We start from the raw sequence: 56,814 nt of genomic DNA on the forward strand, positions 1-56,814 counted from the left end.
TGGTGGTCAGCCGGCACCCGGTGACCACCTGGTGGGAGGAGATCGCCCGGGTACTGGCACCCGGCGGCACGTACTTCTCCCAACAGGTCGGCCCGGCCAGCGTGTTCGAGGTCGTCGAACACTTCCTGGGGCCGCGTACGGCCGAGGAGCGCACCGCCCGTGACCCGCACCGGGCGGCGGCCGACGCCGAGGCCGCCGGGCTCGACGTGCTCGGTCTGCGCCATGAGCGGCTGCGCGTCGAGTTCTTCGACATCGGGGCCGTCGTCTACTTTCTGCGCAAGGTCATCTGGATGGTCCCGGGCTTCACGGTCGCGGCCCATCTGCCCCAACTGCGCTCCCTGCACCGCGCGATCGAGTCGGACGGGCCGTTCGTCGCGCACAGCTCACGCTTCCTCATCGAGGCCCGCAAGCCGCGCTGAACGCCCGACCCGCCCCCGTGACAGGCGACTTCATAGTGTAGGTACTCAACACACCTGTGCGGTAAGCCGGATGCAACGGCGGCACCCGTTCCACCGTCCTACTCATGGGTAGTGCGACCCTGTTGTCCGAGCGCCAACGAAGGAGCGGGCCATGACGGTAGGAAGGGACACGTCCGGCGGCGGGATCAGCCGCCCGACCGGCCGTCGGCGCCACAGCAGAGCCGACTGGCTCACGGGCGCGCGGATCACCGCCGTCCACGGGTTGTTCTACCGGCCCGAAGGGCGCGCGGGGGAACCGGAAGCCGTCGAGTTCGTCCTCGACGGCGGTGCTTCGATCCTGCTGACCTGTGCCTTCGACGGAACGCTGGGGATCACCTCCGGCGCGTGGCCCGCCCTCCCCGACTGGTGCGTGCCCGCCGGCCTGTGGGAGTTCGGGCCTCTGCCCCAGCTGCCGTTGCCCCCCTACACCGGGGCCTGGACGGTCGTCGGCACGCACGAACGCCGGGACGCCCAGGACAAGGTGCACGAGGCGGTCTTCCGGTGCGAGGAGGGCGACTTCGTGGTCACCGGCGGGGACACCGTGACGATCCGCTTCGTACGCCTCTGATCCCGTCGCGGGGACGAACCGCCACCCCGGCCGCCCCCGGCCCCACTCGCGCACCCCGGCCTCGCCCCGGCCCCGGAACGGGCGGGGGAACCACTCCGGAACGGGACGGAAACCACGCCGGAACCGGCTGGAACCACTCCGGAACCAGCCTGGAAGCGCTCCCACGACGTGCTCGCAGCGCATTCCGGTGAATTCGGAGAGTAATTGTGGAGCGCCGCAGCACGCATCAGCACTTACGAAGGGTTATGGTGGAAACCCCCCCTCGGGCCGGTCCGTATCCCCCCCCCACGGACCGGCCCGTTTTTTGTGCCCCGCCCCTGGGCCGGGCACGCACCGGTCTCCCGACCGCTCCCGTGCCGTGCGGGCGCTCCGCCGCCCGGCCGTTCCAGGGCCGGAGGTCAGCCGCGGTTGGCCCAGATGTTGGTGCTCGCGGTGTCCACCGCGAAGGTGTCGATCTCCCTCAGTTCGTCGGCCGACAGCGCCGGGGCGCCGAGCGCGGCCACGTTCTCCTCCAGCTGCCGGACGCTCGACGCGCCGATCAGGGCCGAGGTCATACGGCTGTCCCGCAGCACCCAGGTGAGCGCGAGCTGGGCGAGGGACTGGCCGCGGCCCGCCGCGATGTCGTTCAGTCCACGCAGACGGCGGACCATCTCCTCGGAGAGCAGGCCCGGGTCGAGGGACTTGCCCTGGCTGGCGCGCGACCCCTCCGGGATGCCCGCGAGGTACTTGCCGGTGAGCAGTCCCTGGGCGAGCGGGGCGAAGGAGATGCAGCCCATACCGGCCGCCTCCAGCGCGTCGAGGAGCCCGTCCGCCTCGGTCCAGCGGTTCACCATGGAGTAGGAGGGCTGGTGGATCAGGGCCGGCACGCCCATCTCCCTGAGCAGCCGCGCGGCCTCGGTGGTCTGCGCGGCGTCGTAGGAGGACACCCCGACGTACAGGGCCTTCCCCTGGTGCACGGCGGAGGCGAGCGCCCCCATCGTCTCCTCCAGGGGCGTGTGCGGGTCGAAGCGGTGCGAGTAGAAGATGTCGACGTGATCGAGGCGCATCCGCTTCAGCGAGGCGTCGAGCGAGGACAGCAGGTATTTACGGGATCCCCACTCCCCGTACGGGCCGGGATGCATCAGGTATCCGGCCTTGGTGGAGATGATCAGCTCGTCCCGGTACGGCGCGAAGTCCTGGTGGAAGAGCGTGCCGAAGTTCAGCTCGGCGGAGCCGGGCGGCGGGCCGTAGTTGTTGGCCAGGTCGAAGTGGGTCACGCCGAGGTCGAAGGCACGGCGCAGGATCGCCCGCTGGGAGTCCAGGGCGCGGTCGTCGCCGAAGTTGTGCCAGAGGCCGAGGGAGACGGCCGGGAGCCTGAGACCGCTGCGGCCGGTGCGGCGGTACTCCATGGAGTCGTAACGCGACCCGGCGGCACGGTATTGGAGGGAATCAGTCACGATTCCCTCCTTATCACGGAGTTGTGACAGACCGGGTTGGGCCCCCGTGACCCGGCCGCAGTAATGTGGCGGCTTCGGGAAAAGCCGGTCCGCGTGTGCATACATAGGTGCGGACTGTGTGGCGATCCCCCGGGGACGGCCCCGGACCCCCGGCGACGGGGAGGGCGGGCCTGCGGCCCGTAAGGAACCGAGAGGGTGACTTCAGTGAACTTGCGCGACCTGGTGTACGGGCTCTACGCACGCCGGGTGGGAGGTCGCCTGGATCACGCCCAGGTGCCCAAGCACATCGGAGTCATCCTCGACGGGAACCGGCGGTGGGCCAAGGCGTCCGGCGGTTCGGCCGTGCAGGGCCACCAGGCGGGGGCCGACAAGATCTCCGAGCTCCTCGGCTGGTGCAGCGAGACCGACGTCGAGGTCGTCACCCTCTGGCTGCTGTCCACGGACAACTTCGACCGGCCCGAGGCGGAGCTCACCCCGCTGCTCCACATCATCGAGAACACCGTGCGCCAGCTGGCGGCGGACGGTCGCTGGCGGGTCCACCACGTCGGCACGCTCGATCTGCTGCCCCCGCAGACCCAGCTGGTGCTCAAGGAGGCGGAGGAGGCCACACGCGGCATCGACGGGATAATCGTCAACGTCGCCGTCGGCTACGGCGGACGCCAGGAGATCGCCGACGCCGTCCGGTCCCTGCTGCTGGAGCACTCCGAGAAGGGCACGACCTTCGAGGAGCTGGCCGAGGTCGTTTCCACCGACCTCATCTCCGAGCACCTCTACACGCGCGGCCAGCCCGACCCCGACCTGGTGATCCGCACCAGCGGGGAGCAGCGGCTCTCGGGCTTCATGCTCTGGCAGAGCGCGCATTCGGAGTACTACTTCTGCGAGGTCTTCTGGCCGGCCTTCCGCAAGGTCGACTTCCTGCGGGCGCTGCGTGACTACGCCGCCCGCCACCGCCGCTACGGCGCCTGACCCCGAGCCCGGCCCGGCGCCGGGCACCGACCCTCCCGGTACCGGGCCCGGCGCCGCTCCCGCCGGAACCCCGCCGGGCGCCGCGCCCCCAGGGGCCAGGGCGCCCAGGACGCCCCCGGACCGTCCGAGCCGATCCCCCCGCACACGGGAGCCCGAGCCGGCCCGTGCGCCTCGACCGCCCTCCCGCCTCCCGGAGAGCCCCCCGCATCCCCCGAGGACCCACCCGTACTCCCGGAGAACCCTCCCGCACCCCCGGAGGACCCACCCGTACCAGGGGGCACGCCCTCGCCCGGGGCGCCCCCTTACTCCGGACGGACCCGATCGGCCGCATGACCCGCAGGACAGGGGGGAATATTCCTCTCAGGTCGATGTCCGGTCACCAGCCAGGCGGACGTCGCAGCCCAATGAGCGGCGCCCAGCCCGCTCGCCCGGGAGGCCCTTTGCACACGAAGGACCGCAGCCCCTGCGGCCGACGCGGAGGGCCGGTGTCCGGCCCGCGCTCGGGGCCCGAACCCGGTCCGTCCTCTTCCTTCGGGAAGTTCCGCGACCTCCGTCGCACTCCCCGACCTCGTCCGAGGGGGTACGTCCTTCCGTGGTGACCAGTACCAAGCGCCGCATGTCCGACCGGCGCACCTATGTTCTCGACACCAGCGTCCTGCTGGCCGACCCCAACGCCATGACCCGGTTCGACGAGCACGAAGTGGTGCTGCCGATCGTCGTGGTCACGGAGCTGGAGGCCAAACGGCACCACCCCGAGCTCGGTTACTTCGCCCGGCAGGCCCTGCGCCTGCTGGACGACTTCCGGGTCCGGTACGGCCGGCTGGACGCCCCGATCCCGCTCGGGGACCTGGGCGGTTCGCTCCGTGTCGAACTCAACCACTCCGATCCCGGCGTCCTGCCCGCCGGCTACCGGTTGGGGGACAACGACTCACGGATCCTCGCGGTCGCGCGCAATCTCCAGGCCGAGGGGTACGACGTCACCGTCGTCTCCAAGGACCTCCCGCTGAGGATCAAGGCGTCCTCGGTCGGCCTCCTCGCCGAGGAGTACCGCGCCGAGCTCGCCATCACGGACTCCGGCTGGACGGGCATGGCCGAACTGGCCCTCCCCGCCGAGCAGGTCGACCTGCTGTTCACCGAGGAGACGCTGTACGTTCCCGAGGCCGCCGCGTACCCGGTGCACACCGGGCTGGTCCTCCAGTCCGAGCGCGGCAAGGCGCTCGGCCGGGTCACGGCCGAGGGCAACGTACGCCTCGTCCGCGGCGACCGGGAGGCGTTCGGGATCCACGGGCGCAGCGCCGAGCAGCGCATCGCGCTCGACCTGCTCCTGGACCCGGAGGTCGGCATCGTCTCGATGGGTGGACGGGCGGGCACCGGTAAGTCGGCGCTGGCGCTCTGCGCGGGCCTGGAGGCCGTGCTGGAGCGCAGGCAGCATCAGAAGGTGATGGTCTTCCGCCCGTTGTACGCGGTCGGCGGGCAGGAGCTCGGCTACCTCCCCGGTACCGAGGCCGAGAAGATGAGCCCCTGGGCACAGGCCGTCTTCGACACGCTCTCGGCGGTCGCCGGACGCGAAGTCATCGAAGAGGTGCTGGGTCGCGGGATGCTGGAGATCCTGCCGCTCACCCACATCAGGGGCCGCTCGCTGCACGACGCGTTCGTGATCGTGGACGAGGCCCAGTCGCTCGAACGGAACGTGCTGCTGACCGTGTTGTCCCGGATCGGGGCGAACTCGCGTGTCGTGCTCACTCACGACGTGGCCCAGCGGGACAACCTCCGGGTCGGCCGGTACGACGGAGTCGTCGCCGTCGTCGAGAAGCTGAAGGGTCATCCGCTCTTCGCGCACGTCACGCTCACCAGGTCCGAGCGTTCACCGATCGCCGCGCTGGTGACCGAAATGCTGGAGGACGGCCACATCTGACAGGAAACGTCCGGTCGATGCCGCCCGGCGGGCGAAGGATCCTAGTCGGGCGGCATCGTGCTGCGCTGTCATTTCCGGAAAACGCATGCTCCAAACGAGGTGTGACCTTTCCCACGCGACACAGAATTGCAACAGCGCGTGTCTCTCCGGCAGAGTCTTGCTTCCGTCAGGCCCCGCATACGGCACTCGGGCACCTCCTGGAGGTGCCACGCACCACACAACTCAACACTCGTCGTCCGTATGCCGCCCGCGAGCACCACGCGGCGCTTCCGTGAGGAAGTCGCCCACCGGGCCCGTGTCTCCCGTGACCCAAGCAGTAGGGAGGCCAGCGCCAGGGGCACATTGCGCCCGCGAGGTCACCTGAAGCGGGCGACGCTGGAAGGACACCGTGTGAGCCGGATCTCGGTCCGGGGGTTCGCTGTGGCATCCGCCACCGCGGTCACCACCGTAGGCGCCGTCGTAGGCGTTGCTTCGGGCAGCACTCCCGCTGCCGACGACAACAACTTCGAGGCGGCCGCAGCCGACACCACGCTGCTCGCAGACATCCCCGCGGGCCAGCAGGCCCAGGTCCAGACCGCCTCGCTGACGCAGCAGGCCGACGCGCAGGCCTCCGCAGCCGACGCCGCCGCCAAGAAGTCCGCCGAGGAGACGGCTCGCGTCCAGGCCGCCAAGGACGCCAAGTCCAAGAAGCAGGCGGCCGAGGACAAGCTGGAGGAAGAGCGCAAGGAGAAGGAGCGCAAGGCCGAGGAGGAGCGCGCCAGCCGGTCCTCGGTCCGCGACGCCTCCTCGTTCTCCGCCAAGGGCTCCTACACCGTGGCCGAGGTCCAGGCGATGGCCCGTCAGATGGTCCCGGCCGACCAGTTCCAGTGCTTCAGCAACATCGTGGACCACGAGTCGACCTGGAACTACCTCGCGGTCAACCCGTCCTCCGGCGCCTACGGTCTCGTGCAGGCCTACCCCGGGAACAAGATGGCCTCCGCCGGCGCCGACTGGCAGACCAACCCGGCCACCCAGATCAAGTGGGGCCTCAGCTACATGAACGGACGTTACGGCAGCCCGTGCGGCGCCTGGTCCTTCTGGCTGGAGCACCAGTCGTACTGAGCAGACCGGCCGAGGCTCCCGCTCAACCCCGAGAAGCCCCGCACCGTCCTACGGTGCGGGGCTTTCGTGTGTACGGTCGATTCGAACTACTCCGGGGGAGTGATGGGAGCAGGCGGGGGAAAGGGAAACGTCATGTCTAAACTTCCGGGGTGGCTCGGCCGGTTGGGCGCCGGACTCACCGAGATCGGGGCGCGCCTGGAAGAACGCCGCGCCGAGGGCGAACACGAGGCGGACGAGCACGTGACCGACGCGAGCCCGCCCCCCTCGACACAGGCAGCCGTCGCCGACCAGGTGCCGCGCCCGCCCGACTACGCGCCCTCCGTCGCCGCCCGGCCCGATCCGGTCGTCGTCATCCCCTGGGGGATGCGCGTCGCCGCGGAGGCGGGCTGGCGGCTGCTGGTCCTGGCCGGCACGCTCTGGGTGCTCATGCGCGTGATCAGCGCCGTCCAACTGGTCGTCCTGGCCTTCGTCGCGGCCCTGCTGGTGACGGCGGTCCTCCAGCCCACCGTCGTACGGCTCAAGCGCCTCGGACTGCCCCGCGGGCTCGCGACCGCCGTCACCGCCGTGCTCGGCTTCGTCCTGATCGGCCTGGTCGGCTGGTTCGTGGTGTGGCAGGTGATGGACAACCTGGACACCCTCTCCGACCGGGTCCGGGACGGTATCGAGGAGTTGAAGCGCTGGCTGCTGGACAGCCCGTTCCACGTCACCGAACAGCAGATCAACGACGTCGCCAAGAACCTCAGCGACACCATCGGCACCAACACCGAGGAGATAACCTCCGCCGGACTCCAAGGCGTCACGGTGATGGTGGAGTTCCTCACCGGTCTGCTGCTGGCGATGTTCTCGACGCTCTTCCTGCTCTACGACGGCCGGCGCATCTGGGAGTGGTTCCTCAAGCTGGTGCCCGCCCAGGCCCGGCCGGGGGTGGCCGGTGCCGGTCCGCGCGCCTGGCGCACGCTGACCGCCTACGTACGGGGCACGGTCATCGTCGCCCTGATCGACGCGATCTTCATCGGGCTCGGGATCTACTTCCTCGACGTGCCGATGGCGGTGCCGCTGGCCGTCTTCATCTTCCTCTTCGCCTTCATCCCACTGGTCGGCGCCGTGGTCTCCGGGGCGCTCGCCGTGGTCGTCGCGCTGGTCACCCAGGGCGTGTTCACCGCGCTGATGGTGCTGATCGTGGTGCTGGCCGTGCAGCAGATCGAGGGCCACATCCTCCAGCCGTTCATCCTCGGGCGCGCGGTGCGCGTCCACCCGCTGGCCGTCGTCCTGTCGGTCGCCGCGGGCGGCATGATCGCGGGCATCGGCGGTGCGGTCGTCGCCGTGCCCCTGGTGGCCGTGACCAACACGGTGGTCGGCTATCTGCGGGCGTACGGGCGGGAGTCCGCGCTGCGGCACGCGCCCCGGCCGCGCGGGGCCACCGCGATCGCGCTCTCGCCGACCGAGGCGTCGGGCATCCCGTCGGCGGACCGCCCCGAGAGCCGTGACCGGGGGGACCGGCCGGAGCCGGACGGCGGCGGAGACGGCGAGCCGAAGCAGCGCTGAGGCCCCGCGTACCAGGAGAGGCGGCACCCACGGGCCGCCAACACCTGGGAACCGCACGAGGACACACGCACGAGAGGGCCCCGCGGACGGTCGGTCGTCCGCGGGGCCCTCCAGGGCGTGTTTCGAAAGTCCCGCCTGGCCCGCGACGCCCGGCACGCACGCTCGCCGCGTTGTCGGAGTCGCCCAAGTACGTCCAGTACGAGGGCGATCCTCCGCCTTGCGATCGCACGCACCGGACGCCGCGGGCCCCGCCCTCCGGGCGGACGGCGCTACTTTCGAAACACGCCCTGGTGCAACGGTACTGCCTGTACCGCTCCTACTGCTCGGCGAGTACGGCCTCGGCCTCCAGGGTCACGCCGACCGCCTGGATCACCGAGGCGATCTTGACGGCTTCCTGGACGGTCTCGCGGTCCACGCCGGCCTTGCGCAGCACCTGCTCGTGGGAGTCGAGGCACTGGCCGCAGCCGTTGATCGCGGAGACGGCGAGCGACCACAGCTCGAAGTCGACCTTCTCCACGCCCGGCTTGCCGATGACGTTCATCCGCAGGCCCGCGCGGAGGTTTCCGTACTCGGGGTCCGACAGCAGGTGCCGGGTGCGGTAGAAGACGTTGTTCATCGCCATGACGGCGGCCGCCGCCTTCGCCGCGGTGTAGGCCTCCTCGGAGAGGTTGGCCTTGGCCTCCGGCTCCAGCTCGCGGAGCACCTTCGGCGAGCGCGAGGCGATCGCGCAGGCCAGGACGGTGCCCCAGAGCTGCTGCTGGGGGAGCTCGCTGTTGCCGATGACCGAACCGAGGTTCAGCTTCAGGTCCTTGGCGAAGTCCGGTATGGCGGACTTGAGTGCGTCGAGTGCCATGTCCGTATCAGCTCACTCGCCCGAGAGGAGCGCGACCGGGTCGAGGGTGTTCTCGCCCTTGGTCCAGTTGCACGGGCACAGCTCGTCGGTCTGCAGGGCGTCGAGGACCCGCAGGACCTCCTTGGGGTTACGGCCCACGGAACCGGCGGTCACCATCGTGAACTGGATCTCGTTGTTCTGGTCGACGATGAAGACGGCGCGCTGGGCGAAGCCGTCCTCGCCCTCGATGCCGAGGTCGCGCATGAGCTCGTGCTTCGAGTCGGCCAGCATCGGGAAGGGCAGGTCGGTCAGGTCCGGGTGGTCCTTGCGCCAGGCGTGGTGCACGAACTCGGAGTCGCCGGAGAAGCCGAGGATCTGGGCGTCACGGTCGGCGAACTCGTCGTTCAGCTTGCCGAAGGCGGCGATCTCGGTGGGGCACACGAAGGTGAAGTCCTTCGGCCACGCGAAGACGATCTTCCACTTGCCCTCGTAGGTCTTGTGGTTGATCTGCTCGAACTCCTTGCCGCTCTCCAGCGACACACAAGCGGTCAGGTCGAACTCGGGGAACTTGTCACCGACAGTGAGCACGCGCACTCCTTGCTGGATAGGAATTCCCTTTTTGGGGGACTTCCTGGGGGTTGGACTGGCACCACCTTGGCACAGAGTGCATTGATCACGGAAATAGCTACACTCGCTCGTGGTGATCGGAGGTGCCTATCAGTGGGGTATGTACATCAGGCCAACAGGGCCAAACAGCCGAGCCTGTCCCAGTTGCGCGCCTTCGCGGCCGTGGCGGAGCATCTGCACTTCCGGGACGCGGCGGCGGCAATCGGGATGAGTCAGCCGGCGCTGTCCGGGGCCGTGTCCGCGCTGGAGGTGGCACTGGGTGTCCAGCTGATCGAGCGTACGACGCGCAAGGTGCTGCTGTCGCCCGCCGGGAAGCGGCTCGCGGCGCGGGCGGACGCCGTGCTGTCGGCCGTCGGTGAGCTGATGGAGGAGGCGGAGGCGGTGCGGGCGCCGTTCACCGGGACGCTCCGGCTCGGGGTGATCCCGACCGTCGCCCCCTATCTGCTGCCGACCGTGCTCAGGCTGGTGCACGAGCGCTATCCGGACCTCGACCTCCAGGTCCACGAGGAGCAGACCTCCTCGCTGCTGGACGGGCTGGCGGCCGGCCGGCTGGACCTGCTGCTGCTCGCCGTGCCGCTCGGTGTGCCCGGCGTCAGCGAACTGCCCTTGTTCGACGAGGACTTCGTGCTGGTGACGGAGCGGGGCCACCGGCTGGGCGGGCGGAGCGGCATCCCCCGCGAGGTGCTGCGGGACCTGCCGCTGCTGCTGCTCGACGAGGGGCACTGCCTGCGTGACCAGGCGCTGGACATCTGCCGGGAGGCCGGGCGCACCCAGGGCGGACCGGTGACGACGACCGCCGCCGGCCTCTCCACCCTGGTGCAACTCGTCGCGGGCGGGCTCGGGGTGACCCTGCTGCCGCGTACGGCGGTGACGGTCGAGACCGGACGCAACGAGGCGCTGTCCACCGCCCACTTCGCCGACCCGGCCCCCTCCCGGCGGGTGGCGCTCGCGGTCCGGACGGGCACCGCGCGGTACGCGGAGTTCGAGGAGTTCGCGGCGGCCCTGCGCGAGGCGATGACGGTGCTGCCCGTCCGCACACCGGACGGGAGCACCGCGGGCGCGACGGCCCAGGGGTGAGCGCGCTCCGGCCGTGACCGGTCCGCGCCCACCCCTGGGCGTCACTCCGTGTTCCGCGCGCGGGCCCGGCCCGTCACTCCGTCCGCAGGCCGTCCGGGCGCATCAGCCGCCACAGCAGCGGCAGCGAGAGCAGGGTGACGGCCACGATGAGGCCGCCGCCCGCTCCGGCGAGCGGCAGGAACAGCCACCACTCGGTCACCGGCTTGTCCAGCATCCACGTCAGGACGGTACCCAGCCCCGTCCCGCCCACGATCGCGACCAGGAGGCCGACGACCACGGGCACGGCGGTCTGCCACAGCACCGACCAGGCCAGCGTGACGCGCCTGGTGCCGAAGGCGACCAGGACCGACAGCAGCCGCTTGCGCTCACGCAGCTGCTCCAGCTGGTTGACCAGCATCGACAGGGCGATCAGCCCCAGCGTCGCCGCCGCGCCGAGCCGCAGCCCGGTCTGCACGCTCGCGTACTGCCGGTCGCGGGTCACCGAGTTCAGGGTGGCGACCCGCATCCCCGGGTCGATCCTGGCCGCCGTGTTCCGTACGTGCTCGGCCGCGTCCGGGACGCTCTCGTCGATCCGGATCTGCGCGATGGTCTGCGCGCTGGGCAGCGTACGGGGGTCGAGCGCCCCGACCGTGGCCAGGATGCCCCAGTGCTCGGAGCCGAGCGGATCGAGGCCGGCCCGCACCGTGCGGGCGTCGGCCGGCAGCGTCCAGAGCTGCGACTTCGCGCCCGGCATGTCCGCGTATGTGGAGTTGAGCTCGACCTCCTTGCCCTTACGGGCGGTCTGGTCGATCCAGTCGGCCTGTTCCTTGTCGTCCTTGGGGTGGGCGACAAAGACGTCTCCGTCCTTGCAGGAGCCGATGTCGGCCAGTTCCCTCAGGGTGGCGCAGTCGCCGACGGTCAGGGAGGTGACCGGCTGCATGCCGTCGGGGTCCTTCGGTTTCCCCGGCTTCAGCACATACGCCTCGACCGTGCCGATGACGGCCTCCACCCCCTCGGTCGCCTGGAACGCCTCGATGGTCCGGGCGGCCGCGTCGCCGTCGACCAGTTCGGAGAAGGTGTGGAACTGGGCCCGCGACGGGTCCTGCCCCGTCATCTCGTCGAACTCGTCGCCGACGGCCGCGAACATCATCTGGAGGGCCACCGCGCCCGCCACCGCGACCGTGATCCCGCTGACCGCGCGGGAGGCCGCGCCGCTGTTCAGCTGGAGCCGCCGTATGGCGAGCTGCCAGGGCAGCGGGCCGCCGCGCAGCCGCTTCACCGCCGCCTCCACCAGCCAGGGCAGCAGCAGCGCCAGCCCGAACAGGACCAGGACGGCGCCCCCCGCGATCGGGTAGGGGTTGACGGGCTCGAACTGCCCGACCTTACCCGTCGAGACCAGCACCGCGAGCCCGGCGGCGGGCACCAGCAGCCGCCACCACAGCCGCCGGCCGCGGCTGCCCGCGTGGCGTACGACGCCGAGCGGCTCGATGACCACCGAGCGCATGGCGACCAGCGTGACGAGCACCGCCGAGAGGGGCACCGCGACGACGACCAGTGCGGCCAGCCAGGTGGCCGGCGCCAGGTCGGACGGGAAGGCGCTGTGGTTCCACAGCTCCACGGCCCCCACGAACCGGCGGCCCACCAGGAAGAGCGCCCCGCCGACCAGCAGCCCGACGAGTGACCCGAACAGGGCCTCGCCCGCCGCGATCCGGCGGGTCTGCCGGATGTCGGTGCCGACCAGCCGCAGCGCGGCCAGCCGGCGGTCCCGGCGTTCGCCGCCGAACCGCACGGCGGTGGCGATGAAGATGGCCACCGGTACCAGCAGCACCACGCAGATGATGATGATCAGTACGACCAGGACGGGCGAGAGCGCCGTGTCCTGGGGGTCCACCCCGTACCCGGTCAGCCGGTGGCCGCCGGCGGCCTGGGTGAGGGTGTCGCTGCCCACGTAGAAGTACAGCTCGCCGGGCGAGAGCAGGCCGGTGTCGGCGATCGTCCCGCTGATCCGGTAGGGCAGCCGCTCCTTGAGGAGCTTCCCCTCGGAGGAGGCCAGCAGTTCCCTGAGCGCGGGGGAGACGACCATCTCGCCCGGAGCGGGGAATTCGGCGACGCCGGGCGGGGTGAGCGGATGCGCCCCCTCCGCACGCATCACGAACCCGCCGACCGTGTGGCCGCGGTACTCGGTCTCCGCGTCGATCCGCAGGACGCTGGTGTCCGACTTCTTCGCCGAGTCCGCGTTCCGCGAGGCGGTCGCCTCGTAGCGGGCGTCGCTCCGCGCGGACCGTTCGTCCAGCAGGTGGGGCACGGACGAGGCGACCAGCAGCAGTGCCACGCCCAGCCCGACGCCGACGGCGGTGAGCGCGGTCCGTGCCCAGCCCTCGCGTCCGCCCGCGGCGGCGAAACGTATCCCGAGGCCCAGGTCGCGCAGCCAGGTCATACGGCGTGCTCCAGATCACGGGCGCGGCCGTCGCGTACGACGATGTCGCGGTCGGAGTAGGCGGCGACCCGGGCCTCGTGGGTCACCAGGACGACGGCGGTGTTCGCGGACCGGGCGGACTCGGTGAGCAGTTCCATGACCCGCTCGCCGTTCAGCGAGTCCAGCGCACCGGTCGGCTCGTCGGCGAAGACCACCTTCGGGGAGGCGACCAGGGCGCGGGCGACGGCGACCCGCTGGCCCTGGCCGCCCGAGACCTCGCCGGGCCGCTGGGCGGCGATGTCCTCGATCTCCAGGCGCTCCAGCCACTCCCGGGCCGTGCGCTCGGCGTCCTTGCGCCGGACGCCGTTGAGGCGGAGCGGCAGGGCGGTGTTCTCCAGGCAGGTCAGCTCGGGGACGAGCTGGCCGAACTGGAAGACGAAGCCGAAGTCGGTACGGCGCAGGGCGCTGCGCTCGGCGTCCGACATCGAGGAGATCTCGCGGCCGCCGTAGGTGATGGTGCCCGCGTCGGGGGTGACGATTCCGGCCAGGCAGTGCAGCAGGGTCGACTTGCCGGAGCCGGAGGGGCCCATGACGGCGACGACCTCACCGGGGTGGACGGAGAACGAGGCACCGTCGAGCGCGGGCGTCGAACCGTAGGTCTTGTGGAGGTCCTGCGCGACGAGCAGGGAGCCGGCGGGGGTCACGGGTTCACCACCTCGGCGAGCTGGTCGAGGCGCGCGGCGGTCAGTTCCAGCCAGCGCAGATCGGCTTCGAGGTGGAAGAGGGCGTGGTCGCAGATCAGCTGGTCGGCGAGGTCCCCCTTGCGCTTGCGGTCGGTGAGGACACGCATCAGGCGCAGGTGTTCGGAGCGCTGGGCGTCCAGCAGGTCCGCGGCGCTGCGCCCGGTGAGCAGGGCGAGGACGACCTTGGTGTACAGGGTCGACTGGAGGTACGGTTCGGGCTTTTCGGGCTGGGCGAGCCAGGCGCCGACGTCCGTGATCCCGGCGTCGGTGATGGCGTAGCGCTTACGCTCGGGGCCGCCGCCGCTCTCGACGCCGTCGACCTCGACCAGGCCGTTCTTCAGCAGGCGGGACATGGTCGCGTAGACCTGCCCGTAGTGCAGAGGACGGTCGTGGCCGAACTTCTCGTCGAAGGCGCGCTTGAGGTCGTAGCCGTGGCGCGGGCCGGACTCCAGGAGTCCGAGCAGGGTGTGACCGATTGACATGCGGAGCACTGTACATGCTGTGTATACGCCGCATGTATACGGGTCCCTGCTTCCGGGTTCCCAGGTGGGGTGAGTGGCGTGATCAGGCCTTTTCGGTGCCGGAGGCGAGGGGCGGGGCGGGTGCCCGTGGTCCCCGGGTCACTCCGCCCCGTCGGCCGCCTCCTTCGGGGGCCGCCCCCGGCGGGGGATCGGCGCCGCGCCTCCCGGCAGCCGCCCCGCCTCCGCCAGCGCCCGCCGGAGCAGGAACTCGATCTGCGCGTTGGTGCTGCGCAGTTCGTCCGAGGCCCACCGGGCCAGCGCGTCGTGCACCACCGGGTCGAGCCGCAGAAGCGTCTGCTTCCGCTGCCGCCGGGCGGCACCGCCGGGACGGGGGGACCCGGCGGGAGCCCCCTCCGTCCCGGCCCCCGGTGAGGGCGTGCCCTGGTCGGTCACTGGTAGAGCGTGCCCGTGTTCAGGACCGGCTGCACCGCGCGGTCACCGCACAGCACCACCATCAGATTGCTCACCATCGCCGCCTTGCGCTCCGGGTCGAGCTCCACGATGTCCTGCTCGGCGATCCGGGTCAGCGCCATCTCGACCATCCCCACCGCGCCCTCGACGATCTGCTGGCGGGCGGCGACGACCGCTCCCGCCTGCTGGCGCTGGAGCATCGCCGAGGCGATCTCCGGGGCGTACGCGAGGTGGCTGAAACGCGACTCGATGATCGAGACGCCCGCCGCCCGGACCCGCGCGGTCAGCTCGACCGCGAGCTTCTCGGTGATCTCCTCCGCGTTCCCGCGCAGCGAGAGCCCGCCCTCGTCATGGGCGTCGTACGGGTACTCGATCGCGATGTGCCGGACGGCCGCCTCGGTCTGGGTGGCCACGAACTCCAGGAAGTCGTCGACCTCGAAGAGCGCCTGCGCGGTGTCGTCCACCTTCCAGACGACGATCGCGGCCAGCTCGATGGGGTTGCCGTACGCGTCGTTGACCTTCAGGACCGCCGTCTCGTGGTTGCGGACGCGGGTGGAGATCTTGCGGCTGGAGGTCAGCGGGTTGATCCAGCGCAGTCCGTCGTCCCGGATCGTGCCGACGTACCGGCCGAAGAGCTGGATCACGCGGGCCTCGCCCGGGGCGACCATCTTCACGCCGGTCATGCAGAAGAACGAGCCGACGGCGAGCAGCAGCCCGACGACGAGGACCGGAACGCCGACCGCGTTGTTGCCGTTCGACCCGACGATCCCGCCGACGACGGCCAGACCCACGCCGACGAACACGCCGAGGACGGTCAGGAGCAGTCCGAGGCCGCCGGGGATGGAGTGCGCCGTGGTCTCCCTGACCTGCGGAGCGGGCATGTCGGGTGTGTCCGGCGCGAGGCCGGGGCCGGGGCCGGCGGTGCCTGGGTGTTCCTGCGGTGCGGACATGGGTCCCCCGTTCCTGCGGCTTATCACCGCGCTAGCAATGTGATTACACATTACCGCTCTCCACAACCATGCGCACCCCTCGTGCGTCGGTTCCCTAGGAGACGGGTGCTGATTCTCACGTCCGGAAAAGGCCGGATCGCTTGCCTTTTGTCCAAGCTTTCGGTGTTAGCTGGCACGTCTGACCGGAGCGGTTCGAGCAGAGGAACAGGAGCACCACAGCGATGGGTCGAGCGGATGCGCGTCGGGCTGCCGGGAGCGGCGGCATACGCAGGCTCTTCACCTGGCGGAAGTTGCTGGGCACCTTCTTCGGGCTCTGCCTGCTGGTGATGGGCGGTTTCGCGGCGCTCTACATGTACGTGGACGTCCCCCAGGCCAACGCCCAGGCCGAGAAGCAGAGCAACGTCTACAAGTACAGCGACGGCACCCTGCTGGCCCGCACCGGAAGCGGGGTCAACCGGGAGATAGTGGACCTCTCCGCCGTACCGAAGAAGGTCCAGCACGCCTTCGTCGCCGCCGAGAACAAGTCGTTCTACCGGGACAAGGGCGTCGACCTCAAGGGCACCACCCGCGGCCTGCTCAACACCCTGACCGGCAAGGGCAAGCAGGGCGGCTCCACGATCACCCAGCAGTACGTCAAGAACTACTACCTCACGCAGGACCAGACGGTCAGCCGCAAGCTCAAGGAACTGGTGATCTCGCTCAAGGTCGACCAGAGCACGAAGAAGGACGACATCCTCGCCGGGTACCTCAACACCGTGTACTACGGGCGCGGTGCCAGCGGCATCCAGGCGGCGGCCCAGGCCTACTACGGGGTCGACGCCGAGGACCTCGACGTCTCCCAGGGCGCCTACCTCGCGGCCCTGCTCCAGGCCCCCAGCCAGTACGACTGGGCGGTCGCCTCGGCGACCGGCAAGAAGCTCGTCAAGGAGCGCTGGGCCTACACCCTGGACAACATGGTCGACGAGGGGTGGCTCGACCCGGCCGAGCGCGCGAAGCTGACCTTCCCCGCCCCCGACGCGCCCAAGGCGGCGCCGGGCATGGAGGGCCAGACCGGCTATCTCGTCGAGGCCGCCAACCAGGAGATGGCACGGCAGGGCGTCACCGGGGAGATGCTCGACGCCGGCGGCTGGACGATCACCCTCAACATCGACAAGAAGAAGCAGAAGCAGCTGGAGAAGGCGGTCGACCGCAAGCTGGAGAGCCAGCTCGACCGGAAGGGCAACGCGACCGACGCGACCGTCCAGGCGGGCGCCACCTCGGTGGACCCGAAGACCGGCAAGGTGGTGGCGCTCTACGGCGGCGTCGGCGCCACGGAGCACTGGATATCCAACGCCACCCGCCAGGACTACCAGCCCGCCTCCACCTTCAAGCCGCTGGTGCTCGCCTCGGCCCTGGAGAACGGGTCGAAGACCCAGGACGGCAACCTGATCGGCCTCGACACGGTCTACGACGGCACCAGCAAGCGCCCCGTCGTCGGCAGCGACACCCCGTTCGCCCCGCAGAACGAGGACGACATCAGCTACGACCACCCCACCGTCCAGAAGGCGATGGACAAGTCGATCAACTCCGTCTTCGCGCAGATGGTCGTGGACGTCACCCCGAAGGCCGTGAAGAAGACCGCGCTCGCCCTCGGCGTACCGGACAAGAACTTCCCCGAACGCCCCGCCGTCACCCTGGGCACCATGAACGCCTCCACCTGGGACATGGCGGGCGTGTACGCCACCCTCGACAACCACGGCAAGAAGGTCACCCCGACCATCGTCAAGTCCGCCGAGCACCGCGACCGCACCATGGAGCCGGTCAAGGGCATCGGCGACCAGGTGATCAGCCGGGCGTCGGCCGACACCGTCACCAAGGCGCTGACCGAGGTCGTGGACATCGGCTCCGGTCACGAGGCCAACACCACCGCCTACGACGCGGCGGGCAAGACCGGCACCTCCGAGAACAACAAGTCCGCCTGGTTCGCCGCCTACACGCCCGAACTCTCCACGGTCGTCGCCCTGTACGGCGAGTCCACCAAGGAGGGCGGCGGACAGGTCACCCTGACCGGTACGGCCAACTCCGGCCGGGCCAACGGCGGCGGCTTCCCGGCGAGGATCTGGGCCGACTACACCCTGGGCGCCCTCGGTGGCGGCTCCGACGCCACCTTCGACCTGGAGGGCGTGGAACACGGCGAGGCGCCGCCGGTGACCAGGAGCCCCTCCAGCACACCGTCGGAGACCGAGGCACCCGAGAAGACACCGTCCGAAACGCCCTCGGCGCCCACCACGAGCCCCAGCGGGACTCCCGGCGAGGGGGAGTCGTCCCCGGCCGAGACACCCGGCGACACGCCCTCCTGGACGCCCAGCGGATCACCCAGCGCACCCGAGTGGCCCGGCGGTGAGGACCAGCCGCCGGGCGAACGGCCGGAGAACGGCGTGCTCGGTCAGTGAACCGGAGCGGCCCGCCGGGCCGGTGAACACGCGGGGAGGGGCGGTGCCGTCGGGCACCGCCCCTCCCCGCTTCCCCCGGCCGCTACGAGGCGGGCACGGCCATCTCGAACCAGACCACCTTGCCGGTGGAGAGCCGCGTCGCACCCCACCGCCTGGCCATCCGGTTGACCAGGAACAGACCCCGGCCGCCCTCGTCCGTCTCCCGTGCCCGGCGCTGCCGGGGCAGCTGCGGGGCGTCGTCGCCCACCTCGCAGCGCAGGATGTCGGTCCGCAGCAGCCGCAGCGTCACCGGGCGCTCCGCGTACCGCACGGCGTTGGTGACCACCTCGCTGACCAGCAGTTCCACCTCGTCCGCGAGATGGTCAAGCCCCCACCGCCCGAGCGCCCTGCGAGCCAGCCGGCGGGCCCGGCCGGGGGCCGCGTCCTCCGGGTCCAGGAACCAGTACGCCACGTCGCTCGGCGCGATCCCGTCGAAACGGGCGGCGAGCAGCGCGATGTCGTCGTCCCGGTCGCCGGGGCCCAGCATGTCCAGCACGTCGTCGCAGAGCGCCTCCAGCGGCGGCGAGTGGTCGGGACCGGTCAGCCGGGCGGTCGCCGCCAGCCGCTCCCGCAGCAGCTCGATCCCCGTCCACACGTCCCGCAGCCGCGACTCCACCAGACCGTCGGTGTACAGCAGCAGCGTGGCACCGGCCGGGGCGTCCAGCTCGACCGCCTCGAAGTCGACCCCGCCGACGCCGATCGGGGCACCCGGAGGCACCCGCAGCACCTCGGCCCGGCCGCCCAGATGCAGCAGGACCGGCGGCGGATGGCCGGCGTTGGCGACGGTGATCCGGTGCGCGACCGGGTCGTACACCGCGTACAGGCAGGTCGCCATGCGGTCGCTGCCGAGCCGCTGCGCCTGCTCGTCCAGGTGGTGCAGGACCTCCTGCGGCGGCAGGTCGAGTCCGGCGAGGGTCTGCGCGGTGGTGCGCAGCTGGCCCATGATCGCCGCCGAGGTCATCGAGTGGCCCATGACGTCACCGACGACCAGCGCGACCCGGCTGCCGGGCAGCGGGATCGCGTCGTACCAGTCGCCGCCCACCCGTGCCGTCTCCGCCGCCGGGAGATACCGCGAGGCCAGGCGTACGCCGGTGGGCTGGGGGAGCGAGTCGGGCAGCATCGTGCGCTGCAACTCGTCCGCGATGTACGCCTCCCGCCCGTACAGCATCGCTTTGTCGATGCCCAGCGCGGTGTGCGTGGCCAGTTGGGCCGCGACGAGCAGATCACCCGCCTCGAACGGCGCGCGTTCGGGGCCGCGCAGGAACACGGCGGCACCGATCACCCGCCGCCGGCCGCGCAGCGGGGCCAGGATCGCCCGGTGGCCGGTGGGTACGGTCCGCCCGGCGCCCAGCAGCTCGGGCACCGCGACACGGGCCGCAGCGGAGTCCCCGAAGACGGGGCGTACCCCGCGCAGCACCTCGGCGAGCGCACCGCCCGTACGCACCTCGCACAGATCCGCGGCGGGCAGCAGCCCGGCCTGCGGGTCGGTGACGGGCAGCCGCAGCCGTTCGCCCTCGGGCGCCGTCTCGCTCTCCTCGGTGGTGAGGCGCAGCCGGTCGGTGCGGCGCAGCCGCAGCACGAACGGGCTGACCGGCCGCTCGTCGCCCACCGGGAGCGGGTCGCGCAGATAGACGAGTATGGCGTCGGAGAAGGTCGGCACCGAGGCCCGGCAGAGCCCCAGCACGATCTCGTCCAGGTCCATGCCCCGGGCGATCCGGCGGGTCGCCGCGCCGACGAAGCGCAGCCGGTCCCCCTCGCGGCGGATGGCGGCCTGGCCGCCGTCGGCGGGTACGGCCTGCTCCCCGGCGGCCGGTCCCTGACCGGGCACGGCGGGGTTCGGGATCGCGGCGGTGGCGGCCGGCAGGGTTTCCTGCTGCCGGGGCCGGGCTCGCTCCTGCGGCCGGGCCGCGAGCGGCTGCCGGCCTTCGTGGGAGGTGGGATGCTCCGTCACGCGTGGGATTCCGTCCGTCCGGGCCGGTTGTATGAGGCATTCACCTCGTGGGGCGCCACTGTGCCCCGGCGAGAGCGGTGAAAACAACGGCTGTCACCGGGTGCCCCGGGGGACGGGGCCGAAACCGTGCGGCCGCGCACCGGTCCCGGGCAGCCCGACGCGGCGGCGGGGCGGCGTTCGGCGAGCACGTCTCCACCCCCTCGTAGTGGTTCGTGCGACCGCGTCGTACGTCCGGTTCCGTGGACCGGGCGCGTGGCGCGCGTCGTGCGGTGACTTGTGGTCAGCCCCCGTGCACCGTAGCGGCGTTGGTGTGCGCCGGTGCGGTGGAACGGTTCATCGAGGGCGATCCTACGTTCGTCCCCCTGGGGTGCGACAAGGGTCTCACGACGGGGTGCGGGAGGGGGTGCGGTCCCAGTCATCCGGGAGCGGCGGGACCGTCCACCGCGGGTCGGGGCGCCAGTGCTCCCAGCCGTCCCGGAACGGCGCGCCCCACGCGTGGATCACCTCGACCGCGGCCAGACCGGCCCGGCGCACCCGCTTCGCCGTGTCCGGGTCCATCAGCCCGACGCGCTGGGCCTGGGCGAACTCGTCCTCGTCGAGCCACTCCCAGCTGCGGTCGGGATGCACCGAGATGTCCAGGAAATGATCCTGGGAATCCACCCCACCGGCCCAGCGCGAGCGGGGCTCCTCCAGATTGACGTACCAGTTCCGGAAGACCCAGCCGCGGTCCCAGAACAGCCACACCGACCAGGGGTCGCCCGGCCGCGCCAGCTTGAGCACGCCCGAGCCGAACCACCGCGAACGCACCGTGGTGCGCGGCCGGGTGTAGCGGGTGGCGAGCGGCTCGGCGTGCACCTGGGTACCGTCGGCGAGCACCGGTCTGACGCACTCCGTACCGGAGGCCATCCACACCGCGAGCAGGTCGTCGGTGTCCTGGACGACGGTCACCGGCCGGCAGATGTGCACCCGGCGCCCGTCCGCGTTGCCCCGGTAGCGCCAGAGGATGTGGTCCCCCGGGGCCCACCGCGCGCCGTCTCCCGGGCCCGCCCCGGCGCCCGCTCCCGTACCCGCTTCCGTGGCTGTCATGAAGAGATCTTAGGGACGCGGACGCCCGCGCGGTACGGGACAGGTCACGGCCGGGTCATACGCAACACGTCCAGGGCGTCGTCGAGCTGTTCCAGCGTCAGCTCGCCGCGTTCGACGTACCCTTCCGCCAGCACGGTCTCCCGGATCGTGGTGCCCTCGGCGAGGGACTTCTTGGCGACCTTCGCCGCCTCCTCGTAGCCGATGTACCTGTTCAGCGGGGTCACGACCGACGGTGAGGACTCCGCGTACCGCCGGGCCCGTCCGGCGTCGGCCGTGACGCCGTCCACCGTGCGGTCGGCGAGCAGCCGGGAGGCGTTGGCGAGCAGCCGCACCGACTCCAGCAGGTTCCGCGCCATCACCGGGAGCATCACGTTGAGTTCGAAGTTGCCCGCGGCCCCGGCCGCGGCGACGGTGGCGTCGTTGCCGACGACCTGGGCGGCGACCATCAGCACGGCCTCCGGGACCACCGGGTTGACCTTGCCCGGCATGATCGACGAACCGGGCTGGAGGTCCGGCAGGACGATCTCCGCCAGCCCGGTGCGCGGACCGGACGCCATCCAGCGCAGGTCGTTGCAGATCTTGGTGAGGGAGACGGCCACGGTCCGCAGCTGACCGGACGCCTCGACCAGCCCGTCACGGGCACCCTGCGCCTCGAAGTGGTCGCGGGCCTCGGTGAGCGGGAGGCCCGTCGTACGGGCGACCTCGGCGATCACGGCGGCGGAGAAACCGGGCGGGGTGTTGATGCCGGTGCCCACCGCCGTACCGCCGAGGGGCAGTTCGGCGAGCCGGGGCAGCGAGGCGGTCAGCCGCTCGACGCCGTACCGGATCTGCGCCGCGTAGCCGCCGAACTCCTGCCCCAGGGTGACCGGGGTGGCGTCCATCAGGTGCGTACGGCCCGCCTTCACGACGTCCGCGAATTCGGCTGATTTCCGCTCCAGCGAGGCGGCCAGGTGCTCCAGGGCCGGGATCAGGTCCGTACGGACGGACGCGGTCGCGGCGATGTGGATCGACGAGGGGAACACGTCGTTGGACGACTGCGAGGCGTTGACGTGGTCGTTGGGATGGACCGGGCGGCCCAGCCGCTCCGTCGCGAGCGTGGCCAGCACCTCGTTGGTGTTCATGTTGGAGGAGGTGCCCGAACCCGTCTGGAAGACGTCCACCGGGAAATGCTCGTCCCACCACCCCGCCACCACCTCGGCGGCGGCTTCCTGAATGGCGTCCGCGATGTCCGCGTCCAGCACCTTCAGTTCGGCGTTGACCTTGGCCGCGGCGGCCTTGATCCGGCCCAGCGCCTCGATATGGGCCCGTTCCAGACGTTGTCCGGAAATCGGGAAATTCTCCACGGCGCGCTGTGTCTGCGCCCGCCACTTGGCGTGCGCGGGGACTTTCACCTCGCCCATCGAGTCGTGCTCGACGCGGTACTCCGTGTCCTCGGCCGATCCGTCCATGGTGTATCAACCCTCCTGATGGAGATGAGCGTGCGGTGCGCGCCGCGTATTCCCGGAGCCACCGCCGCCAGTAAATACCGGGGGCGCGCCGACGGGCCGTCAGGAACGCGGCGAGCCGGGCCGGACGGCCCGGTGCCGGGAAACGCCGCGGGGGCGTTCCGGCCGCGACCGGAACACCCCCGCGGTGGTGGAAGCGGTGGGGCGCGTCAGCCCAGACCGGGGCCGCGCACCGGAATGCTGGTGAAGGTCGGCGCGGGGGCCGGCTCGGTGAAGAAGTCGTTGCCCTTGTCGTCCACGACGACGAACGCGGGGAAGTCCTCGACCTCGATCCGCCACACCGCCTCCATGCCGAGCTCCTCGTACTCGACGACCTCGACCTTCTTGATGCAGTCCTGCGCCAGCCGGGCCGCCGGGCCGCCGATCGAGCCCAGGTAGAAGCCGCCGTGCGCGTCGCAGGCGTCCGTGACCTGCTTGGACCGGTTGCCCTTGGCGAGCATCACCTTGGAGCCGCCCGCCGCCTGGAACTGGGCGACGTAACTGTCCATGCGGCCGGCCGTGGTCGGGCCGAAGGAACCGGACGCGTACCCCTCGGGGGTCTTCGCCGGGCCCGCGTAGTACACCGGGTGGTCCTTCAGGTACCGCGGCATCTCCTCGCCCGCGTCCAGCCGCTCCTTGATCTTGGCGTGCGCGATGTCCCGGGCCACGACCAGCGGGCCGGTCAGCGAGAGCCGCGTCTTGACCGGGTACTTGGTGAGCTCGGCGAGGATCTCGTCCATCGGCCGGTTCAGGTCGACGCGCACGACGTCACCGTCGGCTTCGAGCTGCTCGTCGGTGGTGTCCGGGAGGAAGCGCGCCGGGTCCTTCTCCAACTGCTCCAGGAAGACGCCCTCGGCGGTGATCTTCGCGGTCGCCTGGCGGTCGGCCGAGCAGGACACGGCGATGGCGACGGGCAGCGAGGCCCCGTGCCGGGGGAGGCGGACCACCCGCACGTCGTGGCAGAAGTACTTGCCGCCGAACTGCGCGCCGATACCGATCTTCTGCGTCAGCTCGAAGACCTTCTGCTCCAGGTCCTTGTCCCGGAACCCGTGGCCGGTCGGGGACCCCTCGGCGGGCAGCTCGTCCAGGTAGTGCGCGGAGGCGTACTTGGCGGTCTTCAGCGCGAACTCGGCCGACGTACCGCCGACGACGATCGCCAGGTGGTACGGCGGGCAGGCGGCCGTACCCAGCGAGCGGATCTTCTCCTCCAGGAACCGCATCATGGAGGCCTCGTTGAGGACCGCCTTGGTCTCCTGGTAGAGGAACGACTTGTTGGCCGAGCCGCCGCCCTTCGCCATGAAGAGGAACTTGTAGGCGCCGCCGTCGGTGGCGTACAGCTCGATCTGCGCCGGCAGGTTCGACCCGGTGTTCTTCTCGTCCCACATGGTCAGCGGGGCCATCTGCGAATAGCGCAGGTTGAGCTTGGTGTACGCGTCGAAGACGCCCCGCGACAGGGCCTCTTCGTCACCGCCCTCGGTCAGTACGTCCTGCCCGCGCTTGCCCATGACGATCGCCGTGCCGGTGTCCTGGCACATCGGCAGGACACCCGCGGCGGCGATGTTCGCGTTCTTCAGGAGGTCCAGCGCCACGAACTTGTCGTTCGAGGAGGCCTCCGGGTCGTCCACGATGCGCCGCAGCTGTGCCAGATGGGAGGGGCGCAGATAGTGCGAGATGTCGTGCATGGCCTCGGCGGCCAGCGTGCGCAGGGCCTCCGGAGTCACCTTGAGGAACGTACGGCCGTCGGCCTCGAAGGTCGAGACGCCCTCGGAGGTCACCAGCCGGTACGGTGTGGTGTCCTCTCCCAGGGGAAGCAGGTCGGAGTACGCAAACTCTGGCATTACGGCCATTCCTCACTCGGCGACAGCGGCTGACCTCCCTCGGGCAGCGCACCCACCAGAGTAGAGCGACGCGGGTCCGCCGGGCTTGTGAGGTAAGGCTCACCAGGGCCGGGCCCGCGGGAGCGGGTACGGGGACGGGCGCGGGGCCCCGGACGCCGGGGGCGGACCCGAGGGTCGAACGCGGGTCGCGGAGGGCAGGGTTCCGCTTGCCGGTGGCAGGGCGGTGGCAGCCGGATCCCGAGCGACGGCGGTCCGGGTACTGGTCGCGATCTATCGCGTTTGGGTAGTCTGGGGCGGTGGACCTCGAAAAGCAGCCCCAGCAGCCCGTCGCTCCGGCCGGTCCCGCGCCCGCCGGGCCCGAACCCGTGGGCATCCGTGCCTCGGACGCGGACCGCGACCGGATCGCGGACATCCTGCGGGAGGCCATGGCGGAGGGCCGGCTGACCGCCGACGAACACGCCGAGCGGGTCGACCTGGTCTACCGGGCGAAGACGGTGGGCGAGCTGGAACCGCTGGTGCGTGACCTTCCGGCGGCCGGACCCGCCCCCGGCCGGCAGACCGCCTCGCCCTACACCTACGGCCCCGAGGCGCCGTCCGGCCCCGCCGAGAACCTGGTGGCCGTCTTCAGCAGCTCGACACGCAGGGGCCGTTGGCGGGTGGGCGGCCGGACGAACGCCTTCGCCCTGTTCGGAAGCGTCGAGATCGACCTGACCGAGGCCCTTTTCGGTCAGCGTCTGACCGTCATCAACGCCACGTCGATCTTCGGCAGCGTCGAGGTCAAGGTGCCGGAGAACATCTCGCTGCACGGCAGCGGCACGGGTATTTTCGGCAATTTCGAGGTCGACACACTGGAATCGGCCGACCCTGAAGCCCCGGTGGTCGTGGTGAACGGCTATTCCGTATTCGGGAATGTCGAGGCAAAACCCAAGCGTGGCAAGCTGATTGCCAATCTCCACCAGCAGTTGCGCAAACACCTCGGCCGCTGAGCCGGCCCGGCCGATTCCGATCGCATTCCAGCCAGAAGGCGATCGGAACGCATTACGGATGCCGGGTCGCGGGGCCACTCAGTGCATAGGCGTGCGTACAGCGGGTAGGGACTGCTGCATCGTCTCTCGCTCGCGAAGCCGTCGTCAGGAGTGGACCGTGCTGCAACCGCCGCATCAGCCCCTGCAGGTCGCCGCTGTGCCGTCCCAGCGCCTTTCCGCGCGGGAGGATCAGGCGGGTCCCTGGCATGCGGAGGCGGTGTGCCGCCGGGACGAAGCCGGGCTGTTCTTCGCCCCGTCGAAGGAGCCGACCGCCGCCCGGCTGTCCCGTGAGGAGGCCGCGAAGCAGGTCTGCGCACGCTGTCCGGTGATGGTGGAGTGCCGGGAGCACGCGCTGATACAGCCCGAGCCGTACGGCGTCTGGGGCGGCCTCACCGCCGCCGAACGGCGCGTGGTGCTGGCCCGGAGGCGCAGGCGCGACATCGAGCTCACGGCCTCCCGTATCGCCGCGGCGGGCTGACACCGGCCCGCGGGGCCGCCCTGTACCGCCACGCCTCCCGTACTGCCGCTCGTGCCGTGCCGCCACCTGTCCCGTACCGCCGCCCGCCGCGCCCCGACGCGGCGTGAGAGCCGGCGGGGTCGCGGGTGGCGGGGTCGGTGATCCGGCCAGGACCGGAGCCGGAAGGCGGAGGGGCCCCGGACCGGAGCTACTTGGCCCGGTCGAAGTCGATCGCGCTGTAGGCGCGCAGCTTCGACAACCGGTGGGTGGAATCGATTCTGCGGATCGTGCCCGACTTGGACCGCATCACCAGGGACTCGGTGGTGGCCGTCTCCGAGCGGTACCGCACACCGCGCAGGAGCTCACCGTCGGTGATGCCGGTGGCCACGAAGAACACGTTGTCCCCGCTGACGAGGTCGTCGGTGGAGAGCACCCGGTCCAGGTCGTGCCCGGCGTCCAGCGCCTTGCGGCGTTCGGCCTCGTCCTTCGGCCAGAGCTTGCCCTGGATGACGCCGCCGAGGCACTTTATGGCGCACGCCGAGATGATCCCCTCGGGGGTGCCGCCGATGCCCATGAGCAGGTCCACGCCGGTCCCCTCGCGGGCCGCCATGATCGAGCCGGCCACGTCCCCGTCGGAGATGAACCTGATCCGGGCGCCCGTCTCGCGGATCTCCTTGACGATGCCTTCGTGCCGGGGGCGGTCGAGGACGACGACCGTGACGTCCTCGGGCGCCGAGTTCTTGGCCCTGGCCACCCGCCGGATGTTCACCGACACGGGCGCGTCGATGTCGACGAAGTCGGCGGCCTCGGGGCCGGTGACCAGCTTGTCCATGTAGAAGACCGCGGAGGGGTCGAACATCGCCCCGCGGTCGGCGGCCGCCAGGACGGCGATCGCGTTCGGCATGCCCTTGGCGTTGAGGGTCGTGCCGTCGATCGGGTCGACGGCGATGTCGACCTCGGCACCGGTCCCGTCACCGACCCGTTCGCCGTTGAACAGCATGGGGGCCTCGTCCTTCTCGCCTTCACCGATGACGACGACGCCGTTCATCGAGACGGTGGAGACGAGGGTGCGCATGGCCTTCACCGCGGCGCCGTCGGCGCCGATCTTGTCGCCGCGGCCGACCCAGCGCCCGGCGGCCATGGCGGCGGCCTCGGTGACCCGGACGAGTTCCAGGGCCAGGTTGCGGTCCGGGGCTTCCGGGGAGACCTCGAGCTGGGACGGCAGATGATGCTCGGACATCGGAGCGCACCTTTCTGTACGACGACGACCGGAAAAGAGGGTGCTGTGACTCTATCGGTAGGTCTATAAAATGAGCAGAGCGGGTCACGGATGAGCGGACGCCCGCCGGACGGCCGTCCGAGGGCCCATGCCACCATTGACCCCGTGGCAAGCAAGCGAGGCAAGCAGACCGTCCGGGACATGTTCCTGTCGATGCTCGTGATCACCGCAGTGGCGGGTGTCGCCTACATCTTCATCCCGCACGACGAGGAGGCCGACCCGATCAAGGCGGTCGACTACCGGGTCGAACTCGCCACCGCGAGGCGCGCGGCGCCGTACCCGGTGGCGGCCCCGGCCGGGCTCCCCGAGGGCTGGAAGGCGACCTCGGTCTCGTACCAGGGGCACAACGGCTCCGGCTGGCACCTCGGCTACCTGGACCCGGACCGGCGGTACGTGGCGGTGGAGCAGTCGACGGCCCCGGCCAAGAAGTACGTGCCCGTGGTCAGCCAGGACGCCAAGAACACCGGACAGACGCGAGAGGTCGCCGGGCAGGAGTGGGAGGTCTGGAAGGGCCCCAAGTACGACGCGCTCGTGCTGCACGCCGAAGGGGTGACGACCGTGGTCACCGGCTCGGCGCCCACCGGCCGGCTGGTGGAGATGGCCGAGGCCCTCGAAACGGCTCCGGAGCCCGCCGAGGACCCCTCGGCGCCCTCCGCGTCCTCCGAACCGGCCACCGAGTCGTCCTCCGGCGCGTCCACCGACCCGTCGAAGGCGCCTGCGGCTTCCTGACCGTGGCGCCCGTACCTCCCCGTGGTGCGTAGTGCCCATACCGCCCGCACACGGCATGCCGAAGGCCCCGCGACATCGACATCGCGGGGCCTTCGTCGTGCCGGTGCGCCCACCCCGGGTCCGCTCGGGGATCCGAATGGTCCGGGGTCCGATGGTCCTCGGTGGCGGGGTGGGGCCGGGAGGATCAGACGGTCGTGACGACCTCGTCGTAGGACAGGCGCGGCAGGCGCGGGAACCAGGCGTCCTCGCCGGGCTTGCCGATGTTGACGACCATGAGGAGCTTGTGGTCGCCGTCCAGGAACTCCTTCTCGATGCCCGCGGCGTCGTACCCGGTCATCGGACCGGCGGCCAGGCCCGCGGCGCGGACGCCGATGATGAAGTAGGCGGCCTGGAGCGAGGCGTTCAGCGCGGCGGCCTGCTCGCGGACCGGGCGCTCGGAGAAGAACGCGTCCTTGGCCTGCGGGAAGTGGGGCAGGAGCGCGGGCAGTTCCTCGTGGAACTCGTTGTCCGCGACGAGCAGCGCGACGAGCGGGGCGGTGGAGGTCTTGGCCTGGTTGCCCTCGGCCATGTGCCGCACGAGGCGCTCGCGGCCCTCGGTCGAGCGGACCAGGACGATCCGCAGCGGCGACTGGTTGAAGGCGGTCGGGCCGTACTTGACCAGGTCGTAGATCGCCTGGACCTGCTCGTCGGTCACCGGCTCGTCCGTGAAGGTGTTGGCGGTGCGTGCCTCTCGGAAGAGGAGGTCCTGGGCGGTGGGGTCAAGGATGAGGGACATCTGTGGAACTACCTTCCGGATAACTACGGTCGAGCAACTGGATCACCGTAACCGAGAGATAGATTAAACTTCAACTAAATCGATGTGAGGTGACTCACCGCCCGTACGCCTCCCGGACCGCCCCCGACCTCGTCATCCACCCTGGCCAGGCCCCTTGCGCCACACGTCCCGGGCGGCCGTGGCGGCACAGCCCTCCGAGGCACGGGGGACGTGGTACGGAAGAGAAGCCCCGGAAGTCCGCAACGGCCCGCGGGGCCACGGAACGGGCGGGGCGGGAGTGAGAGCTCTGGGGACGAGCGGTGGTGGTGTGGCCGCCGCCCGAAACACGGCGCGAGTCGGCCGGGCGTCCCGTCAGCCGGGCGTCGCCCGTCGGCACCGGGGTCCGGCGGCGGACCAGGGCCGGGTAGCGCGGGGCCAGGGCCCGGTAGCGGGGCTCGGCCGACGGTGGCGAACCAGGGCCCGGTAGCCCGGGGAGGCCCGCCTGACGGCGGCGGACCAGCGCCCGGCAGAGGCGGATCAGCTCAGTCCGAACTCTCCCCGTCGCCGCCACCGGCGCCGCCCTCCACAGGCTTCTCCGGCGGGCCGGCCAGCGCCGCGTCCAGCCGGGCGCGGGCCCCCTCCAGCCAGTGCCGGCACACCTTCGCCAGCTCCTCGCCGCGCTCCCACAGGGCCAGCGACTCCTCCAGCGTCGTGCCGCCCGCCTCCAGGCGGCGCACGACCTCGATCAGTTCGTCGCGCGCCTGCTCGTAGCCGAGCGTGCCCGTCTCGGCCACAGCCGCCGTCCCCTCGTCCGTCATGTCATTCACCCTAACGACCTCCTTCGCACCGGAGAGCGGGCTCCCGACGCCCCACGTCTCGTCCTGCCGCACTGCCGCCGTTCGACGACGACGCTCCGCGCCGCCCACCCGGGCGCGACCGTGAGCCGCTCACCCCTCCACCCGCACCGTGAACTCGCCGTCCGACACCCGCGCCCGCAACTCCTCGCCCGGTGCCCCGGCATCGGCGGGGGAGCGCACCACATGCCCGTCCGGCCGCTGGAGCACCGCGTACCCCCGCTCCAGCGTCGCCGCGGGGGACAGCGCCACCACCCGGGCCCGCGTGTGCGCCAGCTCCGAGTCCGCGCGGTCCAGCAGATGCCCCAGCACCCGGCGGCTCCGGCCGACCAGCGCGTCCACCTCCGCCTCGCGTTCGTCCACCATCCGCCGCGGGTGTTCCATCGAGGGACGGCCCAGCGCGTGCGCCAGCCCACGCTCCTCCCGGTCCAGCAGACCCCGCACGGTCCGCAGCGCCCGGTCCCTCAACTGCTGGACCCGGTCCAGCTCCTCACCCACGTCCGGCACGATCTTCTTCGCCGCGTCCGTCGGCGTCGAGGCCCGCAGATCGGCCACCAGGTCGAGCAGCGGGGAGTCGGGTTCATGGCCGATCGCCGAGACCACCGGCGTACGGCACGCGGCCACCGCCCTGATCAACTGCTCGTCGGAGAACGGCAACAGGTCCTCCACGCTGCCGCCGCCCCGCGCGACCACGATGACATCGACGCCGGGCATCCCGTCCAGCTCCCGCACCGCCTGGACGACCTGGTTCACCGCGTGCACCCCCTGGACGGCGGTGTTGCGCACCTCGAACCGCACGGCCGGCCAGCGCCGCCGGGCGTTCTCCAGGACGTCGCGTTCGGCGGCCGAGGCCCGGCCGCAGACCAGGCCGATCAGCTGCGGCAGGAACGGCAGCGGCCGCTTGCGGTCCAGGGCGAACAGTCCCTCGGCGGCCAGCGACTTCTTCAGCTGCTCCAGCCGCACGAGCAGCTCGCCGATGCCCACGGGGCGTATCTCCGTGGCCCGGAGGGACAACTGGCCCCGGGGCGCGTACCACTCGGGCTTGGCGAGGACGACGACCCGCGCGCCCTCGGTCACCACATCGGCGATCCGGTCGAACACCTGGCGGAAGCAGGTCACGCTCACCGAGATGTCATGGGACGGGTCGCGCAGCGTCAGGAAGACCACCCCGGCGCCGGGCCGCCGCGACAGCTGGGTGATCTGCCCCTCGACCCAGACCGCCCCGAGCCGGTCGATCCACCCGCCGATCAGCCGCGACACGTCGCCGACGGGCAGCGGGGCTTCCGGTGACGTAGTGAGAGCCATACGGGCGAGCGTAACGGCCGCCACCGACATCCAGGCCCCAACCGGGGCCGCCTGCGGCCCGAGGCCTCCCACCGTCGGGGCTCACCCGGGGTCGCCCACGGCCAGGCCCCGCCCGAGGCGCGCCCCGGTCAGGCCGCCCGGCGGCGCCACTGGAACGCGAGCACCACCAGGCCCACCGCCAGCCAGCACAGCCCGACGATCTGGGCACTGGTCGTGGCCTCCCAGATCACCGCGATCAGCACACCCGCGCCCACCACCGGCACCAGCACGTGCCGCCACCAGCTCGGCGGCCCCTCCATCCGGCGTACGGCGAACCAGCCCACCACCGACGCGTGCAGCAGGACGAACGCGGTCAGCGCCCCGATGTCCACCACGGACACCAGATGATCGAGCCCGTCGGCGCTCCGGGCCGCCCACACCGCCGCCACCATCGTCACGATCGCCGCACCCAGGATCGCCACCCGGGGCACCCCGGACTTCGGGTCCACCCGGGACAGCACCGAGGGAAGCCGCCGCTCCCGGGCCATCGCGAAGACCAGCCGCCCGGCCGCCGCCTGCCCGGCCAGCGCCGCGAAGGCCGCCCCGATCGCCTTGCTGACGGCCACCAGGTCGTGCAGCCAGGTCCCGACCGAGGCGTCCACCGTGTCGTAGAACGCGGACCCCTGCTTCGCCGGGTCGGCCGCCAGCTCCGCGGAGGACACCGGCTCCAGCAGCGCCGCCAGATACGACTGGACCACGAACAGCGTCCCCGCCAGCACCAGGCAGAACAGCACCGCGCGGGCCACCTTCGCCGAGCCCCCCGTCACCTCCTCGGCGAACGAGGCGATCGCGTCGAAGCCCAGATACGACAGCACCGCGACGGACACCGCCCCCAGCACCGCCGTCATCGAGAAATGGGTGTCCCCGGCCAGCGGCGTCAGCCAGCCGCGCCGTGCCCCGTCCCGGACGAGTACGGCCGCCGCCGCCCCCACGAACACCGCCAGCACCACGATCTCCATGGCGAGCACCGCGAAACCCACCCGGGCCGCCGTCCGTACGCCCCAGAGGTTGAGCGCCGTGGTCACGACGACCGCGATCGCCGTCCACACCCACTGCGACACCTCCGGGACGAGCGCGTTCATCGCGATCCCGGAGAAGAGGTAGGCGACGGCGGGGATGAGCAGGTAGTCCAGCATCGCCATCCACCCCGCGATGAAGCCGGGCCCCTGCCCGAGCCCCTTGCGCGCGTAGGCGAACACCGAACCGGCCATCGGGGCGACCCGGACCATCTGCGCGTAGCTGAAGGCGGTGAAGGCCATCACGACGGTGGCCACGAGGTAGACGAGCGCCACCGCGCCGTCCGACTTCGCGTCCAGCGTGCCGAACACGCCGACCGGGGCCATCGGGGCGATGAACAGCAACCCGTAGACCACCAGGTCTCTGAACCCGAGCGTCCTGTGCAGCCCCGTCCGCTCCGTACTGCTGCCGGCCATGAACCCTCCGTCGCTCGATCGCGTACGCAGTCGCTCGATCACGTACGCACCAGTCTCCCGACCCCCGGCCGTCCCGCGCCTCTCCGACACGGCCCGCACGGCCTTACGATGGGTCGCATGACTGCAACTCCTGCCCGCCGTGTCCTGCTCGCCGCACCCCGTGGCTACTGCGCGGGCGTGGACCGTGCCGTGATCGCCGTCGAGAAGGCCCTGGAGCAGTACGGGGCCCCGATCTACGTCCGCCACGAGATCGTGCACAACAAGTACGTCGTGCAGACGCTGGAGAAGAAGGGCGCGATCTTCGTCGAACAGACGGACGAGGTGCCCGAGGGCTCCATCGTGATGTTCTCCGCGCACGGCGTCGCGCCCACCGTCCACGCGGAGGCCGCCGAGCGGAAGCTCGCCACGATCGACGCGACCTGCCCCCTGGTCACCAAGGTCCACAAGGAGGCCGTCCGGTACGCCAAGGACGACTACGACATCCTGCTGATCGGCCACGACGGCCACGAGGAGGTCATCGGCACCAGCGGCGAGGCGCCCGACCACATCACGCTGGTCGACGGCCCCGAGGACGTCGCGAACGTCGAGGTGCGAGACGAGTCGAAGGTCGTCTGGCTCTCCCAGACCACGCTGTCCGTCGACGAGACGATGGAGACGGTCGGCGCCCTCAAGCAGAAGTTCCCCAACCTCCTCTCCCCGCCGAGCGACGACATCTGCTACGCCACGCAGAACCGCCAGGTCGCGGTCAAGAAGCTCAGCGAGGAGGCCGAGCTCGTCATCGTCGTCGGCTCCAAGAACTCCTCGAACTCGATCCGCATGGTCGAGGTGGCCCTGGACGCGGGCGCGCCCGCCGCGTACCTGGTGGACTTCGCCGCCGAGATCGACGAGGCCTGGCTGGAGGGCGTCACCACGGTCGGCCTCACCTCCGGGGCCTCGGTCCCGGACGTCCTGGTCGACGGGGTGCTCGAATGGCTCGCCGAGCGCGGGTACGGGGACGTGGAGACGGTCAAGACGGCGGACGAGTCGATCACCTTCTCCCTGCCCAAGGAGCTCCGCCGCGACCTGCGCGCCGAGGCCGCCGAACTTTCCGGGAAGTGACGGGCGGAAGTGACGGGCGGGGGGTGACCGGGGGCCCTGGGAGGGTGCCCCGCCCGTTCTACGGGCTTGGGGAGTGCGCGGGGCCCGCTGCCCGTACCGTGGATCCATGGAGATCTTCGGTGTGGATATCGGCGGATCAGGGATCAAGGGCGCTCCCGTGGACCTGGACCGGGGAGAGCTGGCGCACGAGCGCCACAAGGTACTGACACCGCGCCCGGCCACGCCCGACAGCGTGGCCGGTGGTGTGGCCGAGGTCGTCGGCCACTTCGACTGGAAGGGCCCGGTCGGCATCACGTTCCCTGGAGTGGTCACCGGCGGGATCACCCGGAGCGCGGCCAACGTGGACAAGTCCTGGATCGACACCGACGCCCGCACACTGCTCAGCGACCGCATCGGCCAGCCGGTCACGATCCTCAACGACGCCGACGCGGCGGGCGTGGCCGAGATGACCTTCGGCGCGGGACGCGGCCGCAAGGGCACGGTGATCGTGCTGACCCTCGGCACGGGCATCGGCAGCGCCGTCTTCACGGACGGGCGGCTCGTCCCCAACACCGAGCTCGGCCACCTGGAGCTGCACGGGCACGACGCGGAGAAGCGCGCGTCCACCAAGGCCAAGGAGGACGAGGACCTCAGCTGGGGCCACTGGGCGCACCGAGTGCAGAAGTACCTGGTCCACGTCGAGATGCTGTTCTCCCCGGAGCTGTTCATCATCGGCGGGGGCGTCAGCCGCAAGGCGGAGAAGTTCCTGCCCCACATCGAGCACGTACGCGCGGAGATGGTCCCGGCGCAGCTCCAGAACAACGCGGGCATCGTGGGCGCGGCCATGGCGGCGGCGGAGGCCTGATCCGTACCGGGTGACCGGGACCGGACGCACAAGGAGGCCGCACGCACAGGGGGGACCGGACTCACCAGGACCCCGGCCCGGATCTGCTCGGGATCGGCCCGGATCGACCTGGATCCACCTGGATCCCGCAGGGCCCCGGCCGCGGTTCCTACGGGCGGGGGCGACGCGCGCCCTGGGCGGCGGCTGCCCTCGCCTGATGCCGCTGCCGCTCCCGCATGCGCCGTACCTTGCGTACGGAGGCGATGAGCCCGGCGACGAGCGTGCCGCCGTACAGCCAGCCGGCCTGGACGGCCAGCGCGGTGACGACCGCCATGGCCTGCCCGCCGAAGCCGCCCGAGCCCCCGGCGATGGGAACGACTCCCACGGCGAAGGCGATGGGCACGCTGATCGGTGCGGTGACCAGGTCGGCGGGCCGCACCCAGAGGGCGGTCAGCGCGCTCACGGGGAGGAACAGCACCCCGTAGACGACCTCCGAACCGTCCAGGAGCAGTTGGTCCAGGCAGGCCAGCAGGAACATCGCGGCGGCGGCGAAGAGCCCAGCGCCGATGCCGGTCAGCCGGGGGTTGGGGAATCTGCGCAGCGCGAGCACGAAGGGTGCGAGCGGCCCGGACCGGGGCCGCGGGCGCGACACCGCAGGGGTGACCTCCACCGTCACCGGATAGCCGGCCGCGCTCTCACCGAGGCCGCCCGCGGCCACGGCCGGGGCCTGCTCGGGCGCCGAGGGCTGCCTGCGCTGCGGGGTACGAGTCCTGTGCTGCTCCACCGTGACAACCTAGGGCGAGTGGCATGCGCTTCCCGGTGCGGGACACGCGCTTTGGCCGACCTTGGCACTGTGTTCGATGCCACTCGGCCGAAATGTGACCGTTTGGGGTGATCGAGCGCACCTACGGGAAGCCTGTCCGGCCGAGGGTCGCACCGCCGGCCCCACCCCGGTTCCCCGTCCACCGTCGTCGATGAGCCTCCCTCGCCGGACCCGTGACCGGCCGCCCTGGCCCGCCCGTAAACTGGAGAATCGGTCCCCTCCCGGCCCGCCTCCTCAAGGGCCCCTCCTCACACTCCAGGAAGTCGCCAAAGTGTCGCTCACGATCGGAATCGTCGGCCTGCCGAATGTCGGCAAGTCGACCCTGTTCAACGCCCTGACCAAGAACGACGTGCTGGCGGCCAACTACCCGTTCGCCACGATCGAGCCGAACGTCGGCGTGGTCGGCGTCCCGGACCCGCGCCTGGACACGCTCGCCACGGTCTTCGGCTCGCAGCGGATCCTCCCGGCCACGGTCGACTTCGTGGACATCGCGGGCATCGTGCGCGGTGCGAGCGAGGGCGAGGGCCTGGGTAACAAGTTCCTCGCGAACATCCGCGAGTCCGACGCGATCTGCCAGGTCATCCGCGCCTTCAAGGACGAGAACGTCGTCCACGTCGACGGCAAGGTCTCGCCCAAGGACGACATCGAGACGATCAACACCGAGCTGATCCTCGCCGACCTCCAGTCCGTCGAGAAGGCCGTCCCGCGCCTGACGAAGGAGGCCCGCCTCCAGAAGGACAAGGTCGCGGTCCTCGCCGCCGTCGAGGAGGCGCAGAAGATCCTGGAGGCGGGCGACACCCTGTTCTCCCGGGGCATCACCGCCGGCACCGAGACGGGCCGCCTCCTGCACGAGCTGCACCTGCTCACCACGAAGCCCTTCCTGTACGTCTTCAACGTCGACGAGGACGAGCTGGTCGACGAGGACTTCAAAAACGAGCAGCGCGCCCTGGTCGCCCCGGCCGAGGCCATCTTCCTCAACGCCAAGATCGAGTCCGAGCTGATCGAGCTGGACGACGACGAGGCCCTCGAACTCCTCCAGTCGATGGGCCAGGAAGAGCCGGGCCTGGCCACCCTCGGCCGCGTCGGCTTCGCCACCCTGGGCCTGCAGACCTACCTCACGGCAGGACCGAAGGAAGCCCGCGCTTGGACGATCAAGAAGGGCGCCACGGCCCCCGAGGCGGCCGGTGTGATCCACACCGACTTCCAGAAGGGCTTCATCAAGGCGGAGATCATCTCCTTCGAGGACCTGGTCGAGACGGGCTCGGTCGCCGAAGCCCGCGCCAAGGGCAAGGCCCGCATGGAGGGCAAGGACTACGTCATGCAGGACGGCGACGTGGTGGAGTTCCGCTTCAACGTGTAGCGGGTGACGTAACACCGCGTCGCTGATCTGGCAAACGTGCAGGTCAGATGGGGTCCGACTCTTCAGGGTCGGGCCCTTTGCGTTTTCCCGTGCTGGGATGGTGCTGGGATGACTGACCCCTCGTCACCTGTCGTCACCCCTGGTCATCCGTACCGTGCTGGGTTTGCACTGGGACGCGGATGCGCCGCCGGTGCCAGGTTCCACTCTGACGAGGCCTCCCGAGACTACGAGCCGATCGTCGCGGGGAGCGCAGCCTGCCGTGCCCGGGTTCGTTCTTGCCGGCTTCCAATGTCTTGCGGGGTGGCCGCTCCTGCAACACGGCGTCGATTCGTTCGCCGAGTACCAGGTCAGGGAGTTCGTACAGGGTCTCGTCCAGGGTTGCTCGCCGATCGGAAAGCTGATCAACCAGTCCAGGTCGTGCTCTCGGCTCTGATCGAGGCACCCTCGACACGCTCCAGCATTTTGATGCCATTTCTTACTCCAAATTGATATCGTTGTTGGAGCGTCGAGCTGTGAAGGGGACAACTGATGGCCAGGACTGTGATCGATCTGGACGAGGACATCGTCGAGCAGGCGATGCGGGTGTATGGGGCGAGGACGAAGGCCGCCGCAGTGCGGGCGGCCATGGAGGAGGGGGTGAGGCTGCGGCTGCGCCGGGAGCTGTTCGATGCCATTGACGATGGTGAGTTTGATGACGTGTTTGCGGAGATCCGGTCGCAGACGGGGCCGCGGAACCCGGACGGCTCGCTTAAGCGCGAAGACGGGGCTTCGGCGGCGTGAAAGGGCGCTACCTCATCGACAAGTCCGCGCTGGCCCGCCGGGGCAAATCGGCGGTGCGGGCGCGGCTGGATGTACTGGACCGCGATGGACTCCTAGCAGTGTGCGCCCCGACCGAGTATGAGGTTCTGTACTCGGCGCGTGGAAAGCCCGAGGCGCTGCGCCTGCGTACCCTGCTCCGTGGTTTCGACTACTTGCCCTGCAACGACGAGGAGTTCGAGCAGGCGCTCACGATCCAGGCGCTGGCGCTGAACGCCGGCTTTCACCGGGCGCTGTCGCTGGCCGACGTCCTCATCGCGGCAACCGCAGAACGGCATGGGGCCACGGTCCTCCACTACGACGGCGACTTCGACATGATCGCCTCGGTGAGCGGGGTGCGAGCCGAGTGGGTCGTGGAGCCCGGCACCGCCGACTGACCGGGAACGCCGCATGCCGTGCCAGCGAGTGCCTCGATGGGCGGAGATGGAGCCGGAGCGTTGTTGACCCGGGGCGTCGCGGATCTGCTCAACGGCGTAGGTGGGTGGTGATGCGAGATTCGAGTATTCGTACACCAGTGCCCGCAGCGGTGGAGTAGGTTCTCCGTTTTTGAGTCGCCTCGTCTGTACGCGGCGCTGGTCAAGAGCCTGAGAGGTTCGGCAGGTACGCCCCCGGGCGTCGAGGTGATCCCTTTGTCGGTGGCAGACGCCGGCCAGGACGTTGCCCTCCTGGCCGTCCCGTCAGTGGGACGGCGACTGCGCGGGTCGCCGTCCCCGGTTGCTCAGGAAGCCTGCTGTTTCTCGGGAGATCCGCGATCGAGACGGGCGAAGGCCCGGTCGGTGCTCAGCCGGTGGTGCGTCTGCGGTAGCGGATATGCGTGGTCAGCGGTGAGTGGAGCACCTCGACGGGTTCGAAATCGAAGGTCTCGACGTCGTCGAAGATGCGCTCGCCGCTGCCGAGTAGGACGGGTGCGATGTCGAGGGTGAGTTCATCGATCACGCCGGCGTTGAGTGCCTGCCGAACCGTCGAGGCGCCACCGGCGATGTCCACGCCCCTGCCGTCGGCGGCTTCGAGCGCCTGCGCGTAAGCGGCGTCGAAGCCTTCGGTGACGAAGTGGAAGGTGGTCCCTCCCTCCATTTTGATCGGTTCGTGGGCGTAGCGGGTGAGGACGAAGACCGGGGCGTGGTAGGGGGGCTCGGGGCCCCACCATCCGTCCCACGCCTCGTCCCACTCGCCTCGGACCGGCCCGAACATGTTGCGGCCCATGACATAGGCGCCACGGGGACGCATCAACCAGCTGTTGGCCGTCTGGTCGGCGTCGGTCGCGCGCGGGTCGCCGATGTGCCAGCCGTGCAGCTCCTGGCCGCGCTTGCCCAGCGGATCGTCCCGGCTCTGCTCGGGTCCGGCGACGAAGCCGTCGAGCGAGATCGACATATGGCAGGTGGTGTCGGACATCAGCTTCTCTCTCAAAGCAGACAGTTGCGGGTTGTCGTAAGGGCATTCGGACCGTACGACGCATGTACAGACTGGCAGAGGCGGCCGAACTCATCGCGACATCGCGAAGCCGTTGAAGGTGTGAGTGTCACGTGATCAGACGGACACTCACCGTGATCGCCGTATGGGGCCGGCCTCGGCGCAGCAGGCCGGCCAGCCCCTCCATGAGTCACCATGCGTCACCACGAGCTCTATCCCGTACGCATGGTCGGCGTGGGGGTGGGGTTCATGCGCCGGAGCGAGAGAGCGCCGTTGTCACGCGGGCACCGCAGAAGGCGAACGCGAGCGGCCCCAGTACCGCCGCGCCCGCACTCGCAGCGAGCACCTCCCAGGGCCGGAACCACGCCGGGAGATCGGCGAACAGCTCGCCGGCGCTGCACACCACGCCGATGAGCATCACCACGGTCAGCAGGATTCCTCCCGCAGTGACAACGGCAGCGCACTGAGCGAGAAACCTCCATGCCCGGGCGCGCCCCGCCCCGGGCCCCTCGGGGCGAAACGGTTGCAGGGCCCTGGCGACCTCGGACGGCCACCGGACGACGAGGACGTCGTCCATGTCATCGGGGTCGTTGGTGACATGCCGGAGGCCGACGGCCTGTCCGACCAGGCCGCGTCCACTACCAGGCATCGACAACGGGCAGATCACCCGCCGGCGGATGCTCCCGTGCCCCGGCACGTCGGCCCTGATCACGAGCGTGTCCGGGCCCTGCACATCACTGGGGCCCTCCTCGATCGCCTGCTCGATCACGCCGACGGCGAAGCGCCCCTCGGCGAATCGCTCCTTTTTCGGCTGGAACGGTGTGCCAGGGCGTCTCAAACTCATCGGCGGCTCTCCTCGGTGTCGTCGGGCCATCCGTCGAAGAGCACGTCGTGCTCGGCGTCGGGGTCGAGAGCGGTGTGGCGGAAGCGGATCGCCCGACCGACCCAGCGATGGTCCGGTCCCGACGAGTCTCCCGATCCCCAACCGATGGTGCGCCGGAGCGTGGGCCCTCCCGGTAGCTCGGCGCGAACGGCGAGGTCGTAGGTCGGGTTCCCGTCCGTGTCGTTCTGAGGCAACTCGATGACCTCCTCGACGACGCCGACCGTGCACAGCCCGTCGGCGAACCGGGCCTCCGCGAGCCGGGGGCCGGTGTAGGCGTCGAGGGCGGACCCGATGAGCAGGACCCCGACGCTCGATCCGTACAGCCAGGCGAAGACGCCGTACCGGTCGACGCCCGCGACCCAGAACCAGACGGCGAGCCCGATGCCGACAGGTACCGCCGCGACGAACGCCACGGCACCGACCAGCAGGATCCACCGGGAGGCGCTTTCCCAGCGCTCCCACCGGCGGATCCGTACCCGGGTCTTAGGGGTCCTCGCGAGGCTCATGCTGCCGGCTTCCGTGCGTGTCGCGCCGCCTTCGCGTCCGCGCCGGGGAACCTGTCGAACAGAGCGTCGTACACGTCGTCGGGATCCAGGGAGTTGTGACGGAAGCGGATCGGTGTTCCGGTCCGCCGACGAGGGTTGCCCCCGCCCAGGTACACCTTCCGGCGCAGGACGACTCCGTCGGACAGCTCGGCGCTGACCCTCAGCTCGTACGACACGGGGTCGTCGTCGCCGGGGCACTCGATCACCCTGTCGACTCGGCCTGTCGACACATACCCGTCCGCGAAGCAGGCTGTGAGACGCTCACGACTGCTCACGGCCATCAGGGCGGCTCCGACGAGCGGCACCCCGGCGGCGATGCCCCACAACCACCAGTACACGTCTGTGCGATCGATGCCTGCGACGCCGAACCAGACGGCGCACGCGAGCGTCGCGATCGGGGCGAGGAGGAGCAGCGAGACACCGCACAGCGCCGCCACCACGCCGATCGTCTCCATCCGCGACCAGCGCCGGATGCGCATACGACTCTCGGGCGTGCGTGCCTTCGCCATCCAGTCCGCGGTCTGGTCATCAGCGTTGTGGAGCCGGAGCTTCCGGTCGAGCCATGTCATTGCCCGCTCCTCCGTGCTGCCCTCCGGCGGAGTTTCGAGCGGATCCGCCGCAGCTTCTTCCCGCACGGCACCGTGGTGACGTTCGGCTCGCTCTGCTCGTCACGGGGCTCGGTGATGAGTGCCCACCGGTGCGCCTCGAAGTCGTCGGCGGAGCCGAGCCCGGGGACGGACTCGACGTAGTAGCCACCGGTGGCCTCCGGGCCGAAGATCTCCTGCGCTGCGATCACTCCCTGCGGTCGCCGCAGGGTCCGGCGGCTCAGTTGCTCCTGCACGGTCCCGTCCGACAGCCAGGCGTACAGCGCCTGGTGGATCCGGGCGGCCTGTGCGTCGTCGATGCGATGGTCGATCGCGATGAACGTGGGTGAGGTGAAGCCCTCGCCTCCGTCGTGCGTGAACGGGGAGCGGTGGATCGTGTGCGCCGTCCCGTGCTCGAAGATCCACTGATTGTCCTTGCGGACCTCGGAGGCCAGGTTCGTACGGAGGGCAAGCACACCGAGAGCGATGAGCAGCCAGATCCCGACGATGGCCCAGACGAACCAGTGGCTCCACGGCGGGCCGTGGACGGTCTCGCCGAACACCGTTCCGACCCAGTCGTGCCCCCCGGGGTGCGTGACCGTGCCCCAGGCCAGGTAGCCGAGCGCTGTGAGAGGGAGGAGCGCCCAGAACGCCGGTGTGTAGTGGAGTTCGACCTTGCCCAAACCGTCCGGGTCCTCCCACTTCGCGACTTCCTCGACGGATTCCGGCCACGGCACCTCCTGCGGCCGCACGAGGTCCGTGACCGGGCACTCTGCGACGTGCTGCCACACAGCGGCGGGGCGGCCCGGCAACTGCTGAGCGGGCTTGGCCCGTTCCTTCTGTCGCATGTCCGTCCCTTCCTGCCGGATCGGGATCGTCACGGTGTGCAGTGCGGTTGTTGCTGTCGGCCGGACTGTGTTGCCTCACAAGGGACTTGGTCGCCGGGGCTGCGGCGGTGCCCGGTTTGCTTTTACCGCGGCCCGGTCCCGCCCCGTGCCCGCTCGGTCCCAGACAGTCGGTCAGTTGTGCTTCTGTGCTTCTGAGGGTGGTCGGACCGGGGCGCGGCGTCAAGGGCGAACAGAAGTGAGGGCTCTCGTCACGCAATTGACGGCCCTTGTCGCCGAGTTGAGGCGGAGAGCTGAACAAGTCGAGTTCCTGCACCAGGTCGGGACCTCGCGCCGGGAGGAGGCCGGCCCCGTCGTCTCGCGCTATGCCCCGGCGCTTTCACGGGGAAGGTGCCCGGCGTATCGCGGTGAACCGGAGGTAGGTCACCCCCGGCGACGGTAACGTTCCCGCACCCTCCCCAGACTCAACCGACAGGGACCCTCTCCTTGAGAAAGCCGGTCAACAGGTCGGTGACGGCCGACGGTCGTTCCAGGCTGGGAAGGTGGCCTGCCCAGGGCAGTTCGACATGGTCGGCGTTGGCGAGCAGGTGCGGCAGTCGGTCAGCGATCTGTCGGAAGTCCGCGAGATCGTATGCGCCCGACAGAACGAGGCAGGGCGCTTGAATCACCGTCAGATCGACCACGGCCTCGTCGGTCTCGAACTCCTCGGCGGCGAGCTGCACTTCGAAGGCGTGCCGCTGCATCTGGCGTACCGCCTCGCGGGCGGAATCGTCGGCGTCCGGGCCAAGCCAGGTGTCGACCATCAGTTCCGTCGCGCCGACGATGTCCCCCGCCTCGATCAGCGCTTCCTCGCGTTCCCCGAGCGCACGCAGTTCGGCGGAAGGCTCATGCCCAGGCAGGGCGGGGCACAGCAGAACCATGGCGCTCACCCGGTCCGGCCGCCGTGCGGCGATCTCCAAGGCGACCTGCCCGCCGTACGAGGACCCGACCACTGCCGCCCGCGCGATGCCCAGACCGTCCAGAAGGGCCAGCACGTCCTCGGCGTCGCTGTGGGGCCGGTCCGGCGCCGGGGTCTCACCGAAGCCCCGGAGATCACAGCGCACCAGCCGGTATCCGGGGTCGATCAGGGCCGGCCACTGGGCGTCCCACATCCGCCGGTCACACACCCCGGAATGCAACAGCACCAGCACGGGACCGTCTCCGGCCACATCATGAGAGAGCGTCATCCGGCTGACCCTACGCAGCGGTTGCTCGAAGCGCCTCCCCATTGGTGACGCGCTGCCCCGCCTAGCAGCCGCCGGACGGCCGGGCGTTCGGCATGGACGGGCCTCGCCGGCCCTCCGTAGGCTGCTGATCGTCTACGAGGGGGTAAGGGTGAACGGCAATCCGCTGTACTACTGGGTAGCGCTGACTATTTCCACGGCGCTCATGCTGCCGCTGCCGGTGGCGATACTGGCGGGGTGGAATCCGCCGTGGATGCGCAGGCGGCAGGCCGGGATGCGGCTTCGCGCCTACGGTGTGCTGTGCGTCTACGCGTTCATGCTCGCCAACGGCGTCCCCCGGATCGCCGACGCCTCGTTCGAGACGGTCATGATCTGCATGAACATCGGCATTGGCTTCATGGCCGCCGGTGCGGTCCTGTTCCTGCTGTCGGCGCGCAAGGACTCAGGCGCCCGGACAGCCGGCCCGGTCGGACCCTCGGAAGGCTGAGAGACGGCCTGCCGCGTCTGCCCTGCGAGGGGCGGCCTCGTCGGCGGATGGCCTGCTCGCCCCGGACGTGGACGTGTTCCCTGCGGATTGACGTGCCGCTGAATTCCGCCGAGGTGGGGAGGGCGACCGGGCCGGATCCGGCGGAAGCCTCCGGCGCCGCACTGGTCACCGGCGGACTGCCGCTGATCTGCGCGGAGTGGCCGCGCCACCGTGTGGTGTCGTGGTGGCGCCACTCTGTGCCAGGTGGCGCCAGGTGGTGCCATGAGGTGCCAGGGTGGTGCCTGGTGTGGCGGTCGGTGGTTTCGGTTGTGCCTTGCCCATGGTGTGATCCGGGCGGTGTTTGCGCAGGTCAGGTCGTCAGAGTGGGCTGCCTGGTGGTCGCCGCGTCGATGAGGTGGTTGCAGGTGGCGCCATAGTGGTGCCATGATGGCGTCATGGACCTCACGCCCTATGTCGAAACGCTCCGCCGTGAACTCGCGGTGGCCGCCGAAGCAGGAGGGGACGAAGCCCGTGAGCTGGCCGAGCGGCTCACGGCCCCCCTGGAGTCGGCGGCTCGCCTGACCATGCTCAACGTACTCTCCGCCGCGATGAGCGAGATCACCCGTGACCTCGCTCCCGGGTTCGTCGACGTTCGGCTTCGCGGGCTCGATCCCGACTTCGTGGTGACGCTGCCGCCGGGCGGCGGAACGTTCGACGTGGCGGGCGGCGCGCAGGGCGAGCCGGCGACGGCGCCGCCCCTGGCTCCGGCTTCCGGCGATACGGAAGACGGAGCTACCGCCCGGGTCAACCTGCGTCTGCCCGCACACCTCAAGGCGCGGGCCGAGGAGGCCGCGAGCAGGGAGGGGTTGTCGGTCAACGCATGGCTGGTACGTGCCGTGTCGGCGGCCGTCGACACGGGCGGTGCTCGGCCTCGTACGGCACAGAAGACCCGTGGCGGCGGACAGACGTTCACGGGCTGGGTGCGCTGACCGTTCCCGAACCGGGACCGACCGACCGACCGACCGCACGCCGCCTCCCGCATCCGGCTGCTCGACCGCACGTGTCCCCGCGGCAGCCTGTTCGACCGTTCCACGTCCCACCGGAACGCCGGAACACCGGAACGCCGGAACACCGGAACGCCGGGACACCGAGCACCGCACCACCGCACACCGGAACGCCGCACCACTTCACCGCGCCAAGCCCCACCGGCGGGCCCGGCCCCAGCACGTCCCGTTCAGTGCGGGACGCCCCACACGACCCCTTGAGACGGGACAGTCATGCCTTCCTTCGACACTCCCGAACCGATCTCGGCGACCGCCCAGGTGAGCGCCGGTTCCATCCATTTCGCCGCGGCCGACCGGAGCGACACGGTCGTGGAGGTGCGGCCCCGCGATCCGGAGAAGGAGCTGGACGTGCGCGCCGCCAAGCAGACCGAGGTCACCTGCACCGGCGGCATGCTGCACATCAGGATGCCGAAGCAGCGCAACCTCTTCGGGCGCGCCGGATGCGTCGACATCGTGGTCGACCTTCCCGCGGGTTCCGATGTCGAGGTGACCGGCGCGTGGGCCGAGGTGCGCGGCGACGGGCGCCTCGGTGAGGTGCGCGTGAAGACCTCGGCAGGCGACGTCCGGCTCGGGGTGACCGGGGCGCTGCGTCTCGACGCGTCCCACGGGTTCATCGCCGTGGACCGCGTGGAAGGCCCCGCCGACATCAGCACGAGCTCGGGCAGCATGCGCATCGGCACGCTCGACGGCGTCGCGGTCCTGAAGAACTCGCACGGCACCACCACCGTCGGCCGCTCCACCGGCGACCTGCGGATCAGTGGGGCCAACGGTGACATCATCGTCGAGCGCGCCGAGGGCTCCGTCGCCGCGACCACCGCGTACGGGGCCCTGCGTCTGGCCGAAGTCACACGGGGATCCGTCCAGTTGGAGACCTCGTACGGTGCCATCGACATCGGCGTCCGCGCGGGGACCGCCGCCTGGCTCGACCTCGGATCCGGCTTCGGGACCGTGCACAACGCGCTGACCGCGTCCGACAGTCCGGACGGTGCCGAGGACACGATCGAGGTCCGGGCCCGTACCCGCTTCGGCAACATCGGCATCCACCGCGCCGCGCCCCGGGGCTGACCGACCCTCTCGCCCCGGGCCCACGGCCCTGCTGACCGCCCTTGACCTCACTTCACCCGGAACGGGAGAGCACCATGACGTCATCTGTCATGCCCATGTCTAGTCACACCGCGGACGACCGTCCGCCGGAGTACGCCGTCTCCGTACTCGGACTGCGCAAGTCCTACGGCGACAAGACCGTCCTCGACGGCATCGACCTGCGCATCCCGGCCGGTACCGTCTTCGCGCTGCTCGGACCGAACGGCGCCGGCAAGACCACCACCGTGCAGATCCTCTCCACCCTCATCACGGCCGACGGCGGCCAGGCCCAGGTCGCGGGCCACGACCTCACCTCCTCGCCGCACGGAGTACGCGCCGCGATCGGGGTCACCGGACAGTTCGTCGCGCTCGACGACCTCCTCACGGCCAGGGAGAACCTGCTCCTCATGGCCGACCTGCTGCGGCTCGGCAAGGCCGAAGGGCGCGCACGCGCCGGGGAACTGCTCGCGCGTTTCGGGATCGCGGACGTGGCCGACACACGCGCCGCGACCTTTTCCGGCGGGATGCGGCGCCGGCTCGATCTCGCCATGACACTGGTCGGCGACCCCAAGGTGATCTTCCTTGACGAGCCGACGACCGGACTCGACCCGCGCAGCCGCCGCACCATGTGGGAGACCGTGCGCTCGCTGGTCGCCGGAGGAGTCACCGTCTTCCTCACCACGCAGTACCTGGAGGAGGCCGACCAGCTCGCGGACCGCATCGCCGTCCTCGACCGCGGTCGCATCGTGGCCGAGGGCACCGCCGACGAGCTGAAGGCGCGCATCCCCGGCAGCCATGTGCGCCTGCGGTTCACCGACGCCGACGCCTACGAACGGGCGGCCGAGGCGTTCCCCGGGGCGGCGCGTGACGAGGAGGCCCTGGCCCTGCGCGTCGCGGGTGAGGGGGGCGTCGCAACCCTGCGCGCCCTCCTCGACCGGCTCGACGCGACCGGCGTACGCGCCGCGGACCTGTCCGTGCACACCCCCGACCTCGACGACGTCTTTCTCGCCCTGACCAGCGACGGGGCGGCCTACAGCCTGCTCCACGTGAAGGAGACCCTGCGATGAGCACCCTCACCTACGTCGTGCACGACTCGGCGACCATGCTGCGCCGGAACCTGAAACACGCGATCCGCTATCCGTCGGTGTCGCTGGGCTCGGCCCTCCTCCCCGTGATGATGCTGCTGCTCTTCGTGTACGCCTTCGGGGGCTCGATCGGTGCGGGTATCGGGGCGGGGACCGGTGGCGGGCGGGTCGGCCGGGAGGCCTACTTGGAGTACCTGACCCCGGGCATCGTGATCATGGCCGTCGCCGCGGGCTCCATGGCGACGTCGATCTCGGTCTGTTCGGACATGACCACCGGCATCATCAACCGCTTCCGCACCATGAACATCGCCCGTTCCTCGTTCATGACGGGGCATGTGCTGGGCAGCGTCGTACAGACCATGGTGAGCGTGGTGTTCGTCGTCGCGGTCGCCCTGGCCGTCGGTTTCCGGCCGAACGCGAACGTGCTGGAGTGGGCGGCGGCGGCCGGCCTGCTGACCGCCATCGCCTTCTCGCTGACCTGGCTATCGGTCGCCCTCGGCCTGATCTCGAAGACGGTCGAGTCGGCGAGCAACAAGCCGCTGATCATCCAGTTCATGCCGTTCGTCGGCTCCGCGTTCGTGCCGGCCGACTCGATGTCCCCGGGACTCCGCTGGTTCGCCGAGTTCCAGCCCTTCACCCCGATGATCGAGACGGTGCGCGGGCTGCTCACCGGATCCCCGGTCGGCCAGGACGCCTGGATCGCGCTCGCCTGGTGCGTGGGGATCGGACTGGCCGGGTACCTCTGGTCGCGCTCCCTCTTCGACCGCGACGCGCACCGCTGAACCGCGCCAGGGGTACGGGGCGCCGGATCACCCCGCACCGGGCGTACGGGGCGCCGGAACGCCCGAGAACGGCACCTGACCACCGCACCCGGGGGATGAGCGGCCGCGCCCGCCTCGCTAGGACACGGGACCGGCCGTGGCGGTGCCCCTGTTCCGGTTGGCGAACGGCCGTACTCCGTACGCTGCAACGAACTCCGCGATCAGTTCGAACTCCGCCTGGCCCGGGTCCTGGTCGGGCTGTGTCGGACACCACGCGACCAGCAGGGAGGCCGAGTCCTCCAACTGCCAGATGTAACGCCCGCCCCAGTGGCCCACGGCCTGGCCCGAGCCGTGCCGTCGGTACTCGTCGAGCCGTTTGCGCAGACCGCGCCGGCCCTCCTTGCCCGCCGACGCCTTGCCGACGTACAAGACCGTGGCCGTGTCCACCCATGCGGCGGCCAGCACATCGGCGGCCACCGACGGGTCCCGCCCCTTGAAATGCCCGGCCGGACTGCTGGGTCGGAAGACCGGGGCGGACGTATCCGGCCGGAGGACCACGTAGACACCGGCCGCCCTCGGAATGTCGCTGTCGCCCAGGCCCGCGAAAGGGACCCATCCGCTGAAACCGCGGTTCGTCAGGACCTTCCGGGTCAGCTCCGTCGTAGGAGTCACGCGCCACAGTGTGGCGGCGGAGCAGGGCGTGACAAGACCCCACGATCCGATCCGACCTGAACCGACCCGGGCCTGCCGGGCACCGTTCCCTCCCCCAACCCGTGAGGTGGAAGGATGCGGGGACGTACGCGAGGGGCCGGGGGAGCGATGGGGCGGAGTGACCGGGAGGCGGTCGTCCGGGGTGGGCGGCTGCTCGGGACGGCGCGGGCGCTGGTGGCCGACCACACGCGGGCCGTCGAGGCGGTGCGCGCGGCGCTGCGGCCGATCCACGACGGCCTGGCGGAGAAGGAGCTGGACGCCATCCCCGTGGCCCGGCTGAAGGACGTCACCGAGGGCAGACTGCGGCTCGCGGAGGTCGAGAAGGGCGGCTTCCGGACGGTACGGCAGGTGCTCGACGCCGGACCGTACCGCTTGCGGCAGATCCCCGGGGTCGGGCAGCAGACCGCGGCGCAGACCATCGCGGCCGCCCGGCAGATATCCGACGCCGTCCGGGAGAGCGTCGCCGTCCGCATCGATCCCGACCGCGTCGATCCGGGGACCTCCGCGCTCGTGGTCGCCCTGCACCTGCTGGTGGAGGCCGGGCCCGAGGCGCGGCGCGCGGTGGACGCCGCCCAGGCGCTGGCGGACCGGCTCGGTCCGCTGGCCTCGGACGCCAAACCCGCCTCCGGACGGCTGCGCCTGCTCGTCGCCGGAAAGGACCGGCGCGAGCGGGCGAGGGAGGCCGTCGCCGAGATCCGGGAGCTGACCGAGCGGGCCGACCGGGACGGCGTACCGGAGATGTTCGCCCAGGCATCGGTGGACCTCCTGCGCGGCCCCGCGGACGAGGTCGCGGCCCTGGTCGACTTCGAGCTGCGGTCCGCCGAGTACTACAGCCTGCTCGCCGAGGCGTCGGACCGTCGTCCCGACCCGGCCGCCGCCGAGGGCTTCCTGCCGGACGAGGTGGCCGAAGGGGTCAGGGACCAGACCCTCCACGACACGCACCGCAGGGTCTCCCTGCGTGGCTACCAGGCGTTCGGCGCGCGGTTCGCCCTCGCGCAGCGGCGGGTGATCCTCGGTGACGAGATGGGGCTCGGCAAGACCATCCAGGCCATCGCCGTCCTGGCGCACCTCGCGGCCGAGGGACAGACCCGTTTCCTCGTCGTCTGCCCGGCCGGGGTACTGATCAACTGGACGCGGGAGATCGACAGGCGGAGCACGCTGCGGGTCACCGCGCTGCACGGGCCGGACCGGTGGGACGCGTTCGCCGACTGGCAGGAGCGTGGCGGCGTCGGGGTGACCACCTTCGAAGCTCTGCGGGGCTTCTCCGCACCCGAAGACGGTGAGCTGGGCCTGCTCGTGGTCGACGAGGCCCACTATGTGAAGAACCCGCTCGCCCGCCGTTCCGTGGCGGTGGCCGAGTGGGCGGAGCGCTGCGAACGGGTCGTCTTCCTCACCGGAACCCCGATGGAGAACCGGGTCTCGGAGTTCCGCAGCCTGGTGGCCGTGCTCCGGCCCGCTCTCGCGGAGACCATCGGCGACCGTGAGTCGGTGGCCGGATCGGTCGCCTTCCGGAAGGCGGTCGCCCCCGTATACCTGCGCCGCAACCAGAAGGACGTGCTGACCGAACTGCCCGCGCTCCAGCGCACGGACGACTGGGAGGAGCTGAGCGCGTCGGACGAGGAGGCCTACCGGGAGGCCGTGCTGGCCGGCAACTTCATGGCGATGCGCCGGGCCGCGTACGCGCGACCGGAGCAGTCGGCCAAGCTGCACCGGCTGCGGGAGATCGTCGCCGACGCCGCCGCCAACGGGCTGAAGGTGGTGGTGTTCTCCACGTTCCGGGACGTCCTGGCGGTCGTGGGGGACGCGCTGGGGGAGGGGCGGGAGCGGGCGGACGGGCGGCTGTTCGGCCCGATCGCGGGGAACGTGTCGCCCACGCGCCGGCAGCAACTCGTCGACGACTTCACCGACGCTCCCGGCCACGCGGTGATGCTGGCTCAGATCGAGGCCGGGGGCGTGGGTCTCAACATGCAGGCGGCGTCCGTCGTCGTCCTCTGCGAGCCCCAGCTCAAACCGACCGTCGAGCACCAGGCGGTGGCGCGGGCGCACCGCATGGGACAGGTCCGCTCGGTCCAGGTGTACCGGCTGCTCGCGACGGGCGGGGTGGACGAGCGGCTGGTGGCGATGCTGGAGAACAAGTCCCGCCTGTTCGACGCGTACGCCCGCCGCAGCGTGGTCGCGGAGTCCACCCCGGACGCCATGGACATCTCGGACATGACGCTGGCCCGGCGCATCGTCGAGGAGGAGCAGACGCGTCTGGGCGTGCCCCGGTCGCCGTCCACGCCGGAGCGGCCTGCCACGGAGCCCGCACCGGAGACCGCACCGGAGCCCACCACGGAGCCCGCACCCGAGACCGCGCCGGAGTCCGCCACGGGAGCGTGACGGGTGGACCGGCCGGACTCCCCGCCACCCACGGTCAGCCGTCCCTCCCGACGGTCAGCCGTCCGTCCCGACGGTCAGCCGTCCGCCCCCACGGTCAGTTCGGTCACCCCCGCCGGCTTCTCCGGATCGTCAGAGGTGACCGTCATCCGCACCTCCCGCGCCGTCTCCCCGGCTCGGAAGGGCCGCCAGGTCCGGCCGTCGGGCGAGGTCTCGACGGTGTACGAGGCCGGTGCGGTGTCCGCCCACGCGGGGGTGATCTCGGCGACCCGCACCACCCGGCCCAGGTCCACCGTCAGCGTCCCCGTGCCGCCCTGGGGCGACCAGGCCGTCGTCGGGCTGCCGTCCACGGCGGCCGCCGCGTACAGCCCCGGCGCCTCGGAGGTGGCCGTCGCCGGGCGGCAACGCGCCGCGTCCGGTGTCGGGGTCAGGTCGGGCCGGCGGGTGGGCAGCGTGAGGGTGCCGGTCAGCCTGCGCGGCCCCGCCGGGGTGTGGACCGTGAACGGCGCGCCGTCCGTCAGCCGTACCGTGGTCGTCCGGGCGCCGAGGGAGACGTCGTACGTGCTTCCCCGGAAGCGCAGGCCGGTCAGCTCCACGCCCCCGGACAGCTGCGGGGGCAGCAGCGGATCGAGCCGCACCCCGTCCTCACGCAGCCGGAGCCCGGTCAGGCCGTGCGTGAACACCTGGAGGAAGCCGCCCTTCCCGGTGAGGAAGTCCTCGGCGGGAAAGCCGGACAGTGGGTCCTCGGCGCCGGACTTCTCGCCGCGCGCCTCGGAGAACAGGTGGTACGGACCGCGCGTGAACGGGCGTACGGAGCGCTGGAGATAGGTGTACGTGGAGCAGCCCGGCTCCCCGATGGCCGCCGCGTCGATCGCGTGCACCGAGTCCGTCATGGCGGGCCCGTCCGGATCGGTGCGGGCGGCGTAGAAGTCGAGGGTCGCGGCGGCGGCGCCGTCCGGCATCGGCCATTCCAGCGGGTACGTCAGCAGCACGGTGTCGGCCTGCTTGATGGTCGAGCCGTTGTACCCGGCGTACTGGAGGAAGAGCTTCCGCCCGGCGTCGTACGGGACGCGGAGTCCGTCTGCGACCCTGGTCCATCCGGCGGGGGCGCTCTCGCCCAGGAGTCCGGCGGCGCGGGTGGCGTTGCGCAGGGCGGTGGCGGCACCCGCGTTGGTGAACACCCCGTCGTCCACGCCGTTGCTGTACTCGTCGGGGCCCGCGACGTTCTCGACGGAGTAGCTGCCGTCCGGGTTCGCGGTGGCACGCGACTCCCAGAAGTCGGCGATGCCCTTCAGCAGCGGCCAGCCGCGCTCGGCCAGCCAGTCGCGGTCGCCGGTGGCGAGGTAGTACTGCCAGACGGCCAGCGACACATCGCCCTGGAGGTGGTTCTGGGTCAGGCAGTGCGGCGGGTCCCAGCTCTGGCACTCGGAGTCGAGGCGGCCCCGGCTCGCGCTCGTCCACGGGTAGAACAGGCCCTTGTAGCCCAGCTGTTCGGCGTTGGCGCGGGCCGCGTGGCGGGTGCGGTAGCGGTACTCGACCACCGAACGGGCCAGCTCGGGGCGGGTGGCCAGCAGCCCCGGGTACATCCAGGTCTCGGCGTCCCAGAACACCATGCCCGCGTAGGCGTCGCTGGTCAGCCCGGCCGGGGCGAGTCCGTCCGAGGAACCGGTACGGGTGTTGGCGAGCAGCCCGTACTGGGCGGCCCGCAGCCAGGCGGTGAGGTCCGCGCTGCCGGGTACGGCGATGTCGGACGACCAGGCCGTCCGCCAGGCCGCCGCGTTGTCCGCCAGGACACCGGACCACCCGCGCAGCTCCGCCCGCCGGGCGGTGGCGCGGGCGGACGCGAGCGGGTCTCGGGAGGTGAGGGCGGTGTCCACACCGACGTACTTCTCGAAGGTGTACGAGCGTCCGGAGGCGACCTCGGTGGTGTGGGCGCCCTTGCCGGTGCCCGCCTGGACGATCGCCCCGCGCGTGCCGGTGCCGAGCGTGCGGAAGGTGCCGTCGTCCCCGAGCGTGAGCCGGCGCGCGCCCCGTTCGTCCAGTCGTCCGGTCACCGTCGCCGTACCGTTCCAGTGCGGAGTCATCCGCAGGCGTACCGCACCGGCGTGTACATCGGAGCGGTCGGTGAGGACCTCGTACGTCAGATCGGTGGCACGGCCGTCTGCGGTGGTCCAGCGCAGTGAGGTGACCACGACACCGCAGCGCAGGTGCACGGTCTGGCGGTAGCGCGAGATGTGGCCGGCGGGGGTTTCGGTGCCGTACGTCTCCGAGCCGACCCGGACGTCCAGGGTGGTCCAGCTCGGCAGGGCGGCGATCACCTCCCTGCCCTCCGCGAGATCCGGGTCCCGGCCGTAGAGGCCGGAGACGAAGGCGCCGTCGTAGCGCGGGGTGTAGAGGGGCCACCCCGTCTTCTGGCCGGTCGCGGCGTATCCGGCGCCGGTGGCGGGCACGCGGTGGCCGAGATAGCCGTTGCCGACGTAGGGGTCGTAGCCCTCGGCCTCCCCGAAGGAGGTGGAGGCCGGTGCCCACGACGGGTCCGGGGCGCCGGTCCGGCCGCACACCGGTGACGGGGACCCGGGAGCGGAGGCGTACGAGAGCGGGGGCAGCGGTGCGGCCAGCGCGACCGCGACCAGGGACGTGAGAAGAGAGATGCGCGTGAGGCTCACCGTACGAAGGTAGGGAAGCCGGTGGCGCGCGTGCGGTTGCGGCGCGCGGGCGGCGACGGCGGCCGGGGCGGTGACTGCGGTCGGGCGGCGGGGGGTGACGTCGGCTCAGGGCCGGGCGTCCGTACGGCTTCCGGTGTGAGCCGGGCGGGAGCGCCCACCGCCGTCCGGACGCGGTATGCGCTGGTCGACGGGAAATCATCACTTCGAGTGAAACTCTGGCCCGTGCTTGCGGTGCCCAACCGAGGGTTGTCACGCTGTTGCTGTCTGTCAACCTGTTGGGAGTGGCCTGTGTCCTTCGGTGAGCAGCCCGCCTATCTGCGCGTGGCGAGCGATCTCAGGGAGAAGATCGTCAACGGCGCGCTGCCGCCTCATACGCGCCTGCCGTCCCAGGCGCGCATCCGCCAGGTCTACGGGGTCTCGGACACCGTCGCGCTGGAGGCGCGGAAGGTGCTGATGGCCGAGGGGCTCGTCGAAGGGCGTTCCGGCTCGGGCACCTATGTGCGCGAGCGCCCCGTCCCGCGCCCCATCGCCCGCTCCGGTTACCGCAGGGAGGGGGGCGCCGACCCGTTCCGGCAGGAGCAGGCGGCAGAGGGGGTGCGGGGGACCTGGGAGTCGAGCAGCGCGCAGGAGGAGGCGAGCGCCGAGATCGCCGGGCGCCTCGGCATCGAGCCCGGTGACCGGGTGATGCGCACCCGGTACCTCTTCCGTGAGGCGGGGGAGCCGATGATGCTCTCCACGTCCTGGGAGCCGCTGGCGGTCACGGGGCGGACGCCCGTGATGCTCCCGGAGGAGGGGCCGTTGGGCGGCTGCGGAGTGGTCGAGCGGATGGCGGCCATCGACGTCGTCGTGGACAACGTGGTCGAGGAGGTCGGCGCGCGCCCGGGGCTGGCGGAGGAGCTCCTGGCGCTCGGCGGTGTGCCCGGACATGTGGTGATGGTCGTCGGGCGCACGTACTACGCCTCGGGGCGGGCGGTGGAGACGGCCGACGTGGTGGTGCCCGCCGACCGGTACCGGGTCACCTATCACCTGCCGGTCCGGTGAACGGCCGGGTGCGGCAGCCCCGGTGAACGATCGGCTGCCGCGGCCCCGGTGACTGCGCGGCGGTCGGGCAGCCGTGCGTGGGTGGCGGTCCGGTAGGGGCGAGGGCGGGCCGCCATCCCGATGCGCCTCCTTCGGGCGCCGGGTGGGCTTCGGGTGGGCGGCTCGTGACGGCGTGTCATGTGTGCGGCCGGTGGGGGCTGCCCGCTGCCCTCAGGCCCCCGGCTCGGCGTTCCGGCCCCGGCTCGGCCTTCCGGCCTCGGCCCGCCCTTCCGGTCCCGCCCCGCCCTTCCGGCACCGCCCCGGCCGGGCCTTCTGGCCTCCGTTCGTCCCTCGGCCTGCTGCTCTCCGGCCTCGGTCCGGCCGCTGCCCCCGGCCCGGCTCCCTGGCCCCGGCCCTCAGCCCGGCCCCGGCCCTCAGCCCGGCCCCGATCCGCCCCCTCGGGCCAACTCCGATGACACGCGGTCCGATCTGCCTGCCCCGCCCGTCCCCGGCAGGCCCGCTCCGTGTGCTGGGCCCGTCCGGTGGGTGCGGAGGGCGGGACCTCTGCCGCGAACAGGCGCACGCCGACGGTGCTGCCGCCCCCCGGTCACGCCCCTCCGGCCGGGAACTACAGGCCGGCGGGGGCTGCGAGGGGGCGCATTCACTGAAGTGCGCCCCCTTCCCGATGGCCGGATGCGTACCTCTTTGTGCAAACATGCATCCTCTGCGTAAAGGTCAGGCGTACGCTCGGGCATATGCGTACTGCGGTTTCCTGGGGATCCTTAGAGACGTGCATGCCAGTAGGGAGAGGGGCGACATGCGGGGAAGAGGCGCGATGACCGACGGCGGCGCGGTACTTCCCTGGCTGGTGATCAGGCAGGACGACAACGGCAACCGGTACCGCGTGGGCCGGTACGCGACGCGGGACGAGGCGCAGCAGATCGCGGACGGCCTGGACCGCCACGGTCACAAGCAGCTCTACTGGGTGGAACGCGCGGGCCAGAGCGCACACCCCTGACACCCGGGGCCGCCCACGGGCACGCGCCCCCGACGCGCCGGGCCGCGTCCTCACGCCCTGACCCGTCCACCTTCCCGCCGCCCGCCCGCCCGACTGACCGACCGCCCCGCGCGCGTACGTGCTCGTACCCGCCCGTACGGGCCCGGACGGCGGGGCGGGCGCGGGCTGCCGGTAGGGTCCCGGCTGACCGGGGTGTGTGAACGAAGGCGGAGTGATGTCGGTCCTGATCGACACGGTGGCATGGGTGCGGGTGGAGAGCGGCAGGATCCTCTGCGCCCGGCCACGGGGCAAGGACGTCTTCTACATCCCCGGCGGCAAGCGGGAGAGCGGCGAGAGCGACCTGGAGACGCTGCTGCGCGAGGTCGAGGAGGAGCTGACGGTCGCCGTCGTCCCGTCGAGCGTCACGCACGCGGGCACCTACGAGGCGCAGGCCCATGGCCATCCGGACGGCGTGCTGGTCCGCATGAGCTGCTACTACGGCGAATACCGCGGCACCCTGGCCGCCAGCAGCGAGATCGACGAGGTGGCCTGGTTCTCGTACGCCGACCGGCCCCGGGTACCCCCCGTCGACCAGCTGCTCTTCGACGACCTCAAGGCCTCGGGCGAACTGCTCTGAGCCCGGCTCCGACCGCGCCCGCGCCGTTCAGGCCGCCCCTGCGCGCGCCCCGCCCGCCCCGCCCGCACCCACCGGTGCCGCGCCCACCGCGGACCAGCCCGCGCGATAGGTGCGCGAAATATAGGGTATGGGCTGATGAGCCCCTTTTCGTGAGGGGCTGCTCCCCCGATGCCGGCCCCTGGGAAGTGATCGGCGTGACCGAGACCGAAGGCGACTGCGCCGTGTGGAACTTTCCGGCGCGTCCGGGGTCCGTGCGCAGCGCCAGGCACGCCGTACGTGACGCATTGCACACCTGGGACCTCGACGTGGTGGTGGGTGACCTCGCCGTGCTGCTCGTCAGTGAGCTGGTGACCAATTCGCTGCGTTATACACCCGGCCCGATCGGGGTCCGTGTGACGCGGCCGCACCCCGACGGCGACAGCCCGCACGCCGTGGCGCCGGGGCAGGGCCTGCTGGTGGAAGTCTCCGATCCGCTTCCGGATCCGCCCACCGAACGTACGGCCGGACCCGAGGACGAGGGCGGGCGCGGACTCCAGCTCGTGGCCTGTTCCGCACGTCGCTGGGGCACTCGGCGCGGAAAGTGCGGCAAGACGGTGTGGTTCGAGCTCGCTCTGCCTGGTTAGGAGAGGGAGGGGACGCAAAAGCGATCACCGGGCCCGGTGCGTCCGGCCGAAAGGGACTGAGACCGTGCTGTGATCGTGAACGCCGTGCCGCTCGGGGCCGTAGTACTGAATACTGCGGGCAGGACCGGTCCGGTGTGTGAGCTGGAGGGGACGGTCGCGTGAGCGAGATACCGGGGACAGCGGGCGACGTCATGTGGCAGAGCAGCCCGCCTGGCTCGATTTATGACTACATCAGGGTCGCCTCCTTCTCGATCGGGGCCGACGGCCTGATCGAGCAGTGGAGCCGACGGGCCGCCGGCCTGTTCGGCCTGGAACCCGACGAGGTGCTGGGCAGAGACCCGGTCGAGGCGTTCATGCCGTCCGAGCTGCGTTCCGACGCCCGGCGGCGGGTCCGCGAGATCCTCGACGGCAAGGAGTGGACGGGCCTGGTCCCGTTCCGGATGCCCGGTGAGAACGGGGCGCGCGGCCTCGCCGAGGTCTACGTCATGCCGAGCGAGACGGGCACCGGCGAACGCGCCGCGCTCTGCATCGTCGTGGACGTACGCGCCTTGCGGCAGATCGAGACCGACCTCGCGGCCTCGCAGGCGATATTCGGTCAATCGCCGTTCGCGTTCGTGCTCTTCGGCACCGACTTCACCGTCGAGCGGGCCAACCAGCGGTTCGCC

Annotated in this window: 53 protein-coding genes (2 of these 53 running past the window's edge); 27 read left to right on the forward strand and 26 right to left on the reverse strand. The window is 71.1% G+C overall.

Annotated features, from left to right (window positions below; all coding sequences use genetic code 11):
- Both B9S64_RS21320 and B9S64_RS21325 read left to right on the forward strand, forming a co-directional pair.
- Positions 1-419, forward strand: the 3' portion of a protein-coding gene (locus B9S64_RS21320) for a class I SAM-dependent methyltransferase (RefSeq protein WP_103492662.1). It extends 415 nt beyond the left edge of the window; only the last 419 of its 834 coding nucleotides appear in the window; its start codon lies beyond the left edge, outside the window; the stop codon is at positions 417-419.
- Positions 420-570: 151 nt separating this feature from the next.
- Complete coding sequence (locus tag B9S64_RS21325; RefSeq protein ID WP_103492661.1) at positions 571-1,026, forward strand: hypothetical protein; 456 nt, start codon at positions 571-573, stop codon at positions 1,024-1,026.
- A gap of 398 nt (positions 1,027-1,424) precedes the next feature.
- On the opposite strand, the gene mgrA is transcribed toward B9S64_RS21325, so the two are convergent.
- Positions 1,425-2,462: an L-glyceraldehyde 3-phosphate reductase gene (gene mgrA / locus B9S64_RS21330; RefSeq protein WP_103492660.1), complete on the reverse strand. Its 1,038-nt coding sequence runs from the start codon at positions 2,460-2,462 to the stop codon at positions 1,425-1,427.
- Between the two features lie 204 nt (positions 2,463-2,666).
- Between mgrA and B9S64_RS21335 the strand changes: the two genes are divergently transcribed.
- The 4 genes from B9S64_RS21335 to B9S64_RS21350 all read left to right on the forward strand — a co-directional run bounded on the left by B9S64_RS21335 (position 2,667) and on the right by B9S64_RS21350 (position 7,989).
- Positions 2,667-3,428, forward strand: coding sequence for an isoprenyl transferase (locus B9S64_RS21335; protein WP_103492659.1), 762 nt, complete (start codon positions 2,667-2,669; stop codon positions 3,426-3,428).
- Between the two features lie 592 nt (positions 3,429-4,020).
- Positions 4,021-5,343 carry a PhoH family protein gene (locus B9S64_RS21340; RefSeq protein ID WP_103492658.1) on the forward strand — a complete coding sequence of 441 codons (1,323 nt, stop codon included), beginning with the start codon at positions 4,021-4,023 and terminating at the stop codon, positions 5,341-5,343.
- Positions 5,344-5,733: 390 nt separating this feature from the next.
- Positions 5,734-6,444, forward strand: a complete 711-nt coding sequence (locus B9S64_RS21345) for a transglycosylase SLT domain-containing protein (protein ID WP_028439004.1) — start codon at positions 5,734-5,736, stop codon at positions 6,442-6,444.
- Between the two features lie 132 nt (positions 6,445-6,576).
- Entirely contained in the window at positions 6,577-7,989 is a 1,413-nt protein-coding gene (locus tag B9S64_RS21350; protein WP_103492657.1) for an AI-2E family transporter, read from the forward strand.
- A gap of 316 nt (positions 7,990-8,305) precedes the next feature.
- Here B9S64_RS21350 and B9S64_RS21355 read toward each other — a convergent pair whose 3' ends face one another.
- A complete protein-coding gene (locus B9S64_RS21355; protein ID WP_103492656.1) occupies positions 8,306-8,842 on the reverse strand; it encodes an alkyl hydroperoxide reductase in 537 nt (178 codons plus the stop codon).
- A 12-nt stretch (positions 8,843-8,854) separates the two neighbouring features.
- Positions 8,855-9,409, reverse strand: a complete 555-nt coding sequence (locus B9S64_RS21360; protein WP_014048079.1) for a peroxiredoxin — start codon at positions 9,407-9,409, stop codon at positions 8,855-8,857.
- A 132-nt stretch (positions 9,410-9,541) separates the two neighbouring features.
- Here B9S64_RS21360 and B9S64_RS21365 point away from each other — a divergent pair, with 132 nt between their 5' ends.
- Entirely contained in the window at positions 9,542-10,525 is a 984-nt protein-coding gene (locus B9S64_RS21365) for a hydrogen peroxide-inducible genes activator (protein ID WP_103492655.1), read from the forward strand.
- A gap of 73 nt (positions 10,526-10,598) precedes the next feature.
- Here B9S64_RS21365 and B9S64_RS21370 read toward each other — a convergent pair whose 3' ends face one another.
- From B9S64_RS21370 to B9S64_RS21390, 5 genes are all read right to left on the reverse strand, one after another.
- Positions 10,599-12,941 (reverse strand): FtsX-like permease family protein, encoded by a 2,343-nt coding sequence (locus B9S64_RS21370; protein ID WP_103492654.1) that lies wholly within the window; start codon positions 12,939-12,941, stop codon positions 10,599-10,601.
- Positions 12,938-13,624, reverse strand: coding sequence for an ABC transporter ATP-binding protein (locus B9S64_RS21375; RefSeq protein WP_103492653.1), 687 nt, complete (start codon positions 13,622-13,624; stop codon positions 12,938-12,940). The genes B9S64_RS21370 and B9S64_RS21375 overlap by 4 nt, the downstream gene beginning before the upstream one ends.
- The gene (locus tag B9S64_RS21380; protein ID WP_093528540.1) at positions 13,621-14,145 is read right to left on the reverse strand and encodes a PadR family transcriptional regulator; all 525 of its coding nucleotides are present in this window, start codon (positions 14,143-14,145) and stop codon (positions 13,621-13,623) included. The genes B9S64_RS21375 and B9S64_RS21380 overlap by 4 nt, the downstream gene beginning before the upstream one ends.
- Positions 14,146-14,283: 138 nt before the next feature.
- The gene (locus tag B9S64_RS21385; protein ID WP_103492652.1) at positions 14,284-14,577 is read right to left on the reverse strand and encodes a hypothetical protein; all 294 of its coding nucleotides are present in this window, start codon (positions 14,575-14,577) and stop codon (positions 14,284-14,286) included.
- Positions 14,574-15,545 carry an SPFH domain-containing protein gene (locus B9S64_RS21390; RefSeq protein ID WP_103492651.1) on the reverse strand — a complete coding sequence of 324 codons (972 nt, stop codon included), beginning with the start codon at positions 15,543-15,545 and terminating at the stop codon, positions 14,574-14,576. Before B9S64_RS21390 ends, B9S64_RS21385 begins: the two co-directional genes overlap by 4 nt.
- Before the next feature lie 221 nt (positions 15,546-15,766).
- Between B9S64_RS21390 and B9S64_RS21395 the strand changes: the two genes are divergently transcribed.
- A complete protein-coding gene (locus B9S64_RS21395; RefSeq protein ID WP_103492650.1) occupies positions 15,767-17,977 on the forward strand; it encodes a transglycosylase domain-containing protein in 2,211 nt (736 codons plus the stop codon).
- A gap of 82 nt (positions 17,978-18,059) precedes the next feature.
- Here B9S64_RS21395 and B9S64_RS21400 read toward each other — a convergent pair whose 3' ends face one another.
- The 4 genes from B9S64_RS21400 to B9S64_RS21415 all read right to left on the reverse strand — a co-directional run bounded on the left by B9S64_RS21400 (position 18,060) and on the right by B9S64_RS21415 (position 24,375).
- Complete coding sequence (locus B9S64_RS21400) at positions 18,060-19,967, reverse strand: ATP-binding SpoIIE family protein phosphatase (protein WP_103492649.1); 1,908 nt, start codon at positions 19,965-19,967, stop codon at positions 18,060-18,062.
- Positions 19,968-20,348: 381 nt separating this feature from the next.
- On the reverse strand, positions 20,349-21,053 hold the full coding sequence (locus B9S64_RS21405) for a DUF402 domain-containing protein (RefSeq protein WP_103492648.1): 705 nt from the start codon (positions 21,051-21,053) through the stop codon (positions 20,349-20,351).
- 44 nt (positions 21,054-21,097) lie between these two features.
- Positions 21,098-22,501: an aspartate ammonia-lyase gene (locus B9S64_RS21410; RefSeq protein ID WP_103492647.1), complete on the reverse strand. Its 1,404-nt coding sequence runs from the start codon at positions 22,499-22,501 to the stop codon at positions 21,098-21,100.
- A gap of 206 nt (positions 22,502-22,707) precedes the next feature.
- Positions 22,708-24,375, reverse strand: coding sequence for a fumarate hydratase (locus B9S64_RS21415; protein ID WP_181012394.1), 1,668 nt, complete (start codon positions 24,373-24,375; stop codon positions 22,708-22,710).
- A gap of 296 nt (positions 24,376-24,671) precedes the next feature.
- On the opposite strand from B9S64_RS21415, the gene B9S64_RS21420 reads away from it, so the two are divergent.
- On the forward strand, positions 24,672-25,361 hold the full coding sequence (locus B9S64_RS21420; RefSeq protein WP_103492645.1) for a DUF1707 domain-containing protein: 690 nt from the start codon (positions 24,672-24,674) through the stop codon (positions 25,359-25,361).
- A gap of 157 nt (positions 25,362-25,518) precedes the next feature.
- Positions 25,519-25,878, forward strand: coding sequence for a WhiB family transcriptional regulator (locus tag B9S64_RS21425; protein ID WP_093528471.1), 360 nt, complete (start codon positions 25,519-25,521; stop codon positions 25,876-25,878).
- Positions 25,879-26,065: 187 nt separating this feature from the next.
- On the opposite strand, the gene glpX is transcribed toward B9S64_RS21425, so the two are convergent.
- A complete protein-coding gene (glpX, locus tag B9S64_RS21430) occupies positions 26,066-27,097 on the reverse strand; it encodes a class II fructose-bisphosphatase (protein WP_028438989.1) in 1,032 nt (343 codons plus the stop codon).
- A 90-nt stretch (positions 27,098-27,187) separates the two neighbouring features.
- Between glpX and B9S64_RS21435 the strand changes: the two genes are divergently transcribed.
- Positions 27,188-27,865 (forward strand): DUF4245 domain-containing protein, encoded by a 678-nt coding sequence (locus B9S64_RS21435; RefSeq protein ID WP_181012393.1) that lies wholly within the window; start codon positions 27,188-27,190, stop codon positions 27,863-27,865.
- A gap of 184 nt (positions 27,866-28,049) precedes the next feature.
- Here the strand turns inward: B9S64_RS21435 and B9S64_RS21440 are convergent, their stop codons facing one another.
- The 4 genes from B9S64_RS21440 to B9S64_RS21455 form a co-directional block, all read right to left on the reverse strand.
- Complete coding sequence (locus tag B9S64_RS21440; protein WP_103492643.1) at positions 28,050-28,640, reverse strand: malonic semialdehyde reductase; 591 nt, start codon at positions 28,638-28,640, stop codon at positions 28,050-28,052.
- A gap of 521 nt (positions 28,641-29,161) precedes the next feature.
- A complete protein-coding gene (locus B9S64_RS21445) occupies positions 29,162-29,437 on the reverse strand; it encodes an exodeoxyribonuclease VII small subunit (protein WP_103492642.1) in 276 nt (91 codons plus the stop codon).
- Between the two features lie 129 nt (positions 29,438-29,566).
- Entirely contained in the window at positions 29,567-30,778 is a 1,212-nt protein-coding gene (gene xseA / locus B9S64_RS21450; RefSeq protein ID WP_030627900.1) for an exodeoxyribonuclease VII large subunit, read from the reverse strand.
- A 128-nt stretch (positions 30,779-30,906) separates the two neighbouring features.
- On the reverse strand, positions 30,907-32,250 hold the full coding sequence (locus B9S64_RS21455; RefSeq protein ID WP_103492641.1) for an APC family permease: 1,344 nt from the start codon (positions 32,248-32,250) through the stop codon (positions 30,907-30,909).
- A gap of 108 nt (positions 32,251-32,358) precedes the next feature.
- Here B9S64_RS21455 and B9S64_RS21460 point away from each other — a divergent pair, with 108 nt between their 5' ends.
- Positions 32,359-33,348 carry a 4-hydroxy-3-methylbut-2-enyl diphosphate reductase gene (locus tag B9S64_RS21460; protein WP_176712157.1) on the forward strand — a complete coding sequence of 330 codons (990 nt, stop codon included), beginning with the start codon at positions 32,359-32,361 and terminating at the stop codon, positions 33,346-33,348.
- A gap of 106 nt (positions 33,349-33,454) precedes the next feature.
- Positions 33,455-34,192 (forward strand): polyphosphate--glucose phosphotransferase, encoded by a 738-nt coding sequence (ppgK, locus tag B9S64_RS21465; RefSeq protein WP_103492640.1) that lies wholly within the window; start codon positions 33,455-33,457, stop codon positions 34,190-34,192.
- A gap of 148 nt (positions 34,193-34,340) precedes the next feature.
- On the opposite strand, the gene B9S64_RS21470 is transcribed toward ppgK, so the two are convergent.
- Positions 34,341-34,955: a DUF6542 domain-containing protein gene (locus tag B9S64_RS21470; protein ID WP_181012392.1), complete on the reverse strand. Its 615-nt coding sequence runs from the start codon at positions 34,953-34,955 to the stop codon at positions 34,341-34,343.
- Positions 34,956-35,265: 310 nt separating this feature from the next.
- Between B9S64_RS21470 and ychF the strand changes: the two genes are divergently transcribed.
- The 3 genes from ychF to B9S64_RS21485 all read left to right on the forward strand — a co-directional run bounded on the left by ychF (position 35,266) and on the right by B9S64_RS21485 (position 37,547).
- On the forward strand, positions 35,266-36,354 hold the full coding sequence (gene ychF / locus B9S64_RS21475; protein ID WP_103492639.1) for a redox-regulated ATPase YchF: 1,089 nt from the start codon (positions 35,266-35,268) through the stop codon (positions 36,352-36,354).
- A gap of 528 nt (positions 36,355-36,882) precedes the next feature.
- Positions 36,883-37,134 (forward strand): type II toxin-antitoxin system VapB family antitoxin, encoded by a 252-nt coding sequence (locus tag B9S64_RS21480; protein ID WP_103492638.1) that lies wholly within the window; start codon positions 36,883-36,885, stop codon positions 37,132-37,134.
- Complete coding sequence (locus B9S64_RS21485; RefSeq protein WP_103492637.1) at positions 37,131-37,547, forward strand: PIN domain nuclease; 417 nt, start codon at positions 37,131-37,133, stop codon at positions 37,545-37,547. The genes B9S64_RS21480 and B9S64_RS21485 overlap by 4 nt, the downstream gene beginning before the upstream one ends.
- Positions 37,548-37,950: 403 nt before the next feature.
- Here B9S64_RS21485 and B9S64_RS21490 read toward each other — a convergent pair whose 3' ends face one another.
- The 6 genes from B9S64_RS21490 to B9S64_RS21515 form a co-directional block, all read right to left on the reverse strand.
- Entirely contained in the window at positions 37,951-38,562 is a 612-nt protein-coding gene (locus B9S64_RS21490; RefSeq protein WP_103492636.1) for a dihydrofolate reductase family protein, read from the reverse strand.
- 265 nt (positions 38,563-38,827) lie between these two features.
- On the reverse strand, positions 38,828-39,424 hold the full coding sequence (locus tag B9S64_RS21495; RefSeq protein ID WP_103492635.1) for a hypothetical protein: 597 nt from the start codon (positions 39,422-39,424) through the stop codon (positions 38,828-38,830).
- Positions 39,421-39,969, reverse strand: coding sequence for a hypothetical protein (locus tag B9S64_RS21500; RefSeq protein ID WP_103492634.1), 549 nt, complete (start codon positions 39,967-39,969; stop codon positions 39,421-39,423). Before B9S64_RS21500 ends, B9S64_RS21495 begins: the two co-directional genes overlap by 4 nt.
- Entirely contained in the window at positions 39,966-40,577 is a 612-nt protein-coding gene (locus B9S64_RS21505; protein WP_103492633.1) for a hypothetical protein, read from the reverse strand. Before B9S64_RS21505 ends, B9S64_RS21500 begins: the two co-directional genes overlap by 4 nt.
- On the reverse strand, positions 40,574-41,440 hold the full coding sequence (locus B9S64_RS21510; protein WP_103492632.1) for a hypothetical protein: 867 nt from the start codon (positions 41,438-41,440) through the stop codon (positions 40,574-40,576). The genes B9S64_RS21505 and B9S64_RS21510 overlap by 4 nt, the downstream gene beginning before the upstream one ends.
- Before the next feature lie 461 nt (positions 41,441-41,901).
- Positions 41,902-42,663, reverse strand: coding sequence for an alpha/beta fold hydrolase (locus B9S64_RS21515; RefSeq protein WP_103492631.1), 762 nt, complete (start codon positions 42,661-42,663; stop codon positions 41,902-41,904).
- A gap of 148 nt (positions 42,664-42,811) precedes the next feature.
- Between B9S64_RS21515 and B9S64_RS21520 the strand changes: the two genes are divergently transcribed.
- From B9S64_RS21520 to B9S64_RS21545, 5 genes are all read left to right on the forward strand, one after another.
- Positions 42,812-43,147, forward strand: coding sequence for a hypothetical protein (locus tag B9S64_RS21520; RefSeq protein ID WP_103492630.1), 336 nt, complete (start codon positions 42,812-42,814; stop codon positions 43,145-43,147).
- 434 nt (positions 43,148-43,581) lie between these two features.
- Positions 43,582-44,115 (forward strand): toxin-antitoxin system HicB family antitoxin, encoded by a 534-nt coding sequence (locus B9S64_RS21530; RefSeq protein WP_103492628.1) that lies wholly within the window; start codon positions 43,582-43,584, stop codon positions 44,113-44,115.
- 288 nt (positions 44,116-44,403) lie between these two features.
- Entirely contained in the window at positions 44,404-45,255 is an 852-nt protein-coding gene (locus tag B9S64_RS21535; protein WP_103492627.1) for a DUF4097 family beta strand repeat-containing protein, read from the forward strand.
- An 89-nt stretch (positions 45,256-45,344) separates the two neighbouring features.
- On the forward strand, positions 45,345-46,340 hold the full coding sequence (locus tag B9S64_RS21540; protein ID WP_374936092.1) for an ATP-binding cassette domain-containing protein: 996 nt from the start codon (positions 45,345-45,347) through the stop codon (positions 46,338-46,340).
- Positions 46,337-47,140 carry an ABC transporter permease gene (locus tag B9S64_RS21545; RefSeq protein WP_103492625.1) on the forward strand — a complete coding sequence of 268 codons (804 nt, stop codon included), beginning with the start codon at positions 46,337-46,339 and terminating at the stop codon, positions 47,138-47,140. The genes B9S64_RS21540 and B9S64_RS21545 overlap by 4 nt, the downstream gene beginning before the upstream one ends.
- Before the next feature lie 117 nt (positions 47,141-47,257).
- Here B9S64_RS21545 and B9S64_RS21550 read toward each other — a convergent pair whose 3' ends face one another.
- Positions 47,258-47,791 carry a hypothetical protein gene (locus tag B9S64_RS21550; RefSeq protein ID WP_103492624.1) on the reverse strand — a complete coding sequence of 178 codons (534 nt, stop codon included), beginning with the start codon at positions 47,789-47,791 and terminating at the stop codon, positions 47,258-47,260.
- A gap of 147 nt (positions 47,792-47,938) precedes the next feature.
- Here B9S64_RS21550 and B9S64_RS21555 point away from each other — a divergent pair, with 147 nt between their 5' ends.
- Positions 47,939-50,209 (forward strand): DEAD/DEAH box helicase, encoded by a 2,271-nt coding sequence (locus tag B9S64_RS21555; RefSeq protein WP_103492623.1) that lies wholly within the window; start codon positions 47,939-47,941, stop codon positions 50,207-50,209.
- Positions 50,210-50,283: 74 nt separating this feature from the next.
- On the opposite strand, the gene B9S64_RS21560 is transcribed toward B9S64_RS21555, so the two are convergent.
- The gene (locus tag B9S64_RS21560; protein WP_103492622.1) at positions 50,284-52,872 is read right to left on the reverse strand and encodes a discoidin domain-containing protein; all 2,589 of its coding nucleotides are present in this window, start codon (positions 52,870-52,872) and stop codon (positions 50,284-50,286) included.
- 288 nt (positions 52,873-53,160) lie between these two features.
- On the opposite strand from B9S64_RS21560, the gene B9S64_RS21565 reads away from it, so the two are divergent.
- The 5 genes from B9S64_RS21565 to B9S64_RS21585 form a co-directional block, all read left to right on the forward strand.
- Positions 53,161-53,913 (forward strand): GntR family transcriptional regulator, encoded by a 753-nt coding sequence (locus B9S64_RS21565; RefSeq protein WP_028438968.1) that lies wholly within the window; start codon positions 53,161-53,163, stop codon positions 53,911-53,913.
- A 796-nt stretch (positions 53,914-54,709) separates the two neighbouring features.
- Positions 54,710-54,910, forward strand: a complete 201-nt coding sequence (locus B9S64_RS21570; protein ID WP_103492621.1) for a hypothetical protein — start codon at positions 54,710-54,712, stop codon at positions 54,908-54,910.
- 214 nt (positions 54,911-55,124) lie between these two features.
- Positions 55,125-55,526, forward strand: coding sequence for an NUDIX domain-containing protein (locus B9S64_RS21575; protein WP_103492620.1), 402 nt, complete (start codon positions 55,125-55,127; stop codon positions 55,524-55,526).
- A 185-nt stretch (positions 55,527-55,711) separates the two neighbouring features.
- The gene (locus B9S64_RS21580; protein ID WP_028438965.1) at positions 55,712-56,149 is read left to right on the forward strand and encodes an ATP-binding protein; all 438 of its coding nucleotides are present in this window, start codon (positions 55,712-55,714) and stop codon (positions 56,147-56,149) included.
- A gap of 191 nt (positions 56,150-56,340) precedes the next feature.
- Positions 56,341-56,814, forward strand: partial view of a SpoIIE family protein phosphatase gene (locus tag B9S64_RS21585; RefSeq protein WP_103492668.1) — the beginning only. Its footprint extends 2,088 nt past the window's final position; 474 of the gene's 2,562 nt are visible here — the first part of the coding sequence; it begins with the start codon at positions 56,341-56,343; the stop codon falls past the right edge of the window.

It is taken from the genome of Streptomyces sp. SM18, from assembly GCF_002910775.2.
Lineage (GTDB): Bacteria > Actinomycetota > Actinomycetes > Streptomycetales > Streptomycetaceae > Streptomyces > Streptomyces halstedii.

Bases quoted from the DNA above. Each gene is read 5' to 3' on its own strand.
- B9S64_RS21555 (WP_103492623.1), top strand. From the start codon at position 47,939: ATGGGGCGGAGTGACCGGGAGGCGGTCGTCCGGGGTGGGCGGCTGCTC.
- xseA (WP_030627900.1), bottom strand. From the start codon at position 30,778: ATGGCTCTCACTACGTCACCGGAAGCCCCGCTGCCCGTCGGCGACGTG.
- B9S64_RS21405 (WP_103492648.1), bottom strand. From the start codon at position 21,053: ATGACAGCCACGGAAGCGGGTACGGGAGCGGGCGCCGGGGCGGGCCCG.
- B9S64_RS21530 (WP_103492628.1), top strand. From the start codon at position 43,582: ATGGACCTCACGCCCTATGTCGAAACGCTCCGCCGTGAACTCGCGGTG.
- B9S64_RS21480 (WP_103492638.1), top strand. From the start codon at position 36,883: ATGGCCAGGACTGTGATCGATCTGGACGAGGACATCGTCGAGCAGGCG.
- B9S64_RS21455 (WP_103492641.1), bottom strand. From the start codon at position 32,250: ATGGCCGGCAGCAGTACGGAGCGGACGGGGCTGCACAGGACGCTCGGG.
- B9S64_RS21570 (WP_103492621.1), top strand. From the start codon at position 54,710: ATGCGGGGAAGAGGCGCGATGACCGACGGCGGCGCGGTACTTCCCTGG.
- B9S64_RS21445 (WP_103492642.1), bottom strand. From the start codon at position 29,437: ATGACGGACGAGGGGACGGCGGCTGTGGCCGAGACGGGCACGCTCGGC.
- B9S64_RS21440 (WP_103492643.1), bottom strand. From the start codon at position 28,640: ATGTCCCTCATCCTTGACCCCACCGCCCAGGACCTCCTCTTCCGAGAG.
- B9S64_RS21575 (WP_103492620.1), top strand. From the start codon at position 55,125: ATGTCGGTCCTGATCGACACGGTGGCATGGGTGCGGGTGGAGAGCGGC.
- B9S64_RS21505 (WP_103492633.1), bottom strand. From the start codon at position 40,577: ATGACATGGCTCGACCGGAAGCTCCGGCTCCACAACGCTGATGACCAG.
- B9S64_RS21355 (WP_103492656.1), bottom strand. From the start codon at position 8,842: ATGGCACTCGACGCACTCAAGTCCGCCATACCGGACTTCGCCAAGGAC.
- B9S64_RS21490 (WP_103492636.1), bottom strand. From the start codon at position 38,562: ATGTCCGACACCACCTGCCATATGTCGATCTCGCTCGACGGCTTCGTC.
- B9S64_RS21415 (WP_181012394.1), bottom strand. From the start codon at position 24,375: ATGCCAGAGTTTGCGTACTCCGACCTGCTTCCCCTGGGAGAGGACACC.
- B9S64_RS21500 (WP_103492634.1), bottom strand. From the start codon at position 39,969: ATGAGCCTCGCGAGGACCCCTAAGACCCGGGTACGGATCCGCCGGTGG.
- B9S64_RS21435 (WP_181012393.1), top strand. From the start codon at position 27,188: ATGAGCGGACGCCCGCCGGACGGCCGTCCGAGGGCCCATGCCACCATT.
- B9S64_RS21410 (WP_103492647.1), bottom strand. From the start codon at position 22,501: ATGGACGGATCGGCCGAGGACACGGAGTACCGCGTCGAGCACGACTCG.
- B9S64_RS21395 (WP_103492650.1), top strand. From the start codon at position 15,767: ATGGGTCGAGCGGATGCGCGTCGGGCTGCCGGGAGCGGCGGCATACGC.
- B9S64_RS21390 (WP_103492651.1), bottom strand. From the start codon at position 15,545: ATGTCCGCACCGCAGGAACACCCAGGCACCGCCGGCCCCGGCCCCGGC.
- B9S64_RS21540 (WP_374936092.1), top strand. From the start codon at position 45,345: ATGCCCATGTCTAGTCACACCGCGGACGACCGTCCGCCGGAGTACGCC.
- ppgK (WP_103492640.1), top strand. From the start codon at position 33,455: ATGGAGATCTTCGGTGTGGATATCGGCGGATCAGGGATCAAGGGCGCT.
- B9S64_RS21460 (WP_176712157.1), top strand. From the start codon at position 32,359: ATGGGTCGCATGACTGCAACTCCTGCCCGCCGTGTCCTGCTCGCCGCA.
- B9S64_RS21350 (WP_103492657.1), top strand. From the start codon at position 6,577: ATGTCTAAACTTCCGGGGTGGCTCGGCCGGTTGGGCGCCGGACTCACC.
- B9S64_RS21535 (WP_103492627.1), top strand. From the start codon at position 44,404: ATGCCTTCCTTCGACACTCCCGAACCGATCTCGGCGACCGCCCAGGTG.
- B9S64_RS21325 (WP_103492661.1), top strand. From the start codon at position 571: ATGACGGTAGGAAGGGACACGTCCGGCGGCGGGATCAGCCGCCCGACC.
- B9S64_RS21545 (WP_103492625.1), top strand. From the start codon at position 46,337: ATGAGCACCCTCACCTACGTCGTGCACGACTCGGCGACCATGCTGCGC.
- glpX (WP_028438989.1), bottom strand. From the start codon at position 27,097: ATGTCCGAGCATCATCTGCCGTCCCAGCTCGAGGTCTCCCCGGAAGCC.
- B9S64_RS21510 (WP_103492632.1), bottom strand. From the start codon at position 41,440: ATGCGACAGAAGGAACGGGCCAAGCCCGCTCAGCAGTTGCCGGGCCGC.
- B9S64_RS21515 (WP_103492631.1), bottom strand. From the start codon at position 42,663: ATGACGCTCTCTCATGATGTGGCCGGAGACGGTCCCGTGCTGGTGCTG.
- B9S64_RS21495 (WP_103492635.1), bottom strand. From the start codon at position 39,424: ATGAGTTTGAGACGCCCTGGCACACCGTTCCAGCCGAAAAAGGAGCGA.
- B9S64_RS21380 (WP_093528540.1), bottom strand. From the start codon at position 14,145: ATGTCAATCGGTCACACCCTGCTCGGACTCCTGGAGTCCGGCCCGCGC.
- B9S64_RS21370 (WP_103492654.1), bottom strand. From the start codon at position 12,941: ATGACCTGGCTGCGCGACCTGGGCCTCGGGATACGTTTCGCCGCCGCG.